Source organism: Neptuniibacter caesariensis (assembly GCF_000153345.1).
In the GTDB taxonomy this organism is placed as follows: domain Bacteria; phylum Pseudomonadota; class Gammaproteobacteria; order Pseudomonadales; family Balneatricaceae; genus Neptuniibacter; species Neptuniibacter caesariensis.
The window spans coordinates 369587-411427 of record NZ_CH724127.1 but is presented as its reverse complement, the minus strand read 5'-3'; the positions used below and the strand labels follow the sequence as shown (position 1 = coordinate 411427).

37 protein-coding genes and 1 tRNA gene are annotated in these 41841 nt (G+C 49.7%); 24 read left to right on the top strand and 14 right to left on the bottom strand.

Annotated elements, in window-relative coordinates:
• Nucleotides 1–131 precede the first annotated feature (131 nt).
• Nucleotides 132–476 carry an antibiotic biosynthesis monooxygenase family protein gene (locus tag MED92_RS15715; RefSeq protein WP_040663139.1) on the top strand — a complete coding sequence of 115 codons (345 nt, stop codon included), beginning with the start codon at nt 132–134 and terminating at the stop codon, nt 474–476.
• Nucleotides 477–516: 40 nt separating this feature from the next.
• Here the strand turns inward: MED92_RS15715 and MED92_RS15710 are convergent, their stop codons facing one another.
• From MED92_RS15710 to MED92_RS15700, 3 genes are all read right to left on the bottom strand, one after another.
• The gene (locus tag MED92_RS15710) at nt 517–1359 is read right to left on the bottom strand and encodes a LuxR C-terminal-related transcriptional regulator (RefSeq protein WP_007022561.1); all 843 of its coding nucleotides are present in this window, start codon (nt 1357–1359) and stop codon (nt 517–519) included.
• A 135-nt stretch (nt 1360–1494) separates the two neighbouring features.
• Nucleotides 1495–2877 carry an aspartate aminotransferase family protein gene (locus MED92_RS15705; protein ID WP_007022560.1) on the bottom strand — a complete coding sequence of 461 codons (1383 nt, stop codon included), beginning with the start codon at nt 2875–2877 and terminating at the stop codon, nt 1495–1497.
• 254 nt (nt 2878–3131) lie between these two features.
• Entirely contained in the window at nt 3132–3848 is a 717-nt protein-coding gene (locus MED92_RS15700) for a GntR family transcriptional regulator (RefSeq protein WP_007022559.1), read from the bottom strand.
• Between the two features lie 266 nt (nt 3849–4114).
• Here MED92_RS15700 and MED92_RS15695 point away from each other — a divergent pair, with 266 nt between their 5' ends.
• The 8 genes from MED92_RS15695 (at nt 4115) to MED92_RS15650 (ending at nt 14030) form a co-directional block, all read left to right on the top strand.
• Complete coding sequence (locus MED92_RS15695; protein ID WP_007022558.1) at nt 4115–5452, top strand: glutamine synthetase family protein; 1338 nt, start codon at nt 4115–4117, stop codon at nt 5450–5452.
• A gap of 321 nt (nt 5453–5773) precedes the next feature.
• Nucleotides 5774–6868, top strand: a complete 1095-nt coding sequence (locus tag MED92_RS15685) for a polyamine ABC transporter substrate-binding protein (protein WP_007022557.1) — start codon at nt 5774–5776, stop codon at nt 6866–6868.
• Between the two features lie 191 nt (nt 6869–7059).
• Entirely contained in the window at nt 7060–8229 is a 1170-nt protein-coding gene (locus MED92_RS15680) for an ABC transporter ATP-binding protein (RefSeq protein ID WP_007022556.1), read from the top strand.
• On the top strand, nt 8226–9182 hold the full coding sequence (locus MED92_RS15675; RefSeq protein ID WP_007022555.1) for an ABC transporter permease subunit: 957 nt from the start codon (nt 8226–8228) through the stop codon (nt 9180–9182). The genes MED92_RS15680 and MED92_RS15675 overlap by 4 nt, the downstream gene beginning before the upstream one ends.
• A complete protein-coding gene (locus MED92_RS15670; protein WP_007022554.1) occupies nt 9182–9997 on the top strand; it encodes an ABC transporter permease subunit in 816 nt (271 codons plus the stop codon). Before MED92_RS15675 ends, MED92_RS15670 begins: the two co-directional genes overlap by 1 nt.
• Nucleotides 9998–10102: 105 nt before the next feature.
• Nucleotides 10103–10828, top strand: a complete 726-nt coding sequence (locus MED92_RS15665; RefSeq protein ID WP_007022553.1) for a glutamine amidotransferase-related protein — start codon at nt 10103–10105, stop codon at nt 10826–10828.
• A 222-nt stretch (nt 10829–11050) separates the two neighbouring features.
• The gene (locus tag MED92_RS15660; protein WP_238321525.1) at nt 11051–12985 is read left to right on the top strand and encodes a methyl-accepting chemotaxis protein; all 1935 of its coding nucleotides are present in this window, start codon (nt 11051–11053) and stop codon (nt 12983–12985) included.
• A gap of 499 nt (nt 12986–13484) precedes the next feature.
• The gene (locus MED92_RS15650) at nt 13485–14030 is read left to right on the top strand and encodes a hypothetical protein (protein WP_007022550.1); all 546 of its coding nucleotides are present in this window, start codon (nt 13485–13487) and stop codon (nt 14028–14030) included.
• A 44-nt stretch (nt 14031–14074) separates the two neighbouring features.
• On the opposite strand, the gene MED92_RS15645 is transcribed toward MED92_RS15650, so the two are convergent.
• The gene (locus MED92_RS15645) at nt 14075–14977 is read right to left on the bottom strand and encodes a LysR family transcriptional regulator (protein WP_040663131.1); all 903 of its coding nucleotides are present in this window, start codon (nt 14975–14977) and stop codon (nt 14075–14077) included.
• A gap of 131 nt (nt 14978–15108) precedes the next feature.
• Here MED92_RS15645 and MED92_RS15640 point away from each other — a divergent pair, with 131 nt between their 5' ends.
• Nucleotides 15109–15393 (top strand): DUF1330 domain-containing protein, encoded by a 285-nt coding sequence (locus tag MED92_RS15640; protein ID WP_007022548.1) that lies wholly within the window; start codon nt 15109–15111, stop codon nt 15391–15393.
• 133 nt (nt 15394–15526) lie between these two features.
• Here MED92_RS15640 and MED92_RS15635 read toward each other — a convergent pair whose 3' ends face one another.
• The gene (locus tag MED92_RS15635) at nt 15527–16402 is read right to left on the bottom strand and encodes a LysR family transcriptional regulator (RefSeq protein WP_007022547.1); all 876 of its coding nucleotides are present in this window, start codon (nt 16400–16402) and stop codon (nt 15527–15529) included.
• Nucleotides 16403–16523: 121 nt separating this feature from the next.
• Between MED92_RS15635 and MED92_RS15630 the strand changes: the two genes are divergently transcribed.
• The 3 genes from MED92_RS15630 (at nt 16524) to MED92_RS15620 (ending at nt 20081) form a co-directional block, all read left to right on the top strand.
• Entirely contained in the window at nt 16524–17186 is a 663-nt protein-coding gene (locus MED92_RS15630; RefSeq protein WP_007022546.1) for an FMN-dependent NADH-azoreductase, read from the top strand.
• Between the two features lie 195 nt (nt 17187–17381).
• Complete coding sequence (locus MED92_RS15625; protein ID WP_007022545.1) at nt 17382–17978, top strand: DJ-1/PfpI family protein; 597 nt, start codon at nt 17382–17384, stop codon at nt 17976–17978.
• A 366-nt stretch (nt 17979–18344) separates the two neighbouring features.
• The gene (locus MED92_RS15620) at nt 18345–20081 is read left to right on the top strand and encodes a DUF262 domain-containing protein (protein WP_040663128.1); all 1737 of its coding nucleotides are present in this window, start codon (nt 18345–18347) and stop codon (nt 20079–20081) included.
• A gap of 152 nt (nt 20082–20233) precedes the next feature.
• On the opposite strand, the gene MED92_RS15615 is transcribed toward MED92_RS15620, so the two are convergent.
• Both MED92_RS15615 and MED92_RS15610 read right to left on the bottom strand, forming a co-directional pair.
• Nucleotides 20234–21367 carry a polyamine ABC transporter substrate-binding protein gene (locus tag MED92_RS15615; RefSeq protein WP_007022543.1) on the bottom strand — a complete coding sequence of 378 codons (1134 nt, stop codon included), beginning with the start codon at nt 21365–21367 and terminating at the stop codon, nt 20234–20236.
• An 83-nt stretch (nt 21368–21450) separates the two neighbouring features.
• The gene (locus MED92_RS15610; protein ID WP_007022542.1) at nt 21451–22797 is read right to left on the bottom strand and encodes a glutamine synthetase family protein; all 1347 of its coding nucleotides are present in this window, start codon (nt 22795–22797) and stop codon (nt 21451–21453) included.
• A 355-nt stretch (nt 22798–23152) separates the two neighbouring features.
• Between MED92_RS15610 and MED92_RS15605 the strand changes: the two genes are divergently transcribed.
• The 5 genes from MED92_RS15605 (at nt 23153) to MED92_RS15585 (ending at nt 27111) form a co-directional block, all read left to right on the top strand.
• The gene (locus MED92_RS15605; RefSeq protein WP_007022541.1) at nt 23153–24436 is read left to right on the top strand and encodes an NAD(P)/FAD-dependent oxidoreductase; all 1284 of its coding nucleotides are present in this window, start codon (nt 23153–23155) and stop codon (nt 24434–24436) included.
• 84 nt (nt 24437–24520) lie between these two features.
• Nucleotides 24521–25198: a TetR/AcrR family transcriptional regulator gene (locus MED92_RS15600; RefSeq protein WP_007022540.1), complete on the top strand. Its 678-nt coding sequence runs from the start codon at nt 24521–24523 to the stop codon at nt 25196–25198.
• Nucleotides 25199–25308: 110 nt separating this feature from the next.
• Nucleotides 25309–25677 carry a cupin domain-containing protein gene (locus MED92_RS15595; protein WP_007022539.1) on the top strand — a complete coding sequence of 123 codons (369 nt, stop codon included), beginning with the start codon at nt 25309–25311 and terminating at the stop codon, nt 25675–25677.
• 107 nt (nt 25678–25784) lie between these two features.
• Nucleotides 25785–26483 carry a glutamine amidotransferase-related protein gene (locus MED92_RS15590; protein WP_007022538.1) on the top strand — a complete coding sequence of 233 codons (699 nt, stop codon included), beginning with the start codon at nt 25785–25787 and terminating at the stop codon, nt 26481–26483.
• Between the two features lie 124 nt (nt 26484–26607).
• The gene (locus MED92_RS15585) at nt 26608–27111 is read left to right on the top strand and encodes a Crp/Fnr family transcriptional regulator (protein ID WP_007022537.1); all 504 of its coding nucleotides are present in this window, start codon (nt 26608–26610) and stop codon (nt 27109–27111) included.
• 22 nt (nt 27112–27133) lie between these two features.
• Here MED92_RS15585 and MED92_RS15580 read toward each other — a convergent pair whose 3' ends face one another.
• The 4 genes from MED92_RS15580 to MED92_RS15565 all read right to left on the bottom strand — a co-directional run bounded on the left by MED92_RS15580 (nt 27134) and on the right by MED92_RS15565 (nt 32228).
• On the bottom strand, nt 27134–28090 hold the full coding sequence (locus MED92_RS15580) for a DMT family transporter (protein ID WP_007022536.1): 957 nt from the start codon (nt 28088–28090) through the stop codon (nt 27134–27136).
• Nucleotides 28091–28216: 126 nt separating this feature from the next.
• Nucleotides 28217–29719: a Na+/H+ antiporter NhaC family protein gene (locus MED92_RS15575; RefSeq protein WP_007022535.1), complete on the bottom strand. Its 1503-nt coding sequence runs from the start codon at nt 29717–29719 to the stop codon at nt 28217–28219.
• A 92-nt stretch (nt 29720–29811) separates the two neighbouring features.
• On the bottom strand, nt 29812–31095 hold the full coding sequence (locus tag MED92_RS15570; protein ID WP_007022534.1) for an NAD(P)/FAD-dependent oxidoreductase: 1284 nt from the start codon (nt 31093–31095) through the stop codon (nt 29812–29814).
• 200 nt (nt 31096–31295) lie between these two features.
• Nucleotides 31296–32228, bottom strand: a complete 933-nt coding sequence (locus tag MED92_RS15565; protein WP_007022533.1) for a LysR family transcriptional regulator — start codon at nt 32226–32228, stop codon at nt 31296–31298.
• Nucleotides 32229–32386: 158 nt separating this feature from the next.
• Here MED92_RS15565 and MED92_RS15560 point away from each other — a divergent pair, with 158 nt between their 5' ends.
• Together MED92_RS15560 and MED92_RS15555 are read left to right on the top strand one after the other, a co-directional pair.
• Nucleotides 32387–33844, top strand: a complete 1458-nt coding sequence (locus MED92_RS15560) for an NAD-dependent succinate-semialdehyde dehydrogenase (protein ID WP_007022532.1) — start codon at nt 32387–32389, stop codon at nt 33842–33844.
• 10 nt (nt 33845–33854) lie between these two features.
• Nucleotides 33855–35207: an aminotransferase gene (locus tag MED92_RS15555; protein WP_007022531.1), complete on the top strand. Its 1353-nt coding sequence runs from the start codon at nt 33855–33857 to the stop codon at nt 35205–35207.
• A gap of 249 nt (nt 35208–35456) precedes the next feature.
• On the opposite strand, the gene ubiM is transcribed toward MED92_RS15555, so the two are convergent.
• The gene (ubiM, locus tag MED92_RS15550) at nt 35457–36782 is read right to left on the bottom strand and encodes a 5-demethoxyubiquinol-8 5-hydroxylase UbiM (RefSeq protein WP_007022530.1); all 1326 of its coding nucleotides are present in this window, start codon (nt 36780–36782) and stop codon (nt 35457–35459) included.
• A 129-nt stretch (nt 36783–36911) separates the two neighbouring features.
• On the opposite strand from ubiM, the gene MED92_RS15545 reads away from it, so the two are divergent.
• Nucleotides 36912–37571, top strand: coding sequence for a class I SAM-dependent methyltransferase (locus MED92_RS15545; protein ID WP_007022529.1), 660 nt, complete (start codon nt 36912–36914; stop codon nt 37569–37571).
• A 16-nt stretch (nt 37572–37587) separates the two neighbouring features.
• Here MED92_RS15545 and MED92_RS15540 read toward each other — a convergent pair whose 3' ends face one another.
• On the bottom strand, nt 37588–38910 hold the full coding sequence (locus MED92_RS15540; RefSeq protein WP_007022528.1) for a Na+/H+ antiporter family protein: 1323 nt from the start codon (nt 38908–38910) through the stop codon (nt 37588–37590).
• Between the two features lie 222 nt (nt 38911–39132).
• On the opposite strand from MED92_RS15540, the gene MED92_RS15535 reads away from it, so the two are divergent.
• Together MED92_RS15535 and MED92_RS15530 are read left to right on the top strand one after the other, a co-directional pair.
• Nucleotides 39133–39528, top strand: a complete 396-nt coding sequence (locus tag MED92_RS15535) for a response regulator (RefSeq protein ID WP_007022527.1) — start codon at nt 39133–39135, stop codon at nt 39526–39528.
• Nucleotides 39529–39712: 184 nt separating this feature from the next.
• Nucleotides 39713–40813, top strand: coding sequence for a YeeE/YedE family protein (locus MED92_RS15530; protein ID WP_007022526.1), 1101 nt, complete (start codon nt 39713–39715; stop codon nt 40811–40813).
• Here MED92_RS15530 and MED92_RS15525 read toward each other — a convergent pair.
• Nucleotides 40810–41550 carry a hypothetical protein gene (locus tag MED92_RS15525; RefSeq protein WP_007022525.1) on the bottom strand — a complete coding sequence of 247 codons (741 nt, stop codon included), beginning with the start codon at nt 41548–41550 and terminating at the stop codon, nt 40810–40812. The two genes, MED92_RS15530 and MED92_RS15525, sit on opposite strands and share 4 nt — an antisense overlap.
• A 184-nt stretch (nt 41551–41734) precedes the next feature.
• On the opposite strand from MED92_RS15525, the gene MED92_RS15520 reads away from it, so the two are divergent.
• A tRNA-Glu gene (locus MED92_RS15520) sits at nt 41735–41810 on the top strand.
• Nucleotides 41811–41841: the final 31 nt, after the last annotated feature.

The following is a 41841-nucleotide window of genomic DNA, read 5'->3' as shown; positions in this document are numbered from 1 at the left end:
CCTCGCTACAGTGTTTATTTAAGATAAATGCTGATCATGCCGGGCTTTTTTATTGCCAGAGTATTTTCAGGTGGAGTGGTTTAAGATCAGAGCAAGGGATCATAGGTACTCTAAAGAGAGGGGGAATAGGTTTGCTGGCAGTTATTTTTGAGGTGACACCGACTAAAGAGGGGAAAGCTGAATATCTGGATATAGCGGCTGATCTGAAACCGCTTCTTCAGGATATTGACGGCTTTATATCAATTGAGAGATTTCAAAGTCTGGTCAATGAAGACAAAATTCTCAGCCTGTCGTTCTGGCGTGATGAGGCAGCGATTGCCGAATGGCGAAACCTGATGGCCCACCGAAGCGCACAAGGGAAAGGTAGGGATAAGTTATTCGACAGTTATCGGATTCGTGTGGCGCAGGTTGTGCGCGATTACACTGACGTCGAGCGAGATCAGGTGCCTGAAGATTCTAAGAAAAGCCTGGGCTAATTAGACTCTGTGGATTCTTCTTTAGATTCAATTCCGGACTCTAATGGCTCATAGCCGGCTGAGGTATACCCGAAGCCGCAGCCTCAAGCTCATTCAGATGAGCGAGGAACAGGGTAAAGATTTCCGACTGGGTCGAGGTGTTCAGTCGGGTGTGAATATTCTTACGATGCACCTTCACAGTCCCCAGGCTGATATTCAGCATATTGGCGATCGCTTTTGAAGAGTGGCCTTGCAGAATCAGTCCGGAGATCTCCTGCTCGCGTCGAGTGAGCACGCCGCTGCCAAAGGTATTCAGAGCCTGTTTCATGGCGCTATCGGATTTCTCGTACTGCACATATTCCTGAGACTGGGATAGCCAGAACTGTCTTACCAGTGAATTGATCGTCGGATAAGCATCGTTAAGGCGGTGCAGCTCTGCACGGGTGATCGTCCCCAGGTTGGTTTTACGGCCCAACGAGATCGCGCAAGTGACGCTCTTATCCAGCTCTATCACCAGATTGATCTCATCGACCAGATCGAAATTCCGGTAACAGCTTAAATAATACTCTGAGGTTTCGAATGAGTCCGGGGCGATCTCAATTAGTCGTCCTACATGGGGAATGCTGCCAGTTTGAATCTTGTTGAACAGCGGATCGAGAATAAACGACTTTTTCAGGTAGTTTCGCAGGGTAGGGCTTTGTTCCGCCGGATTAGTCGGGTGCAGGATAATCGGCTTAAGGGATTTCTTAAAGGTCACCATCAACATCGTGTCGAAGTGACAGAGTGTGGCTAAGAAGTCTTCCAGTGCCTTGGGAAAGCTGCGCAAGCGCGTGTGATCAATCAGGTTAGCCAGATCTTTATATGTGTCCGCAACGCTATTATCGTGGTTATGTCGTTGAGTCATCAGGTTCACCTTACACAGCTCAAGCTGCTTACTTTATTACACTATCCCTAGTTTAGACCGAAGGAAAAATGCTGGCGGCACTGCCGCCAGCGAAAAGGAGCTTATCGGATGTCTGAGAGGCTCCACATGGTACTACTAAGAGACAGATTTAAGGGTTAGGTCGAAGCAGAGGCGGGCTTTCTCTATCAGCTCATCTACTTCATCACGGCTAATCACCAGAGGCGGTGACAACACCATACGGCTACCCACAGCACGCATGATCAGTCCGTTGTTAAAGCAGTGATCACGACAGATCATTCCGATATCCAGATCGTCCGGGAACAATTCTTTAGTGGCTTTGTCTTTAACCAGCGCGATACCTGCCACCAGACCAACACCTTCAATATGGCCAACCAGTGGGTGTTCACCCAGAGTGTCACGAAGCTTCTGCTGGAAGTAAGGGCCAATGTCATTAGCGACGTAATCGACAATATTCTCTTCCTTCATCAGACGGATATTAGCGATCGCAACCGCCGCAGATACGGGATGTCCAGAGTAGGTGTAACCGTGGTTAAAGTCGTCATCATGTTCGATCAATGCATTACTGATACGATCACCTACAGCAACGGCTGCGATTGGCAGGTAACCAGAAGACAGGCCTTTCGCCATGGAGATAATGTCAGGTGTAATGCCCAATGTTTCACTGCCGAACCAACTACCTGTACGGCCAAAGCCACAGATGACTTCATCCGCCGCGAGCAGAATGTCGTACTTCTGGCAGATCTTCTGAATCTCAGCCCAGTAGTTAGCAGGAGGAACGATAACGCCACCGGCACCCTGAATCGGTTCGCCAACGAAGGCCGCAACATTATCCGGGCCGACTTCAAGAATCTTCTCTTCCAGCGCTTTAGCACAGGCAATACCGAACTCTTCTTCACTCATGTCGCCGGCTTCGCCATACCAATAAGGCTGACGGATGCGCTCAATATTTGGAACCAGAGGCGCACCTTGTTTGTGCATGCCGCTCATACCGCCCAGGCTTGTGCCGCCTACCGTACTACCGTGGTAAGCATTTTCACGGCTGATCAGAATGTTACGGTACGGCTTGCCTTTGATCGCCCAGTACTGACGCACCAGCCGAATGATCGTATCGATCGCTTCTGAGCCGGAGTTAGCAAAGAAGATATGGTTCAGGTCACCCGGTGTCACGCTGGCAATTTCACGGGCCAGTTCTGCAACAGGGGTATGTGTGGTCTGGAAGAAAGTATTGTAATAAGCCAACTGGTTCATCTGCGTGTTTGCCGCTTCAACCAGCTCTTTACGGCCGTAGCCCATATTCACACACCAAAGACCGGCCATGCCGTCGATGATCTTGTTACCTTCACTATCCCAAAGGTAAACACCTTCGCCTTTGGTGATCACGCGTGCGCCTTTTTTATTCAAGGCGCCGGTGTTGGTAAATGGGTGTAGATGATGTTCTGCATCCAGTGCCTGGATATCAGCGGTTGTTGCAGAAGCTTTGTTGTTATCGTCTAGCATCTCTTTCTCCCAACACGGCTTTATCTGTTAAGAAAGCCGAACTCTTGGCAAATTTGTAATTCTTTTTTGTGATCAAATTCAGGGCGCATAACTGGCTTTGAATGTGATCATTTAAATTCATTTTGTGATCACAAAATTGGAAAGTCAACAAAAAAACTGCAAATTTATTACTGGAGAAGGCAACTAGGAGTGTGAAAAAACTTTAGGAAAAGGGCGGTGGTAAGCGTGGGAGTAACTGCGTTACTGGTTGATATTTAACCAGTAACGCCAGAAGATTGCTCTATAAAAGTGTGCAGAAGTTCAGGGGTTCCAGCGAAAGCGATACCCTCTCGGATATCGGCAGTGATCGCCAGTTGCAGGGCAAAAGCATCCTGTTTTTCGATCGCGCTCATCGCTTCATTATGTCGATCGATCAGGTAGTGTTCTTCCAGCCGGCTGGTCGCCAGGCGCATAAACGGGCCCAGTTGTAACCACAGGCTTTCAATCAAAGGTAGCGTCACCTGGTGGGGGTTAGCTGTATATAAAGAACGGTGAAAATTCTGATTCAGAATGCTGACCTGTTCCAGGTTACCTTCCTCCTGGGCCTCATCAATCAAGCGATCCAGATCACGTAGTCCTTGCAGCCTCTTGCTGTCTATATAAGGCAGGGCGCGGGCTGCGGCGTGGGATTCAATGGCAATTCGGGCTTCGCAAAGCTCGTTGAATTTCATCGCAGTCATCTTCGGAACCATTACGCGACGGTTGCCCTGAATTTCCAGCGCATTCTCTGCCGCAAGTTGGCGCAGCGCCTCACGCACCGGCATCGGGCTCACATCTAGAATGCTGGCCAGTTCACGAATGGTCAGGGCTCTGCCGGGCAGAATCTGACCATTCATTACCGCGTAACGAAGGGTCTGATATACCCATTGGGTGATAGTTACAGACTCATCGCGCTCGGTTAAGGTAATTTTTATCGGAGATTTCTTGTCCATGTTCTTTATAAGGCTTGGCCGCTTTTTCTCCTATTCTAATGCGATCACGTTTTTGGGTTAAAGTCTTTTTGAATAAAAGTTAACCTTGACCAAAAAATAAAAATGTGATCACATTGTTTAAAAGTTTGTGATCACATTTGCGATGTCTGCTCTATCCTTAATAGGTAATGCCTTTATAGGAAGTAAAGCGAAAGATCGTCAGCAAAAGGTGGCACAGTAAGCACTGCACCGATAAGTGCGAAAAAGATTTCGAGAGAGAATCTTATATGTCTTCTAATAACGATAAAGAATTTGATCTGTTTATTACCGACCTTAACGGTAATCTTCGCGGCAAACGTATGCCTGCGAATGCTTTAAGCAAAGTGATGGAAGAGGGGGTAAAACTACCTCGCTCTGTTATCGGCTTTGATTTCTGGGGTGATGATGTACTGGACAACGGTCTGGTATTTGAGACTGGCGACAGTGATGGCATCTGCATGCCAGTACATGACGAAGCGGTACCTGTACCTTGGGCTGACTCCCCACGTAACCAGATTCTGGCAACTATGTTCAACCCCGATGGTACGCCTTTTAGTGCTGATCCTCGTCAGGCGCTGAACGCGGTTGTTGATCGTTTTAAGAAACTGGGCCTGACGCCGGTTGTTGCAACCGAGCTTGAGTTCTACCTGATGGACGGTAAGTCCGAAGAAACTCAGCGCCCACAGCCACCTATTCTAGTAGAAGGTCACGGTCGCCGTCTGGCGGAAACTGACTGCTACTCGATCGATGAGATGGACGGTCTGTCTTCATTCTTTGCTGAAGTACGTGAAGTGTGCGAACAGCAGGGTGTGCCTGCTGACACCATTATCTCTGAGCTTGGCCCTGGCCAGTTTGAGATCAACCTTAACCATGTACCTAACCCGATGCTGGCTGGTGATCAGGCGATCATGTTCAAGCGTCTCGTACGCGGTATTGCACGCAAGCACGGATACTCCGCAACCTTTATGGCGAAGCCTTATGCCAACAAGAGCGGTAACGGTTTCCACGTGCACTTCAGCTTGCTGAATGAAGCAGGTATCAATGTCTTCGATAATGGTGGAGACGAAGGTACCGATGTACTGAAGCATGCGGTTGCAGGCCTGATGAATACTATGGCGGACAGCATGCTGGCGTTCGCGCCGCATATGAACTCTTACCGCCGCTTTATGGTGGGTGCGCACGCGCCGACTTGTGCAAGCTGGGGCTATGAAAACCGCACTGTAGCTATTCGAATTCCAGACAGCCCGCCGGTTGCCCGTCGTATCGAACATCGTGTAGCGGGGGCCGATGCGAACCCTTATCTGGTGTTGGCAACGATTCTGGCGGGTGCTTTATATGGTATCGAGAACAAACTGATGCCGCCTGCGCCGATCGCTGGTGATGCTTATACCGAAGCAAACCAGGATCTGATCCTGCCAAATAAGTGGGATGATGCGACAGATATCTTTAATCGCAGTGATGTGATGCGCGAATATCTGGGTGAAGAGTTTGTACGGGTCTTTACCGCAGCGAAACGTCAGGAGCTGCGTAAATTACACGCGCAGATCTCCGATATAGAATACGAATCCTACCTCGGATTTTTATAATAAAACGGCCCCTTATAGTCTTTAACTAATTGATTGTAAGGGGCTTTTCAAAATACCCACTGGGGGGTATATAGATAACCCAGAGGGTAACGTACATTCAAATTAACATACCCAAAAGGTGTGTTAAGGGAAAAGCCCGCAGAGGCTTCCCAAATAGGCCAAAGCGTCAGTTCAGGAATCACCAACAACCCGGACTGACCAGAATAAAAACAAAAAGATTTCTGTTGGTTTCCCGGAGAACAGGCCGGGGAATAACCGAATAGAAGAATGCTGATGGTATGTACCGAGAGAGTATATGCCGCGCCTAAATGGAGAATGTTCATGCACCACAAGAAACTAGGTTTAGCTGCTGCGCTGACTGCTGTCATTTCAACCTCTGCAATCGCAGAAGATAAAGTTCTTAACGTTTACAACTGGTCTGACTACGTTGATCCGGCGATCATTGAAGCGTTTGAAGCAGAGACCGGTATCAAAGTTAACTACGACGTTTACGATTCCAACGAAGTACTGGAAGCGAAACTGATGTCCGGTGGCAGCGGTTACGATGTTGTAGTACCAACCGGTGCTTTCCTGGAGCGTCAGATTCAGGCAGGTATCTACAAAGAGATCGACCGTTCTAAACTAACTAACTACGCTAATCTGGATACCGTACTGACCGACAAGATTTCCCGTCATGATCCAGACAACAAGCACAATGTTCCATGGGCATGGGGTACGATTGGTTTAGGTTACAACGAAGCGATGGTTAAAGAACGCCTGGGTCCAGATGCAAAACTGGATTCTCTGGATATGATCTTTAAGCCAGAAGTGGCTGAGAAGCTCGCTGATTGCGGTATCGGTATTCTGGATTCTCCGGCGGAAGTGGTTTCAGTAGCCCTGAACTACCTGGGTATGGACCCTAATTCTGAGAAGAAATCCGATCTTAAGAAAGCCAAAGCACTGCTAAGCTCGGTTCGTCCACACTACAAATACTTCCATTCCAGCAAGTATATTGCTGATCTGGCCAGCGGTGAGATCTGTTTAACTCTGGGTTACAACGGAGACGTTCTGCAGTCTCAGAGCCGTGCTGAAGAGACTGGTCAGGGCCACAAGATTGGCTACAGCATCCCAACTGAAGGCACACTGGTATGGTTTGACCTGATGGCGATCCCATCGGATGCGCCACACCCGGAAGCTGCACATAAGTTTATCGACCACATGCTAAAAGCCGAAAGTGGCGCTGGTGTTGCGAACTACGTCTACTATGCCGTTGCAAACAAAGCATCTGAGCCTCTGTTGAACCAGGATGTCATCACAAATCCGGGTATCTACCCATCGGATGAAGTAAAAGCCAACCTGTTTACCCAGAATGCGCACACTGCAAAATTTGACCGTCAGCTGACGCGCGCATGGACCTCTATCAAAACCGGCCGTTAGTCCTACACTTATGAGGGGAAGCATGCTTCCCCTCATCACTCCAAACGGAGTTACTAACTCAGAATTTTATGCAGAGTTTTGACTTAGTAACTTCCAACCGGGAGTTCTGTGCTGTTCCTGTTGTTTCGCTTTAACGCTTAGCTTCCGGGATTCCAGAGTGACCAAATAAGAATAAGTAATCGGGGTTTGTTATGACTTCCTCACAGCCGATCGATACGCAGAACGCTACTGCAACGGCAAACAGCAATGTACCTTTGTGGAAACAACAGGATGCAGAGCCTTTCCTAAAAATTGAAAACATCACGAAGAAATTCGGTGAGTTCACAGCGGTGGATAATATCTCACTGGATATCTACAAGAATGAGCTGTTCTGCCTGTTGGGTGGTTCGGGTTCCGGTAAAAGTACGCTGCTGCGTATGCTGGCAGGGTTTGAATCTCCCACAAGCGGCCGGATTCTGATCGATGGTGTTGATATGGCGGGGGTTCAGCCATGGAAGCGCCCGGTCAATATGATGTTCCAGTCTTATGCCTTGTTCCCACACTTGAGTGTGGCAGATAACGTAGCCTTCGGCCTGAAGCGTGAAGGCGCGTCGAAGCATGAGGTGAAGAAACGTGTGGCTGAGATGCTCGATATGGTTCAGCTTGGCCACCTGGGTAAGCGCAAGCCGCACCAGCTTTCCGGTGGTCAGCGCCAGCGTGTAGCACTGGCTCGTTCTTTGGTAAAACGACCAAAACTGCTATTACTGGACGAGCCATTGGGCGCACTGGATAAAAAGCTTCGTGAAGAGACCCAGTTCGAGCTGATCAATATTCAGGAAGAGCTGGGTGTCACCTTCGTGGTAGTAACCCATGACCAGGAAGAGGCGATGACCCTGTCGACCCGTATCGGGGTCATGAATCACGGTGTGATCGTCCAGACCGATGAGCCACACGATGTATACGAATACCCGAACAGCCGCTTTGTTGCTGAGTTTATCGGCTCGGTGAACCTGTTCGAAGGTAAGGTGGTTGAAGACCAGCCCGCGCATGTTCGTATCGATTCAGCAGAAGCCGGCGGTACGTTGTTTGTAAACCACGGCATCAGTTGCGCGCCGGAACAGATTGTTCATGTGGCGCTGCGTCCAGAGAAGATCAAAATCTCCCATAACCGACCTGACCAGACAGAAAACTGCATTCAGGGTGTGATCGAAGAGATCGCCTATATGGGAAGCCTGTCTGTATTTAAAGTGCGCCTGCCAAGTGGCAAGGAAGTGCGTGTCACTCAGCCAAACTTTACCCGTCATATGGGCGAACGCTTCACCTGGGAAGATAAAGTGTTCTTGTCCTGGGATGAAGATAGCAGTGTGGTACTGACGTCATGAGTATTTCGACCGGTTCTGTATGGGTTGATGGTTCATCATCCCGCATGCAGCGCTACAACATTTTTCGCCGGGTGAACTGGGGGAGATTCGCTGTAGTCGCTATTCCCGCTTTCTGGCTGGGGATCTTTTTCTTTATCCCGTTTCTGGTGGTGTTCAAAATCTCCCTGTCAGAAACGGCGATCGCAGTGCCTCCCTATACACCACTGCTGGAGTGGGATCTGGAAGAGGCCTATATCAATCTCAAGATAAGCCTCGGTAACTATCTCTACCTGTTGGAAGATGCCTTCTATCTGGAGGCTTACCTCAGCTCGATTAAGATCGCTGCAATCTCCACGTTCTTTACTCTGCTGATCGCATTCCCGATCGCTTACCTGATCGCACGCAGCGATGGTTCGCGTCGGGCACTGCTATTGGCGTTGGTTATTCTGCCATTCTGGACCTCATTTCTGCTGCGTGTGTATGCATGGATGGGCTTCCTGAAAAAGAACGGTATTGTTAACGAGTTCCTGCTGTCGCTGGGCATCATTGACCAACCCTTGGTCATGCTACAGACCGATTTCGCCGTGTATCTGGGTATCGTCTATACCTACTTGCCATTCATGGTGCTGCCGCTATACAGCGCACTGGAAAAGATGGATATGACGTTGCTGGAAGCCGCTGAAGATCTGGGTTGTCGTCCGGCTCAAAGCTTCTTCCTGATCACTTTGCCACTGGCCATTCCAGGTATCGTCGCCGGCTGTCTGTTGGTGTTTATTCCGGCGGTGGGTGAGTTTGTTATACCTGCACTGTTGGGTGGCTCCGATACGCTGATGATAGGTCGGGTGCTCTGGGATGAGTTCTTCCTCAACCGAGACTGGCCGATGGCCTCAGCGGTTGCCATTGTCATGCTTATAGTACTGGTACTGCCGATCATGCTGATCCGTAATGGCCAGGGTAAAGGGGAGGCGATCTGATGCAACGTAAGTCTCTGTTTCTAAGATTTAGTGCAGGTTTTGGTTTCCTGTTCCTTTACGCGCCGATTATTGCGCTGATTATCTACAGCTTTAACAAATCCAAACTGGTAACGGTTTGGGGTGGCTGGTCCCTGAAGTGGTACAGCGAGCTGTTCCAGAATGATCAGATCATTGATGCGGCACTCCTCAGTTTGAAGATCGCCTTTATCAGTGCCACCGTTGCGGTGGTGCTCGGTACCATGGCCGGTTACGTGCTAAGTCGCTTTGGACCGTTCCGCGGCAAGATGATCTTCTCCGGCTGGATTACCGCACCACTAGTGATGCCAGAGGTGATTACCGGTCTCTCCCTGTTGCTGCTGTTTGTGGCGCTGGAAGGGATGTTTGGCTGGCCGTCAGGTCGTGGTACAGGAACCATTATTATCGCCCACGTGACCTTCTGTATGGCCTACGTAGCGGTGATTGTTCAGGCACGTTTGTCCTCAATGGATGAAACCCTGGAGGAAGCGGCGATGGACCTGGGCGCTAAGCCAAGTTCACTGTTCTTCCTGGTCACGCTGCCGTTGATCGCACCGGCAATAATCTCGGGCTGGCTGCTGTCGTTCACGCTGTCTCTGGATGATCTGGTTATTGCCAGCTTCGTATCCGGCCCGGGTAACAGCACCCTGCCGATGGTGATCTTCTCCAAAGTGCGTTTGGGGGTAACACCGGAAGTGAACGCACTGGCAACCATTATGATTGCGATTGTTGCGATCGGGGTGATTGCTGCCATGTTCCAGATGCGCCGACAGGCTCGTCTGCTGGCGAAGCTGGACTAGTTGGAAAGTTTAGCCAGTCGTTAAGTTTATTGTTTGTATTAATACCGATAGTAGCCCCGTCTGCACCCGTGGCTACTATCACCACTGATTCTTAAGGGTTACGTCATGAAAATTGGTATCCTCGCAACGGGTATTACCCCGGATGAACTGTTGAGCGAATACGGCTCCTATGCGGAGATGTTTGTACAGTTATTTGATCAGGCGCAGCAGCGTTTTGAGTATGAGACCTTTGATGTCCGTGACGGGCATTTCCCCGGCGGTGCAGAGCAGTGCGACGGGTGGATCATCACCGGTTCCAAGTTCAATGTTTATCAGAACCTGCCGTGGATGCAGCAGCTAAAATCACTGATCCTTGAGATCCATGCGGCGAACAAACCGATGATCGGTATCTGCTTCGGTCATCAGATTATCGCCGAAGCTTTTGGTGGTCATGTGGATAAATATCCGGGTGGCTGGGGTGTTGGTCTGCATAGCTATGAGCTGCGTGGTGAAACCGCGTTTATCAATAACGCACCAACGTCCTTCACGATCAGTGCGATGCACCAGGATCAGGTACTCAATAAGCCGGACAATGCACAGGTATTTGCCACGTCTGACTTCTGTCAGTACGCGGGCCTTATCTATGATGACCGTATCATCACTTTCCAGGCGCACCCGGAATTTAATGTCGCCTATGAAGATGCGCTGGTAGATCTGCGCAAAGGCTCGGTGATTCCAGAGCAGACCGCAGAGCAGGGTTTATCCACACTGCGTGAAGACGGTGCAGCAACTGACTCGCTGGTCGTAGCAAGCTGGATGGCCGACTTCCTGAAAGCGCGTGCCGCTAGTTAATAAGTACTTACATTAAGTACACTTCGCAGCGGGACGGAAACCAGTCCCGCTGCTTTCTCGCAAAACCGTTCCACTCTGATTGTTCAGCTTGTGCTGATAGCACAGGTCGGGGCCGCTTTGTGCCTGCATTTCGGTGAAAACCGCAAGAGTGGCTAAATGCAGGAGAAAGATATGAAACTCTCAGTTTGTCAGCGTATCGTGCTCACCATCGGTGTCACGCTGGTGCTGTTCCTTGCCACTTCATCTGTCGCTTATTTCAGTTTTAACTCGGTCAGCCAGCAGGTGAATCAGGTGATTCATGAAGCGGCGCCCCGGGTGAATATCAGTGCCAGCCTGCGAGCTAACCTGGCCGATACCAAATATATCCTGCTGGAATACCTCACCACCGAAGCCAGTGATGATGCACATACCCAGAAGGTGACTCAGCAACTCAAGCAGAGCCAAAGTGACTTTCAGGCGAACTTCAACGCCCTGATCGGCATCGAAGGCCAGACCGATGCGGTGCAAAAGATGGAATCGGTTACCGCGCAAGTCTTTCAACTGGCTGAGCAGATCGTCGCACAGAAAGCCCGTTACCTGAGCGAGCAGCAGCATATAGCGACCCAGGCGGAGGAGTATAAATACCTGGCTGAAGAGCTGGGTTTTACCCTGGCGGATCTGCTCCATGAAGAGTTCCGTTATGAGTTCCTGAAGCTGGTTAAACCTATGCAGGATGATATCGCTTATCTGGTCGGCAAAGTCGCAGCGCTGATGCAGGAAACCGACCCGGCCAAGATGGATAAAATTCTGGCAGATATCAACATATACGTGGGCCGCATCGACCAGGCCCAGGCTAGACTCAAAGCCTTCGAAGAGGACGCTTACGATTCGGTTGCCGAGATCTGGGTACCCTATAAAGCGCAGCTGACCGAAGAAGATCTGACCCTCAGCTCCTACCTGCAGGCACAGGAAGCGCAGCGCAACTCTGCCCAGCTGTTAAAAGGGATCGAGCAGCGAGTTAGCGAGAATGAAACCCTGATCGCCCAGTTTATTCACAGTGCCCAGCAGCAGGGCAAAGTGGTAGAGCTGCAAGCGGATGAGACCATCTCCAATGGCAAGGTGCTGATTGTTCTGGGCACCCTGGCCGCGGCGGTAATTTCGGTCCTGTTCAGCTTTAGGCTGGTCTCGCACCTGCAACGGTCATTGCGCCAGGTGGTTGAGGGGATGGGGCGGATCGCCTCCGGTGAACTAACTACCCAGCTGGAAGTAAAAGGCAGCGATGAGCTGGCCTCGCTGGCGGAAAGCACCAATGCTTTGTCGAAAGATCTGCGCCATCTGGTGGAGCAGATCGTTACCACGGTAAACGAGGTGCATAACACCGCTAAAACCAGCAGTGATATCAGTCGTGAGACTCTAAACGGGGTTGAACAACAAAGCCTGCAAAGCGCCCGCCTGGCGGCAACCGCCACCCAGATGGAAGCCAGCGCCAGCGAAGTGGCTCAGCATGCCGAGCAAACCCTTAACGATGCGATGAGCGCCCAGCAAACCCTGCAAACCAGCAATGGGCAACTGTTGAAGAACAGCCAGTCGATCAGCCAGCTAGCCAAGCAGGTGACCCGCTCTATGCAGGGGGTGAAAGACCTGAAAGCCCACAGCGATTCCATCAGCGATGTGATCAATGTCATTCGCGAGATCGCCGAACAAACCAACTTGCTGGCACTTAATGCAGCGATTGAAGCCGCCCGTGCAGGGGAAACCGGGCGGGGTTTCTCGGTAGTGGCAGACGAGGTGCGCTCACTGGCAAACCGCACGCAGGGCTCGATCAGTGCCATCGAAGAGATGGTCAGCAACCTGCAGCAGGGCGCAGAAAATGCAGTGAATACCATGTCTGATTGCTCGGAAGAGGCGATGAGTTGTTCACAGGAGCTGGATCGCTGCACCCATGAGATCAATCAGGTGGTCGCTGCCGTTGAACGGATGCGCGAGATGAACTCCCATGTGGCCAATGCCACCGATGAGCAGAGCGCCACCGTTGGGGATATCAGTCAGAGCCTGGGCGAGATCAACCTGATTATGGCAACGACCACCGATGGGGCAGAACGCTCCGCCGGGCAGAGCGAGTTTTTGCTGGATCTGTCGGATAGTCTGAATGGGCTAGTCAGGCGGTTTAGGGTTTAACCAGTCACAGATTTTGTGAGCTATTTCTTAGTTAGTATGAACCAATATTTGGTTTATATGAGCTAATATTTAGTTTATATAAGCTAAAACTTGGTCTATGATTGCTGCAATAATAGAAAGTTTCAGCGGGTTTGGCATGATAGAAGGGCTACTAGGGAGTATCAGTAAGGAGCGGGTACTCATCTACATTTTAGCGAGGGGGGAAGGTTATCCGAGGGAGATAGCTTCATTCTTCGATGTGCCGGTCACCCCGATTAAGAATCAGATGAAACAATTGGAAGATTCAGGCATCTTAATTTGTCGGCTGGTAGGAAGAACTCGGGTTTATAGTCTTGATCCACGTTGTGTGTATAAGGCTGAGTTGGAAGCGCTTATTAACAGGGTGCTTGAGTTCTACCCAGAAAACTTGAGAGTGGCTTTGTTAGAGAACAGAAGGCGGCCGAGAAAAACGGATAAGCCTTTAAAGAATCAAAATTTTTAATTCATCAGGGGGATAGCAATGGAACTGGCAACCCTTGAGCCTGAAGACCTTGCAGGTTTTATAGGCTCTCATCTTCAATCAGAAGGAATTGATGTCACCTTAGTAGGTGGTACATGTGTTTCAATTTATTCTGACAATCTATACCAGTCAGATGATCTGGATTTTGTCGATCGCTCTTACACTGCCCCGACAAAGCTGAAAGTTGCAATGGAGAAGATCGGCTTTAAGCAAAAAGGGCGTTGTTACGAACATCCGGATTGTCGTTATCTGGTTGAGTTTCCACCAGGTCCCTTAGCTGTAGGCAACGAACCGGTTAACAACTGGGTTTTCATTGAAACACCACTCGGTACCTTTTCGTTAATATCAGTGACAGACTGCATAAAAGATAGGCTTGCGGCGTTTATGCATTGGGGGGACCGAGAGGCTTTAAAACAGGCGGTTTGGGTAGCCAGAGATCAATCTGGCCAGTGTGATTTGAATGAAATTGAGCAATGGGCTCTCAGAGAAGGAGGCCAAACGGAGTTTCAGGAATTCAGCGAAATATTAAATAGCGGAGGTTTCTAAGCGCTTTATTGAACTTCGCTGGATCTGTCTGCAATTTACCGTAACTAGCCGTTCACAACACTAAAGTAATGCTTCACCAACTGGTAGAACCGTTCCACATAAGCGGGTTTGTTGCTTTGGTAACGGTGCAGGAAATAGAAATGCCAGGGGCGACCATGATAGTCGGGTAGCAGATGTACCAGATCACCGCGGTTGATCTCCTGCTGGCAGACGAATTCAGGTAACAAGGCGATACCCATATCTGAAAGCGTCATCTCGACCAGTGTGGTGAGGTTGTTGGTCAGGGCGTAATGCTCCAGCGAAAACAGCAGATCCGTACTATTGCGCTGATCGATTAATGTCAGTTTATGGTTTTGCCAGTGGCTGGCCAGGTACTTGTGCTCGGTAAGATCGTCCAGTGATTCCGGTGTGCTATTACGTTGCAGGTAGTTGGCGGTTGCGCAAAACAGGTCACGCACTTTACCGATCGATTGGGCCTTGTAATTACTGTCTTTGAGCGTGCCGCCAAAAATAGCCGCATCCAGTTGATGCTCAATCAGGTCCTGCCATCTGCCTGTGACAACCAGTTCTGGTTTGATCAACGGGTATTCCAGGCACAGCTGGTGCAGGGCGGGCACGATAATATTCCGCTCGAAAAACGGTGGCAGTGAGATTCTGAAGGTTCCGCTGGGCTGATCTTTAACCTTCTGAATATCATTAACAGCGTTTGCCAGCTGTTCGCTTAACAACTCACTTCGCGCAAGCAGTGTCTCACCCACCTGGGTTAGCACGACACCGCGCGTGTTTCGTGCCAGCAGTTGCAGGTCCAGTTCGGCTTCCAGACGCTTTATCTGTTGGCTGATCGCGGACTTGCTCAGTCCAAGCTTTTTTGAGGCACCGGTAAAGGAGCCTTGCCTGGCGACTTCAGCAAAAATAAGCAGCAGAGGGGCGAGTTTTACTGTGTTCATATTTTTAAACAATGAGTTAATTGTATGTCTATTGTTCAAGTTTGTTGTGCTGCCTATCCTTTGTCAACACGCTCTTTTTGATAAAAGAGTTCATTGAAAAACAAAGCACAAAGGCAAAAAAGGACAGGTAAATGAGTAGCTATATTGTTGTTGAATCTAATGTTCTAGATAGCGAAAAACTGGCGCAGTACAGCCAGCTGGCAGCGCCGACTGTGGCAAAGTTTGGCGGCAGGTTTATTGCAAAAGGGCCTGCACAAGCGCTGCATGGCGATCAGGCGTATGTAGCTAAAGCAGTGATTGAGTTCGCCACCGAACAACAGGCGAAAGATTGGTATCACAGTGAAGATTATCAGGCCCTGATTGAGCTAAGGAATCAGGCCCTGGATAGCCGCTTCCAGTTAGTCGCAGGCTTGTAAGGGTTTAATAGATACCAGACGCGATACCATCGTAAACAAACACTGTAGCGAGGCACGTCCCGTGCCGATTGTTAGTCATTTCTGCACGGGGGCGTACCTCGCTACGTAATTTTCTTTCGACCTTGTCGATGCTTCAGATGTACCCTTCTCGGAATGCCTCGAACGCCTGAGTCAGCCAATGGCTAAAACGCTGAATAGCGCCCAGATCCTTGCGCGCCGGGTTCATGCGCAGCCAGTAGCTATAACCACGGAAGGGCGTGATGGTGTTATCTGGAACAATCCAACCCTGCTCAATGGCACTGGTCGCTAGTACATCACTCAGTAGGCCATAGCCTTGCCCGGTCATAATCGCCTGCAAGACAAAGAACTCCTGAGGGAAGGTTTTCACCTGGTACTGAGAAGCATCAAAGTGAGATCGCAAGTCGATATTATTCAGCAGGTCATTCTCGGGCCATTCAGTCACAAACAATACCGGTTTTTCATGTCTTTCAGGGTTGAAGTTCGGGCGCTTGTAGAGGCTGACCTTTTCATGGCCCAGCAGAATTTCATCGGCTATCTGTTCGTCTTCCCCGTAGCGAAGTGCCATATCGATATGCTGCTCTCGGGACAGATCAACCAGGCTATCGCTGGCGCAGATCTTCAGCGGGTTTTCTGGAAACTGATTATTGATAGTCGTGCTTCGCGGGGTTAACCATAGGGCTGCAAACGAGTTACAGCAGGAGATACTGATATCTGATTTAGGTTGCTGCAACTCGGCCACCAGATGATCCAGCTGGGTCAGGTGGGTTTGGCAGGCCAGGGCAAGCTTGCTGCCCGCCGGGGTCAAACTGATCGCACGGGTATGCCGTTCAAACAGGTTCAGGCGTAGCTGGGTTTCTAGGGCTTTAATCTGATGGGACACCGCAGTAGGGCTAATATTCAGCACTTTGGCCGCGGCCTTAAAGCTTAGGTAATGCGCCGAGATCGCAAAGGTACGCAAGTAATTCAGTGATGAGATTTGTTCTAACATCTGGATAACCAAACTATTGGGTTATGCATAATTTAAACTTATTTATGCTGAGTTAAAACTCAATTGTCTGAAGAGAGCGCTTACTCACACAATAAACCTAACCCATATTGTGGAGAGTGAAATGAAAAATCTTTTACATATTGGCGCTAGCGTGCGCCCTTATCACCTAGAAGAAACCGAACACCAGTCGATCTCGCGGATGCTCGCTATGACCTTCATAGAACAGTTCAGGGAGTCCTATAAGCAAACAGAAGTTATCCAACGGGATCTGTCCGTAACCCCGCCTGCCTATATCGATCAGCGTTTTGTTGCTGCGTCATTTGCTAAAGGGGAGCTAAGCCCCGAGGAGCAATCCGTGCTGGCGGAATCGGATCGGTTAATAGCAGAAGTGGTGGACGCCGATATTATTTTGATCTCAAGCCCTATGTATAACTACGGGATGCCAGCAGTGTTGAAAGCCTGGTTCGATCAGATTATCCGTATCGATAAAACCTTCAGTTTTGATCTGGCCCGTGGCGATAACCCGCTACGCCCGATCCTCAAAGGAAAACAGCTGGTGTTGCTGGCCTCCTGGGGCGAGTTTGATTTCTTAAAAGGACAGAGCAAATATGCATTCAACCATCTATCCAGCCATATAGAGCAGTTAGCTCCCTACCTTGGCGCAGAACAGTTTTACGAGATCGCCTCTGAATATCAGGAGTTTGACGATCAGCGCCATGAGCAATCCAAAGCCCGGGCGATCGCTAATGCCAAAACCTTAGCCCGCGATCTGGCGCTGGCTTAAGCCTAAGCCCAAGCCCTATAGAACAGAGAAGAGAGCGGAAAGAGGAAAACTAACTACAGAGGGCATCGGGGGGTATAGCAATCGGCTGATTGAAGGGATAAGTTAATGGATAGGTTAAGGTATAAATTAAAGGCCAGCTTCACTGGCTAGTTAGCTTGAACCACTATCGATCAATCTGAACAACTGAGGCGCTATATGGACATCGCAATCCTGACATTCGAAGGTTTTAACGAACTAGATTCCTTTATCGCCTCGGGCATTCTTAACCGCATGAAGCCAGAAGGCTGGAACGTGCAGATTACCTGCCCCACTGAAACCGTCACCTCAATGAACGGGGTAACCATTCAGGCCCAGCAACCGCTTGAGTTTGCTAACACAGCCGATGTGGTGCTGGTGGGCAGCGGTATGCTGACCCGTGATATAGCAAAAGATCCAGCGATCTTAAACCGCTTAAACCTTAACCCGGAAACACAACTGATCGGCGCACAATGCTCCGGTACCTTACTGCTGGCTGCGATGGATCTGCTCGGCAGCGTTCCGGCCTGCACCGACCTGACCACTAAACCCTGGGTGCAGGAAGCGGGCGTAAACGTGCTTGATCAGGCCTTCTATGCCGAAGGCAACCTCGCCACCGCCGGTGGCTGTCTGGCCTCTCAATATCTGGCGACCTGGGTGATCGCTAAACGGGCGGATTCGGAAGCGGCAAAAGCGGCGATCCACTATGTCGCCCCAGTGGGGGAGAAAGAGGCTACGGTGGAGCGCTGTTTGTCTGCGGTTGAGGCTTATCTGTAAGGCTTTTCTTTTGTCCCATTCCTAACAGGTCATCCATTAGTTGATATAGACCAAGAAATGGTTGTTCTCACTCTTGTATTTATCTAATAAAGCAGTTAAAAATTAAGCACTTAGGGATATGACTGTGTGAACTCGTTAGCACGGCAGCTTATCAAAACGCGCATGCTTGTTTTTATCGTAGGAAAATGGCGGTGCTGTCTAAAAATTATTTAGATTCAATCGATTGCTGCTCTTCTTGTTTTCCGTGTTGTCAGCAAAACGCGCACGATCGTTATTAAAATCTTATGCGATATTCATTCAAGTTTACGAGTTAAGAATATTATAAAGGAGATAAAAGTGGCAGATTTAGCATCACAACCCACGTAAATACAATCAGTATATAATTGGTACAAGGAAGGTAAGCTCAACGTTAATCGCCGTTATCAAAGAAAACTAGTTTGGACATTGGAAGAAAAGCAAAAGCTAATAGAGTCGATTATGAAGAAGTACCCGATACCCGCGATATTAATTGCGGAGAGGGATACTTCAGGCGAATTCGAAATAATTGATGGCCTTCAAAGGCTACATGCGATTATCTCATTTATCGAGACTTCTTTTCCAACGCTAGATGGTAACCATTTCAATCTAGAGTATTTCCCAACTGCGAAAAGCCAAGCTGATGAGGGAGTATTTCAGTCGAATCAAACGGGAGAGTTAATCGAACGAAGTCAAGTGTCAACAATACTCGATTATACTCTGGCTATTTCAGTAATGCGTAATGTTACTGAAGATGAGGTTAATGATGTATTTGATAGAATCAATACATATGGTCATAGATTAAGTGATCAAGAGAGGCGGCAAGCCGGAGTACAGAATGAGTTTTCAGATATAGTGAGGCATATTGCTTGCCAAATTCGTGGAGATGATTCTCTTGACACTGTCCCTCTAAGCTTGATGCCGGCCATAAGTGTTGATTTGCCAATGGCTAAACATGGTTATGAAGTAAGAGCCGAAGAGGTTTTCTGGGTAGCACAAGGCATTCTTCGATCTACCGATCTGAGAGATAGCCTAGATGAGCAATGTATTGCTGATATAGTTGCATCTATCGTTCGCGGTGAGCTGGTCACAAGGTCAAAAGACGCCTTGGATAAAATATATCTCAATGGCAGTGACCAATGTAAAAGAGTACTGGATTCATTGGATGTTTATGGCTCGACAAAAATTTCCGAGGAATTTAAATACTGCGTTGAGGAAATTGAAAAAATATGTAATGCAGATGGTTTTGAAAAGTTAAGAGATATTATTTTTAACAAGTCAACGACAAACCCATTTCCATCAACATTTGCAGCATTATTCATCGCACTGCATGAACTATTCGTTCAAGAGAGCAAAATCATTTCAGACTATTCATCTGCAAAAGCCTCTATAAACAATCTAACTGCAAGAATCGAATCTAGCAGGAAAGCGGGTTCCCCTGAAGAAAGAAGAAAAAATATTGATACGATAAAGGGACTTGTTTCGGGTTCTTTTGTTGATTCAGACAATACTAATCACATCTACGGAGCGCACTCTACCGTTGACATACAAAGTTCAATTCGGCGCTCTGAAATCGAACTTGCAAATTATGAGCTGAAACAAGGCTTACTAAGCCTAAGTCCTGAGAGGAAAGTAGACAACAATATAATAGAAAAAATAGTCAAGACAATCTGTGCGATGGCTAATAACGGGCCTAATAACAGCAGTAAAATTATAATTGGAGTGGCTGATAAGGAAGCTGATAAAAATAGAGTTCATGAGCTTGATGGCATTGAAGCAAGAAAGATAGGTAAACGTTATGTTGTAGGTGTATCAAGAGAAGCTACAGTTTTAGGAATTACGATTGAGCAGTATTTTTCAAAATGGAAAGATGGCATCAGAAATTCAGACTTATCCATTGGTTTGCGTGATCAAGTATTATCAAATATTGATTTTAATGACTTTTATGGCTTGGGCATCATTACAATAACCATTCCACCACAAACTGAGATGTCATACGTAGGTGAAGAGACGTATTTGAGAAGTGCTGATGACACGATTCAAGCGACAACACCAAAGCAGATAGCAGCAATTGCAAAGAGATTCTAAGACTGCGCGCATAACAAATCAAAGCACTCGGACGCAGAAAGCTGCTCGTGTTTGAGGCGTTACCCCACAAAAAAGCCCCGGCAAGGCCGGGGCTGAAGACTCGTCTGCACCAACAAGTCTAAAAACGACTACTAAGTATTTCTAACCAGCGATCAACGACCCGCTTTGATATCGGACCAGACCCGGTTACGAATCTTGGCGATCTTCGGCTGGACCTGCTCACTGATAAACAGGTTTGCTTTGGTCTCTGGGGTTGGGTAGATCGCCGGGTTGCCTGCGATCTCCTGATCAATAAGATCGGTCGCGTCTTTGTTCGGGTTGGCATACCACACGTAATCGGTGATCTCAGCGATTACATCCGGGCGCAGCAGATAGTTGATAAACTTGTGCGCGTTTGCAGCGTTCTTGGCATCCGCCGGGATCAGCAGCATATCGAACCAGATCTCGCTGCCCTCTTTAGGGATGCTGTACTCAACCACGATACCGTTACCGGCTTCTTCGGCGCGCGCCGCGGCCTGGAAGATATCCCCGGAGAAACCCACCGCGACACAGCTATCACCATTCGCCAGATCGTTGATGTACTGGGAGGAGGTAAACTGTTTCAGATAGGGGCGGGCATCCTTAAGGGCTTTAACCCCCGGGCTGCTCGGTTTGAAATCTTTACGGCTGTTGGAGTTCGGATCCATACCGGCGTAGATCATCGCAAAGGAGAACATCTCATCCGATGAGTCCAGGAAGGTAACGCCACAGGATTGCAGCTTTTCCATATACTTCGGATTAAATACCAGCTCCCAGCTATTGACCGGCGCATCTTCGCCCAGCGCGGCTTTGACCTGTTCCGGGTTATAACCGATACCGGTGGTGCCCCAAAGGTAAGGGATGCCGTATTTATTGTCCGGGTCTTTCTTTTTCAGAGTGTCCATCAGGCTCGGGTCCAGATGCACCATATTTGGCAGCATGGATTTATCCAGTGGCTGGAAAATACCGGCCTGGATCTGCAGAGCCATAAAGTGTGAGCTGGGTACTACCAGATCATAACCTGAGTGACCGGCCAGCAACTTGGCTTCGAGGGTTTCGTTACTGTCGTAGACATCGTAGGTCACTTTAATGCCAGTCTCTTGCTCAAAGCGCTCGATGGTGCTTTCAGCGATATAGTCGGACCAGTTGTAAAGTTTTAACTCTTCCTGCGCCATGGCGGTTCCACTCAGAGAAGCCAGACCCATTCCCAGGCCCAGAGCCGCGGCCGGAAGGCCAAGTTTAAAGCGAGAGGGTTGCGCTGTTTTCATTATTTTCTTGCCTCACATCTTTAGTTTTGCAGCCTGCTCCGGACACAGAGCAGGCGCTGTCTTAAGTAAAATCTTTCAGCGGATTAAACGTTCAGAAGCAGGTACTCACGTTCCCAGGAGCTGATCACTTTGTGGAAGGTTTCAAACTCGGCACGTTTCACGCCGATATAGGCTTCAACAAATTCAGACCCCATGATTTCACGCAGTTCCGGGCACTCTTCCAGCAGGCGAAGTGCCTCTTCCAGGGTGCGGGCCAGTTCCACTGCATCGCCTTCTTCCGCTGCCGCATCGGTTGTAGGCTTGGTTGGCTGAAGCTTGTTCTTCAGGCCCAGGTAGCCGCAGGCGAGGGTGGCCGCAATGGCCAGATAAGGGTTGCAGTCAGCACCCGGGAAGCGGTTCTCGATACGGGTGGCTGCTGGTACTGCTTCCGGTGCACGAAGCCCGGTGGTGCGGTTATCGATACCCCATTTCATGTTCACCGGTGCGGACATCTCCGGCGTGAAACGACGGTAGGAGTTAACATTCGGCGCAAAGAAGCTGATCGCGTTCGGCGTAAACTTCTGCAAGCCGCCCAGGTAGTGGTAGAACTGTTCAGAGAAACGCTCGCCCTCTTTACCGGCAAAGATGTTTTCGCCGGTTTCGATATCCACCAGGCTCTGGTGAATATGCATGGAGCTACCCGGCTCAACCTGCATCGGCTTAGCCATAAAGGTGGCATAGACACCGTGCTTCATGCCGGTTTCACGCAGGGTGCGTTTAAAGGTGAATACCTGATCGGCCAGATCCAGCGGGTCGCCGTGGAGGAAGTTGATCTCCATCTGTGCCGCACCAGTTTCATGGATCAGGGTATCTACGTCCAGTCCCTGCGCTTCGCAGTAGTCATATAACGTGTCGATAATTGGATCGAACTCGTTTACCGCATCAATACTGTAAGACTGGCGGGCGGTTTCACGACGCCCGGAGCGACCAATTGCCGGCTTTAGCTCATAGTCCGGATCGGTGTTTTTCTGGATCAGGTAGAACTCGACTTCCGGTGCGATCACCGGTTTCAGGCCTTCCTTCTCATAAAGCGCCAGTACTTTGCGCAGTACCGAACGGCAAGAGAGCGGGTGAAGTTCCCCATCAACGGTGTAGCAGTCGTTGATTACCTGTGCGGTGGGTTCGTTAGCCCAGGGCACCAGGCGCAGTGTATTCGGGTCGGGCTTCAGGACCATATCACGGTCACTGGCATCGACGATGTCGTAATGGTTGTCTGCCCAGTCTCCGGTGACGGTCTGTACCAGCAGGGTTTCCGGGATACGGCCGCCTTTTTCAGCGAGGAATTTCTGGGTTGGGTAGAACTTACCGCGGGCATTACCTGTCATGTCCGGTAGGGTGGATTCTACTTCGGTAATCGCGTTCTCTTCGAGAAACCTGGTAACGGCTTCCATAAATCACCTATATCAATTCTTATTTTTTGCCTTGCGGCTTTAGCTTTCACTTTAGACCTTTCTTCTTAAAGGTGCTGTGGCAAAAAGCGTCAATGTCTTTAAATCGAATAATAATTCGGATTGATCTGTTGTGTGGGTTTGCCTAATTCGAATTATTATTCGGTTTTTAGGCTAAATCACGAAAACGGTTAAATCAACACCTAAATTTAAAAAAGTTACAAAATTATTGGCTTGTAAGGTTAAATAATTCGAACTATTATTCGGTTTGTTGTGTGGTCTCGTTTCATTTTATGGGTATGAATGCGTCGCTTAAGCAACCTTTTAAAGCTTAATTCGGCGTTTTGGGGACAAGACTATGAATCCGAAAGGATATGAACCTTCTTACTATGTTGCTTCCGCTAACGGGAAAAAGGATTACCCGTCACTTAAAGGGGAAGTCGAAACTGATATCTGTGTGATCGGTGCGGGGTTTACCGGCCTGTCAGCAGCACTGCATCTGGCAGAAAAAGGTTACGCGGTAACCCTGTTGGAAGCTGAGCGTGTCGGCTGGGGCGCATCGGGCCGAAACGGTGGCCAGGTGTGCCAGGGGCATAATATGAGCCCCCCAGATCTGATCGCTAAGGTCGGCCGTGAAGCGGCGGATGCCCTGTGGGATATGTCACTGGAATCGGTGGATCTGGTCCGTGAACTGATCGCTAAGCACGAAATTGATTGCGACCTGAAAGCTGGCGTGATCCATGTGGCGGCCAAGGCATCACACAATGCCGAGATCCGCGAAACCGTTGAGTACAAACAGAAAGTGCTGGGCTACGACAAGATCCACTATGTAGAGGCTCAGGAAGTATCCGACTTGCTCGGTACTGATCGTTACTTTGCCGGTGAATACTGGAGCGATGCGGCCCATCTGCATCCGCTGAACTATGCGCTGGGCCTTGCCGCTGCAGCTGATAAGGCCGGGGTGAAGATCTACGAAAACAGCCGGGTGACTGAATACAGTACGGGTAGCCATTCGGTGGTTAAAACCGATCAGGGTCAGGTGAAAACTAAGTACATTCTGCTCGCCTGTAACGGTTATCTGGGTAAGCTGGAACCGCGTATTGCCGGTAAAATTATGCCGATCAATAACTTTATTCTGGCGACTGAACCGCTAAACGATGAGCTATGCCGTGAGATCAATCGTGATGATCTGGCGGTCGCTGATTCCCGCTTTGTGATTAATTACTTTAAGCTTTCCGGTGATAACCGCCTGCTTTGGGGCGGCGGTGAAAACTACAGCAATAAGTTCCCGGCTGATATTGGCAGCTTTGTCCGCAAGTATATGCTGGAGTTCTATCCGCAGCTGAAAGATGTGCGTATCGATTACGGTTGGGGCGGTACCCTGGCGATCACCCTGAACCGGATGCCTTACTTTGACCGGGTGGAAGAGAATCTGTTTGTGGCACAGGGCTACTCCGGCCATGGTGTGGCGCTGGCTACCTTGGGCGGTAAGTTGATGGCGGAAGCAGTGAGCGGTTCCGCCGAGAAGTTTGATCTGTTCGCTAACGTACCGACGCCGACTTTCCCTGGCGGAACTTTGCTGCGCTTCCCCGGGCTGGTGGCCGGGATGCTCTATTACTCGCTGCGAGACCGTTTTTTCTAATCTGATCTGATTCGAGGTCGCTTTTAATTTATACTAGCCGGCTCAGGATAATTTCGATTTGAATTCTCGGTGAGTCGGCAAGGAATGGGTAAGGATCAAGTTTCAGAAGCGGATCAGAAAAAGCGTAAGTCGCAGGATCTTAAGCCGCGTAATGCACCCGTGCAGGGACGTTCGAAAAAACGTTCCAAGCAGATCATTGATGTGACCAGTGAACTGCTGGAACGGGTTGGCTTTGATGATCTGAATACGATTCTGATCGCCAAAGAGGTCGGCATCTCAGTGGGCTCGCTTTATCACTACTTCCCGAATAAGCACGCCATCCTCTATGCGATGGGGCTGAGCTGGCTGGAAGAGATCGATAAAGTGCTGACCGAGATCGGCAAGTGGCCGGTGGAAGAGATGGCACTGGAAGAGCTGGTGGAGCAGATGCTCACCGCGAACCTTAAAGTGTATAAGCGCCAGAAGGCGGTCCTGACCCTGGTGCAGGCGATGTTCTCTGTACCGGAGCTTCGCGAGCTGGATGCCCAGCACGATGAGCTTGTGATTGCGCGTATGGCGGAAATCTTCAAACGCATGGGGATCAACCGTCATCTGAAAGAGCGTGAGCGTCTGGGGCGTTTGTATCTTGAGACCAGCCACAGTGTGTTCCTGGTGGTGGTTCACCAGAGTGGTGAACGGGCCAAGCGGACTCTGACCGATCTTAAGTTCATGCTTTGTGCGCTACTGCGTCAGCACCTGGAAAGCTGCCAGGCAGAAGTCTGAAGGCTCTTTTAATATACCGCTGAAGGCTCTTTACGTTTTCCCTTACCGATTAATAGCGACCTCAAACAGTCTTTATTTGTTTCTAAAAATAAAACTATTTGAGGTTTAACATGCATAAACAATTACTTCGCGTCGTAGCTGATTCATCTCATCAAGCGTTCGAAGATAAAGCGATGCCGATTGCGGTCGACCGGGTTTTAGCCGGTGCGCCAAAAGAGGTGATCGATAATCTCTTTACCAACAGCAAAGAAAACTTCTTTTGTGGTGTCTGGTCTTCCGACAGCGGCAAATGGACGCTGAACTATACCGAAGATGAATTTTGTTACCTGATCAAAGGCAAGGCGATTCTGACCGATAGTCAGGGCAAGGTTGAAGAGCTCAATGCAGGCGACGCGTTTGTCATCCCTGCGGGTTACCAGGGTACCTGGGAAACCGTGGGTGAAGCGCAGAAGTTTTATGCGATCTACGAAGAGCTGTGAATCCCCGCCTAAGTTTTCCTAGGAATAAAAAATACCCCCTCGGGTAGATATCAAAGCCCGGCAGTTCTGTGGACGATGGAGGTTTAATCGTCTCAGGAGTGCTGGGTGTGAAGTTAGGTATTCTGGTAACCGGTGATACCACCGGCGAGTTGAATGCAAAGTACGGTAGCTTTACCTCGATGTTTATCGATCTGTTTGAGCAGCAGGGCGTGGATCTAACGTACCTGGCATATGATCTTCGCGAGGGGCAGTTCCCGTACAACATCAATGAATGCGATGCCTGGTTAATTACCGGTTCAGAGCACGGGGTTTACGATAAGTTGCCATGGATGCAACCGTTGGAAGCAATGATCCGCGAGATCATTGCAGCAGAACTGCCGCTAATCGGTATCTGCTTTGGTCATCAGATTATGGCCTCAGCGATGGGAGCTATGGTTGAGAAGTCGGACAAGGGCTGGGGCCTGGGTCACGCTACCTATCAGGTATGTGGCAAAGGTGCGGTGAAGGAAGTCGTAATTAACGCGATGCATCAGGATCAGGTAATCAGCATGCCTGAACAAGCAGAGTTGCTGCTGACATCGGAGTTTTGCCCTTATGCCGGTTTTACTTACGGCCCAAAGGTTTTGAGTATCCAGGCGCATCCTGAATTTATGAATGAGTACACCCTTGAGCAGTTACTCGAGCTTAAGGGCAAGTTGTTTCCTGAACGGGAAACCAAGATCGCCTTTGATGGCTTAATGCCACCAAAGAAAAACCTCGATACGGATATTGTTGCAGGCTGGATGCTCTCAGCACTTAGCGCTTAAACCGATAAATAACAGATTGATTAGGCTATAAATTCGGCATCTGAGGTTTTATCGCCTATACCTTTAAAGGTATGGGAATTATTCCGTTTCAGGCGTTAAATGGATCATCAGTGAGGTGATGCCCATGTATATTCTTACCGAATCTGAAGTAACAACGCGCTTTTCTGAAACCCACTGTCGTGAGCTATCCATGTTCGGAGCCTTGAGTCGCGACAGTATGCTTTTTTTGCTGCATAAGGGACGCGTTTTGCAATTTGATCAGGGAGAGAACTTGTTTACCCGAGGGGAGCAGTCTGATCGTTTCTATATTGTTATGGATGGCAAACTCGGTTACTACCGCTACGAAGATCAGCAGAAGATTCATATCCGCGATTTTCATAAAGGCGAGCAACTCGGTTATGTGGGGATGATTGGCCTGCATGAGCGCAAAGGAGATGCGGTGGCCGAGCAAACCAGCTATGTACTTGAGGTCTCATGCGAATTGTTTCATCAGGTCTGCGATTCCTTCGCCAGTGACTTTGTCATCTTTCTTATTAATATGACCCGTGAGATGAGCAGGGAGATCACCGATCTGGATGCGATCTGTACTCATCTGTGCGCGGTTCAAAAGATTAATCACGCGGTCTGAGTGCTTACCAGTAAGTAAGCACTTAGTTTACCGAGGTGCTGTGCTCCAGTGGTTCCATATGGGGCTTCTTGCGTCTATCGCCCAGCTCTGACAGCAGCATCCCGCAGATAATTAATCCTGCCCCGACAAACCCTTGCGGCCCCAGATGCTCATCGAGAAAGATCCAGGCGGTCACATGGGCAAATACCGGTTCTGTGGCGAAAACCAGCGCGACTTTGTGCGGTTCCAGAATGGTCTGGCAAGCAGACTGTGCCCAGTAAGCGTAAGCGGTACCAAACAGCCCTGCGATCAATAAGGCCCAGATCACAATGGGCTGATTTAACTGTTCAAGCCAGCTGGTAGGTGTGGCTTCCGGGTAGTAGAACGCCGGTTCAGGGCTAAGCCAAGCGGCCAGGGTGCTGTAGATCGCGACCGCCGTGAGTTGAATAATACTCAGGGTTACCACGGGCAGGTCATTTACAAAGCGCCCGGTTAGGACGATATGTGCAGCAAAGGCAAATGCACAAGTCAGGACCAGAAGATCACCCTGATTGAGTTCCAGATCACCACCCATGGTTAACAGATACAAGCCAAGTGATGCGGCAAGGATTCCCAGCCAGACATGCTTACCCACTTGTTTGCGAAACAGCAGATAACCGATTACTGGCACCAGCGGCACATTGAGCCCGGTGATAAAGCCAGCATTCGATACACTGGTGTAGCGAAGCCCCTCGGTTTGGGTATAAAAGCCAATAAACAACAGGAAACCCAGCAGCAGACCCGCGCCTAATAGTTTCCAGAACTGTGAAGATCTGATCTGCTCTTTGGCGATCCATAGCAGTGGTAGTAACGATAATGCTGCGATCAGAAAGCGGAACGTATTGAAACTATGGGTTGGCATAATGGCAACCGCCATATCGATCAGGACGAATTCAGCGCCCCAGACGAAGCTGACCAACAGCAGAAGAAAAAGGGCGGTACGAGAGGATCTTATTGTCATTGTGTTCTCGCTTAGCAAACAAAGTGCTGACTAGAAAAAAGTGATGGCCTAAATAAACCTAAGAAAAGCAAACGCCCTTGCTGATTGAGGAGGCAAGGGCGTTTTCGAAACGGAGTCAGGGCTGGCTTATGCCATTGCAAACCCGAGGAAGATCAAGGCTATAAAGGTAATCACCGCGCCGATCAGTGCATACGGGATCTGGGTCAGAGCGTGCTGCATCGGTGTACAGCCAGAGCCCTGCGAAGAGAGCACCGTTGAATCACTGAAGAAGCATGCGTGGCTACCAAACGCAGATGCAGATAGTAGCGCACCAACCGTCAGTGGCATCGACATACCCAGCGCCAGCGCCATCGGAATAACGATCGGCAGGGAGACCACAAAGACACCCCAGCTTGAACCCGTAGCAAATACCACCGCAGCCATCGCGGCAAATACCAGCGCTGGCAGCAGCTCTTTCGACAGGTAAGGTGTCAGTGAATCGATAATGTAAGGGGTCATGCCTAGCTGGTCATTCACCTCTTTAAGCATGAAGCCGGCACAGACCACAGCGATCGGGTGCAGCATCACTTTGAAGCCATCCAGCATGGAATCAACCAGCTTGCCGAAGCTCAGCAGGCCCTGCCAGAAGTACAGCACCATAGTGAACATGGACGCCACCAGTGCACCCAGCAGCAGATCTATTTCGTAGTAAACACTGGCACCAACCAGTACGGCCATCGGCATCAGGAAGTTCAGCAGACCCACCATAGGTGAAGTCTTTTTAATGCCTGATAGATCAAAGCCATCTTGCTGAGTGCCCGGAGGGATCGGCTGACCGGCCTGAGCACGCTTTTCCGCCTGCTTCATTGCACTGAAATCGCCAAGAATGCCAGCGGCTACCAGGAACACAACCAGTAGAGCGATCCAGCCGTAAGCCATATAAGGAATCGCTTCGATATACAGCGACATACCCTGGCCTTCGCCTGTGGCGCCGTTCTCTTCCAGCAATGCTGCGAAGTAAACCGCCCAGGTAGATACCGGAACCAGAATGCACACCGGCGCAGCGGTTGAATCTACCAGAAACGCCAGCTTTTCGCGGGAGATACGGTAGCGGTCGGTGAGGTTTTTCATCGATGCGGAAACCGCCAGTGAGTTGAGATAGTCATCGATAAAGACCATCACACCCAGGCAGCAGGTAGTCAGCATGGTGCCGCGTTTGGTTTTAATCCGTTTTGCCAGCAGTTCACCAAAGCTAAGCACGCTTCCACCACGCTCCAGCATGTTGATCAGGCCACCCATCATGCCGCAGACCAGTACGATCCAGGCGATGGTTTCATCCATGACCACGGCGATGGAGATATCCCCCAGGCCTGTGACAATATTGGTTGGGTCGAGCAGTAGTAAACCAGCAACGATACCGGCAAAAATCGATTCCAGCGGTTTCTTGGTGATCACTGCAACAAACAGGATCAGTAGCGCAGGCAGCAGGCTTTGGAAGCCGTAAGATTCACCCTCAACGTGCTGGGTCGAGAGGTAAGCAAAACCGGCCATGATCAGACCGTAGAAAACTAACCAGCGAGTCGGCTGGCTAACACCCTGTTCAGATTCAGCCAGGTTTGCAGCATTTGGCTGAGTAACATCAGTGCTCATGGATACACCTTATTTTTATATGCTTCACTTGTAATGATCTGGGAGTGTGACTCCCTTATTATGCGGGGCGCGGTGCGCCCCTTGTCACCGGATCAGATGCCTAGTTTATCTCGCAGGTTGTAATACCAGGCGCCCATCGCTGTGTATGGGATTCGGAAGGTGGTTCCGCCGGGGAATGGATACTGCGGCAGGCCAGCAAAGACGTCGTAACGCTCTGCCTGACCCTGAATAGCGTCAGACAATACTTTGCCTGCCAGATGAGAGCAAGTCACACCATGACCGCTGTAACCCTGCGCATAGTAGATGTTGCTACCGATACGGCCAAACTGAGGCAAACGCATCAGCGTCAGAAGGAAGTTTCCGGTCCAGGCGTAATCAATTTTCACACCTTGCAGTTCCGGGAAGGTCTTCAGCATCTTCGGTACGATCAGGGATTCAATCTTGCTTGGCTCACGGGCACCGTATGTCACGCCGCCACCGTAGATCAGACGGCCATCGCCAGACAGACGGAAGTAGTCGAGCAGGTAGTTACAGTCTTCAACACACTGGTCATGTGGCAGTAGCGCTTTCTGCTGCGCTTCGCTGAGCGGTTCGGTGGTGATCACCTGAGTACCGCAAGGCATCGCTTTTGACTGTAGTTTTGGAATCAGGCCGTTTAGGTAAGCATTACCTGCCACCACTACGTAATCTGCGCTGACACTGCCCGTCTGGGTGTGTACGTGAGGTTTTGGCCCCTCATCAACCCGAATGACTGGCGAATCTTCGTAGATGGTTCCACCCAGCGATTCGAATGCTGCCGCTTCACCCAATACCAGGTTAAGAGGGTGGAAGTGACCGCCGGACTTATCCAGCAGCGCGCCTTCGTAGCGATCAGTACCGATATAGGTCTGGGTTTCAGATGCAGACAGCAGCTCAAGGTTGTTATGACCGTGGGATTCCCAAAGGGCTTTTTTACCCTCCAGTTCCTTCATCTGTTTGCTGTTGCAAGCGGCGAAGATACCGCCGTCTTTCAGGTCACACTGGATCTTGTATTGATCAACAAAGCGGCGGATGATTTTACCACCTTCAAAGGCCATCTGACCCATCGCTTTGCCGGTCTCTTTACCGTAGTGCCTTTCGATGAAATCGATATCACGGCTGTAGCTATGCACAATCTGACCGCCGTTACGGCCGGAAGCGCCAAAGCCGATGCGCGTGCCTTCCAGAACCACGACTTTAAAGCCGATTTCCGCCAGATGCAGCGCGGTAGACATACCGGTGTAACCTGCACCGATGACGCAGATATCCGCTTCAATGTGCTCTTTTAGCGCAGGGCGAAGCGCTTTATCGTTCGCTGACGCCGCGTAATAGGATGTTGTATGTTGAGGTGCAGACATATTCTTTCTCTAGTTCTACCGGATCATGGTCGCCGGATTCTTATTCTTATCAACAATACCGAATAAGGAATGCCCGGTTCGGGAAACCCTGATTGGGATTGTTGCCAGATGTAACAAAGATACGTCTCGGCGCTATTCATTTTATATACCCCCGTAAGGGTATATTAGGTTAAGCCGTTAGATTTTCCTGCACCTGCCTGTCAGGACGTGAGCAGGCTTTTATGCAGGCACTGGGTAAATGTGGTTATGACCTGTTCATTACTGTGCTTCTTACGCCAGATCGCATCAAAACTGTTGCTGTAACCGAATTGGCGGGTCAGTAGCGGACGCATGTTATTTGCCATCCCCCAGTTTTCCACCAGGTGTTTCGGTAGAAAGCCCAGATAGTGGCCGCTTAATATCAGTGTGGCCCTGGCCTCCTGGTGGTGGGCTTTGGCGTGTTTATTCCAGGCGCGCATCTCTGGCAGAACTTCGCGGCCGGGCATCAGTCGGGGGGACTCAACAAACTTATATTGTAGAAGGTCCTCTTCACTGATCGCTTCATCGGGCAGATCAAACAGGGGGTGATCTGGTCCGCAGTAGAGGCGCATCTCCTCTTCAAACAGGGTTAGGGTATTCAGTTCAAGAAAGGAGTGGGGCAATACGGTTACGCCAATATCCACTTTCTTTTCCAGTACCGCGGTGCAGATCTCGTCAGATGACATCGTGGTAATCTGAACCCGTACATCGGGGGCCTGTTGGGAAAAGTTATTTAGTGCGGCAACGATGCAGGAGTGGTGTGCACCCAGCATATGTTCGGCAAAGCCCAGGTGTAGATGGCCAAATATTCGGTTATGAGAGCGGTTAACCCGGTTACGGAACTGATCGACGGCGCTTAGCAGCTCCAATGTGGCTTCATAAACCTCTTTGCCCTGATCGGTCAGGGCAAAGCCACCACGACCACGATCACAGAGGCGCATATCTAAGCGCTTTTCCAGATCAGAGATGTAATTAGAGATGGTTGAGTTCGCCAGGTTCAGCTGAATCTCAGCGGCGGTAAACCCGCCCGACTCTACGACTGAGCGGAATACCCTGAGCAGACGCAGATCCACATCGGCCAGTTGTCCGGAGATGGCGGCTTTCTTTCGACCCATTAGTCACCTCTATATATGAAGTAGTTTATGGATACTTTTGTATATCCAAATGTAAATTCATTTAAATCATTATATAAGCCATGGATTAGCTGGTCTATAAATGTATCTATGTTAGAGCGGCTGCAGGTTAAGCGCCGACATTGTTCAGGAGATTACAGATGCCAATCCAATTGAAAGACAGCGGTTTGCTAAAAACCAATGCTTATATCAATGGTCAGTGGGTTGCGGGTGAAGCAGGTGAGACTTTCCCTGTGATTAACCCGGCTACCGGCGAAGAGCTGGCTCAAGTTGCCAGCGTAACGGCCGTGCAGACTAAAGAAGCGATCAATGCTGCAGAAAAAGCGATGAAAGCATGGCGTGCGCTGCCAGCGAAAGAACGTTCGGATCTGCTGGAACGCTGGTATGGGCTAATTCTGGATAATCAGGAAGATCTGGCACAACTGATGACGGCGGAGCAGGGTAAGCCTCTGTTCGAATCCCGTGGTGAGGTTATGTATGGCGCATCTTTCCTGAAATGGTTTGCCGAAGAGGGCAAGCGAGTTTATGGCGATGTGCTACCGGCAACACAGGATCGCCGCAGTATTGTGATTAAACAGCCTGTAGGCGTAGTTGCCGCGATTACCCCATGGAACTTTCCGAATGCGATGATTACCCGCAAGGTGGCACCTGCGCTGGCGGTGGGTTGTGCAATGGTACTTAAGCCTGCTGCTGAAACGCCTCTGTCAGCTTTAGCACTTGCGGAACTGGGTGAGCGTGCTGGTTTGCCAGCCGGTTTGTTCAGTGTACTCACTACAGCTGATGCGGTAGCGGTGGGTGGTGAGATGACCTCTAACCCGGTGGTTAAGAAAGTCACCTTTACCGGCTCAACGGGCGTTGGAAAGCTGTTGATGAAGCAGTGTGCTGACACCGTAAAACGTACTTCGATGGAGCTGGGCGGCAATGCTCCAGTGATCATCTTTGATGATGCGGATCTGGATAAAGCGGTCGCGGGTGCGCTGGTATCTAAATACCGTAACTCCGGCCAGACCTGTATCTGTGCGAACCGCATTATGGTTCAGGCGGGCATTTACGATGCCTTTGTTGAGAAGTTCAGCGCCGCAGTAGCTGAGTTCCGCATTGGTGACGGGCTTGAAGAAGCGACGACTCATGGACCGGTGATTACGGAAAAAGCGGTGGGTGATATTCACAGCAAAGTGACTGCTGCAGTGGAAAGCGGTGCAACGGTGGTTCAGGGTGGCCAGCCGAGTGAACTGGGCAGCTACTTCTATGAGCCAACGGTACTGACCAATGTCACCCGTGATATGAGCTTGTTCAAAGAGGAGATCTTTGGCCCGGTAGCACCGATCTTTAAATTTGAAACCGAAGAAGAAGCGATCGATATGGCCAACGATACAGAATTTGGCCTGGCTTCTTATGTTTACACCAACGATCTCGGCCGTATCTGGCGTGTCTCTGAAGGGATCGAATATGGCATGGTCGGTGTGAATGAAACGATGATTAGCTCCGAAGTGATTCCGTTCGGTGGTGTTAAAGAATCCGGTCAGGGCCGTGAAGGTTCTAAATATGGACTGGATGATTACTTAGAAACTAAATATATCTGCATGGGCGGTTTGTGAGGAGCCTGTTATGAGCACAATTATTTATCCAACTACCAACCTTAAAGCCACTGAAACGCTGACCCTTGAGCGTGGTGATGGCGCCTATGTATATGACAACCAGGGGAAGCAGTACTTTGAAGCACTGGCAGGTCTGTGGTGCACATCGCTGGGTTACAACAACCGCGAGCTGATCGATACGGTTAACCAGCAGATGGGGCAGCTCTCCTATTCACATATGTTTGGTGGCAAGACGCACCAGGTGGGTATGGACCTGTCTGAAAAGCTATCAGCGATGGTACCGGTTGAAAACGCTAAGGTGTTCTTCGGTAACTCAGGTAGTGACGCTAACGATACGCATATCAAAATGCTGCGTTACTACTTCAATGCGATTGGTAAGCCTGAGAAGTACAAGATTATTGCCCGTGACCGTGCTTACCACGGCGTCACTGTTGCTGCTGCGTCTTTGACTGGGCTGGTACCAAACCATACGCATTTCGACCTGCCGTTTGAAGCGCTGGGTATTCTGCGTACTGATGCGCCTCACTACTACCGTGGCGCGCTGCCAGGCGAAACTGAAGAACAGTTTGTCGACCGTATTACTAATAATCTGGAACAGATGATTCTGGCTGAGGGTGCCGATACGATTGCTGCGTTTATCGCCGAGCCAATTACCGGTGCCAGTGGTGTGATTGTTCCACCGAAGGGTTACTACGAGAAAGTTCAGGCGATTCTGAATAAGTACGACATCCTGTTCTGGGCTGATGAAGTGATCACCGGTTTTGGTCGTACCGGTAACGATTTTGGTAGCCGTACCATGGGTATCGAAAATCCGGCGATGATGACGCTGGCTAAGCAGCTTTCTTCTGCGTATATGCCGATTAGTGCCTCGGTTATCCGTGGCGATATGTACGAAGCGATGATCGAGCCAAGTGCTCAGGTGGGCGTATTCGGACACGGTTACACCTATTCCGGACACCCGGTGGCTTGTGCGGTAGCTCTGAAAACACTGGAAATTTACGAGCGTGACAACATCTTTGGCCATGCGGCTGAGATGGGTGACTACATGCAGAAACGTCTGCGTGAGTTTGCTGATCACCCGCTAGTAGGAGAGATCCGCGGTGAAGGTATGATCGCTGCGATCGAAATGGTCGCTAATAAAGCAACCGGTAAAGCCTTTGAAGGTGGCGCTGTAGGCGGCTTTGCCATGCAGGCGTGCCAGAACCACGGCATGATTACCCGTGCAGTGGCAGGTTCTTCACTGGCATTTTGTCCGCCACTGATTATTAACAAGGATCAGGTCGATGAGATGATCGAGAAGCTAAGCAAAGGCCTGGACGATACGCTGGACTTTGTTACGCGCGAAGGTCTGCTGGAAGCCTGATTTCCTAAACATAGACAGGACCTCTGGTGTTGCGCCCTTTTGTCAGGGGAGGGTGCAGTGCCTTCCCGCTAATATGGGTAGCGGGACGTCTCTTTACCCTGATGCTTTCTGCACTTAGAAGTCTCCTTTTAGGTCTTAAAAGGAGTTTCTGGCTCAATGCTCTGGTCCGCTCCACGGACCGTCGATTTTTGGGGGAACCGTTGGTTCCCCCCTTTTTTTATGGCTTGCGTTTAGTCGCGGGTGAAAAGGTTAAAGTCCCAGAATATTTCTTGGCTTTATCGCATCGGGGATCAGGCTTTCAAATTTTTGCTTCACTGTAGCTGGTGATAGTTGTTCTGGTACCGGCGGCAGGTGGCTGGTCAGTTCCTGAATCGGGCTGGGTTTATCCGGATTCTTTTCAGTGAGGGAGTCAGTTATTAACTGCTTCAATGGAGCAATATTATTAGCCAGGCGCAGGGTGGCTTTACGTGCAAGTTTTGCCGCGGTGCTTTCATTGGTGAACAGCCCCACGACCAAATTAGTACCGTAGTAGATCACCCGGGTGGTTCGCATCTGTTCAGCTTCATAAGCTTTCAGCAATTCTTCTGAAGCGAAATCTTCACCTTCAGCTATCGCATTGAGCATCAGTTTTGCCAGCGTGGCCTGACCTTTAAGGCCCAGGTTAAAGCCATGGGCAGTTACCGGATGCATGCCGACCGCAGCATCCCCAATCAGCGCAAAGCGGCGTCCAACAAACTGGTTTGCATGAACCGCTACCAGAGGATAAACATGACGCTTACCCAGTAAGCGCATATCACCGAGTAACCCGTTGAGTTGCTGCTCAATGTTCTGGTTGAACTCAGCTTCGCTCATCTCAGCAAAGTGTTGGGCGTCACGGCTGTTTACTGTGACCACGATAGAGGAGCGGTTTCCATTCATCGGAAGAATCGCGGTGGTTCTGCCGTAGTGGAAACACTCGAAAGCATTTTGCTGGTGGGATTCGCTGTGCTCCATGCGACAAACAATGGCGCTGCGCGAGAAATCCCGCATGGTGGCTGACAAGCCCATTTTACGGCGCATCTCGGAAAAACGGGTATCGGCAGCGACAATCAGTTTGGCATGGAGCGTTGCGCCATTATTCAGGGTGATCTGACCGCTATGTTCATCCGTCGAAACCTCCTCTACGGTGGTTTCGGTGATGATATCTACATGGTCGTGTTGGCAAAGCTCTTCGTAATAAGCTTTGCGGATCTGATGATTGGGTACCAGATAACCCAGTGCTTCCAGCTGTTCCTTTTCATTATCGAAATCGAGGCTGTAGCTGGAGTCACCATCAAAGACTTTTGCGCCCTCGATAGGTGATACATCTTCGGCGGGTAAGCGTTGCCAGGCTCCACAGGCCTTCATCAGTTCTACTGACTGATGAGTTAAAGCGATCTCGCGACCGTCTTCAGGCGGGTCTGCCAGTATTGAGGATGAAGAGCGCTCGATCACCGCGACCCGGATCGGCAGATCGGCCAGAGAGCGTGCAAAGCTTAAACCGGCTGGGCCGGCCCCAATAATTAAGACATCGTAGGTTGAAGACTGATCGCTCACAGCGGATACCTTTACCTGATTTCAATTCGATAAGGTTGCTAACTCTACTCTTTCCAGTATGAAAGGCATGGATATAAATCAACAAATTGCTGTTAATCTGACAGGGTAAATCCATATAAGGAAAGGCCGATGTCTAAAGCCAGTGATCCGCAAATCCCCCCTGAACTGTTGAAACGGGTCGAGCAATCGACGTTGTCCCACTACGAGGAGCGGGCTGAACAGTTCTGGGAGGGTACCCGTGATCATGATGTGTCTCAGAATATCGATGCACTGTTAAGGGCGCTGCCATCGAGTCGATCATTAAAAATTCTGGATTTTGGTTGTGGACCCGGCCGTGATTTAGTGAAGTTTAAAGCCCAGGGGCACGAAGCCGTGGGTCTGGATGGTAGTGCTGAGTTTTGTAAAATGGCGGTGCAGTACAGCGGTTGTGAGGTGCTGCATCAGTCGTTTTCTGAATTGGATCTGGTTGCCGAAAGCTACGATGGTATCTTTGCTAACGCTTCACTCTTCCATGTGCCGAAAGCGCTCTACCCTCAGGTACTAAAAGCCTGCTTCACCGCTTTAAAACCGGGTGGGGTGTTATTCAGTTCAAACCCTAGGGGTGAAGGAGAAGGGATGAACGGGCTGCGTTATGGCCATTATATGGAGCTGGCAACAAGCGAGGCCTATCTGCGTGCGGCCGGGTTTGAAATGGTCGAGCACTATTATCGGCCGGTGGGAATGCCGCGGCATTTGCAGCATTGGTTAGCGATAGTGGCGCGTAAAACAGAAAAAATAAAGCCAGCTTAAAAGCTGGCTTTATCATTTACAGGGTAATCGCTGCAAACCAGCCAAATACCAGAAGGGGCAGGTTGTAGTGCAGGAATGTTGGTACGACAGAATCCCAGATATGGTTATGCTGTCCGTCAACGTTCAGGCCAGATGTTGGGCCCAGCGTAGAGTCTGACGCAGGAGAGCCAGCATCACCTAATGCGGCTGCGGTTCCGACCAGGGCAACAATCGCCAGCGGGCTAAAGCCCAGCTGTACCGCCAGTGGTACATAGATCGCGGCGATGATTGGGATCGTTGAGAAAGAGGAGCCAATCCCCATAGTGATCAGCAAACCAACCAGCAGCATCAGGAAAGCGGCCATCGGTTTGTTTTCACCGATGATATCTACAGAGCTGCTAACCAGCGTTGCGATTTCACCGGTTTCTTTGAGCACTTGAGCGAATCCGGCTGCGGCGATCATGATAAAGCCGATGGTCGCCATCATCTTCATACCATCGGTAAGCAGGCCGTCTGACTCTTTCCAGCGAACAACACCGGTAATGGAGAACAGAATAAAGCCAAGCATGGCTCCCATCACCATGGAGTTAGTGTATAGCTGAGTTACAAATGCCAGGGCGATAGCGGCTAAAGCAACCACGATCTCTTTGCTACCGTAACTATGATTGCTGTCTTCAACCGCTTCGATCTTTTCAATGTTATAGCGACGTTTGCCGCGATAGCTAATGAAGGTAGCAAACAGAAGTCCGAACAACATGCCTGCGGCGGGAATAGCCATTGCATTGATGACGGATAAACCTTCGACATCCAGGCCACCCTTGCTGATGTTTTTCAGCAGGATCTCATTCAGGAAGATGCCCCCAAAACCAACAGGCAGGAACATGTAAGGTGTGACCAGGCCAAAGGTCAGAACACAGGCGACCAGACGACGATCAATTTGCATTTTACTCATCGCCAGCAGCAGAGGTGGAATCAGTAGCGGAATAAATGCGATGTGAATCGGCATGATATTCTGCGATGACATAGCAACCAGCAGAATAACCAACAACAGAGCGTTTTTGATCCACTTAACTTTACTAGGATCAGGATTCTGGCCCAGCAGAATGACAATGCGATTAGCCAATGCGTGTGGGAGTCCGGATTGTGCGATCGCAACCGCAAAACCACCGAGCAGGGCATAGCTAAGTGCGACACTGGCGCCACCACCGATACCCGAGTTAAACGCATCGATAGTTGCCTGTATGCCAAGCCCCCCGGTCAGACCACCGACCAGAGCACCGATAAGCAGAGCGATAACAACATGGGTTCGAAACAAGCTGAGTACTAACATGGTTAGTACCGCGAGAATTACTGCATTCATAGGGCTATACAAAGCTCCCAGATTTTTTAAAAAGGGCGGCACATTGAAGGAAGCTTAATTAGCAGTCAACCATGAAGGGTAAGGTTCAGTGGAAGCTACTGTAAGAGTTGAATAAACAGTGAATAGGTTTGCTTATGGTGTGGAAAATAGAAGATTATTCTGCTGCTCTAAGTGCGATTTTTATTTTCGGTTTGCTATATTGAACGCAAGGGAGGGAGATCTATGTCGCAAAGAAAAATAATCATTCTTGATGATGAAGAGATGATGCTACGAAGTCTGGAACGACGTTTTCGCAGCGAGGCTTCAGAGTATGATGTCAATGTATTTACCTCGGTAAAGTCGGCACTGGCAGAGCTGGAAGCCGGTGAGTGTTATGCCTTTATAACCGATGTGAAAATGCCGGTTCTGAACGGCGATCAGGTGGTCGGGTATATCTCGCAGAAGTATCCTGAACAAAAATGCCTGGTTATTACGGGGCAGGCGGATGTGGATGAGATCAAGCGAATAACCCAGGTTGGCAATGTCAGCACAATCTTGCGAAAGCCTCTGGAATTTGACCGTTTGCTTGAAGCGTTAGCTGCTCTCTCTGAGCCGACTGAAGATAAGCCAGCTGATTAATTGTATGTAAGTTATAGCTTAATTAGTTTTTTCTTAATCAATTGGTCTGAATTTGGTGTGGATCAATTTTTATAAGTATTTGTTTTGATAATATGCGATTTGGTAATTAAATCGCACCGTTCCTTCATAAATATCGCTTCTTTGTTTTAGGTTCGCTGCATCATTTGAATAGCAGGTTGGACCTATGGACTTTGATTTCCTGATCGATCATCTTGGTGAAAGTGGCACAACAGCGCTGGGTGGGCTTGTACTCGGGCTCATGTTTGGTGTGTTTGCGCAAAGAAGTCAGTTTTGTCTTCGTGCTGCTGTCGTTGAGTTCGTTCGGGGGAAAATCGGTCCTAAAGTAGCTATCTGGTTACTGACTTTTTCGGCCGCTGTTGGCGGAACCCAGGCACTGATTCTGTCAGGTGAGCTGGATATTACGGATTCAAGAATGCTGGCCTCCTATGGAAGCCTCTCCGGTGCTGTGTTGGGTGGTCTAATGTTTGGGGCGGGGATGGTACTCGCCCGCGGATGTGGCGCACGTCTGTTGGTACTCGCAGCAACCGGTAACCTGCGGGCGTTGTTTTCTGGTTTGTTATTTGCCGCGGTAGCCCAGGCGAGCCTTCGCGGTATTTTTGCTCCAGCACGCGATAGCGTTGCAAATTCATGGGTCTTGCATGATGACGGTGGTTTAGAACTGATCGGCTTCATGGGGTTGGGTGATTACACCGGAATCTATATCAGTGTGGTCTGTGCTGTTATCGCTATCATTTATGGGATTCGTAACAAATTAACCGCCTGGGCCTGGATAGGTTCAATCGGTGTTGGCTTGATGGTCGTAGGTGGCTGGTGGTTTACCTACCATATGTCATACCAGACCTTTGAGCCTACACAGGTCGAGAGCATGACATTTACCGGCCCATCCGCGGATACTCTGATGTATTTCTTGACCCCGGGCGGCGCACCGATGGATTTTGATGTGGGCTTGGTTCCAGGGGTATTTATCGGCTCATTCCTGGCGGCAATGCTATCCCGGTCTTATCAACTGCAGGGGTTTAAAGATGGACGCAGCATGGTCAGGTATATAGCCGGGGCGACCTTAATGGGCATGGGGGGGATGCTTGCCGGCGGCTGCGCTGTCGGTGCCGGATTAACGGGTGGATCTGCCTTCTCTATTACTGCCTGGATCGCCCTGGCCTCAATGTGGGCAGGGGCGGGAATTACCGATGCACTTGTGGACCGAGAATGGAAGAAAGCAGAAACTGAGCAGCCAGTGACAGAAAGGGCAGAGGTTGTCTCTTAGAAGTTAAACTTCTTCCCTGAATCCTGTTCTTTCTCTTTGGCGATCCTTTTCTCTTCATTATCCTGATCGATCTGTTCCGCCAGGTTAGTGATATGGGTTCTGATTTCGTAGAGCTGGCGGTCTAAGGTCTGGTTCTGATTTAGATTCGAAAGCTTACTGAAACAGTTGCGATACTGGTGAATCACTACTTCCGGACCCTGAGTTGCCTCAGTCTCTTGTGCGTTCATTAGGTCGAAGTCCACTTCGACTCTTATATATAGACGCTTTGCATCTTTTGTTAACGCTTCTGCTACGTCCGCATTGATCTCGCCTTTATTCTTTATCTCTGCAACAAACTGGGCGAACTCTTTAATAATACCCAAAGCGCGCGCGGCTTCATTCTGAGTGGTAAAGACGCTGAGCGATCCTGATGGGTGGCTCACTGCTTCAGGTACTGATACTGCGAGGGCTTGAAAGGCAGCTCTTTGTTGGCGGTTTGATTCTGTCGCTTCCAGTTCAACGACTGCTGCCCAGCGTACTTCAAGATATTTGACGAGGAGTGAGCGGATTTCGTTAGTAATCAGAATAGGGGGGAAGGATTCGAATAGATGTGAGGCCCGACGAATGGCTGTTTTCAAACCAACCAGCTTCAAGCTTCGCGCTCGTTTCTTATTCTCAATATCCTGAACCGCAAAGCCGATACCGGCCATGACCGCGACACCCAGTAAGATAATAAGTGCTATATAAGTTGGGCTCATGAAATAATCCTAATAACTGCTTATATTCAGCGAAACCGGTTTCTTAAATAACGCTGATACTATGATTCTAACACTATCGAAAAAGTTATTGATTTTGTAGGAAAATAGATAAAAAAAGTGCTTGCAATAAATATTTCTGAAAAGTAATATATGCCCCGCTTTGAGGCGATGCCTTAAACGTTGCGTCCCATTCGTCTAGTGGTCTAGGACACCGCCCTTTCACGGCGGTAACAGGGGTTCGAACCCCCTATGGGACGCCATTTCTCTTCCTGCTTTTTAAGAAGAGAATAT

Excerpts from the sequence above, each read along its gene's own strand:
- MED92_RS15645 (WP_040663131.1), bottom strand. The coding sequence starts at position 14,977 with ATGAACACAGTAAAACTCGCCCCTCTGCTGCTTATTTTTGCTGAAGTC.
- MED92_RS15650 (WP_007022550.1), top strand. The coding sequence starts at position 13,485 with ATGGAACTGGCAACCCTTGAGCCTGAAGACCTTGCAGGTTTTATAGGC.
- MED92_RS15630 (WP_007022546.1), top strand. The coding sequence starts at position 16,524 with ATGAAAAATCTTTTACATATTGGCGCTAGCGTGCGCCCTTATCACCTA.
- MED92_RS15695 (WP_007022558.1), top strand. The coding sequence starts at position 4,115 with ATGTCTTCTAATAACGATAAAGAATTTGATCTGTTTATTACCGACCTT.
- MED92_RS15575 (WP_007022535.1), bottom strand. The coding sequence starts at position 29,719 with ATGAGCACTGATGTTACTCAGCCAAATGCTGCAAACCTGGCTGAATCT.
- MED92_RS15700 (WP_007022559.1), bottom strand. The coding sequence starts at position 3,848 with ATGGACAAGAAATCTCCGATAAAAATTACCTTAACCGAGCGCGATGAG.
- MED92_RS15610 (WP_007022542.1), bottom strand. The coding sequence starts at position 22,797 with ATGGAAGCCGTTACCAGGTTTCTCGAAGAGAACGCGATTACCGAAGTA.
- MED92_RS15665 (WP_007022553.1), top strand. The coding sequence starts at position 10,103 with ATGAAAATTGGTATCCTCGCAACGGGTATTACCCCGGATGAACTGTTG.
- MED92_RS15560 (WP_007022532.1), top strand. The coding sequence starts at position 32,387 with ATGCCAATCCAATTGAAAGACAGCGGTTTGCTAAAAACCAATGCTTAT.
- MED92_RS15605 (WP_007022541.1), top strand. The coding sequence starts at position 23,153 with ATGAATCCGAAAGGATATGAACCTTCTTACTATGTTGCTTCCGCTAAC.
- MED92_RS15555 (WP_007022531.1), top strand. The coding sequence starts at position 33,855 with ATGAGCACAATTATTTATCCAACTACCAACCTTAAAGCCACTGAAACG.
- MED92_RS15710 (WP_007022561.1), bottom strand. The coding sequence starts at position 1,359 with ATGACTCAACGACATAACCACGATAATAGCGTTGCGGACACATATAAA.
- MED92_RS15705 (WP_007022560.1), bottom strand. The coding sequence starts at position 2,877 with ATGCTAGACGATAACAACAAAGCTTCTGCAACAACCGCTGATATCCAG.
- MED92_RS15525 (WP_007022525.1), bottom strand. The coding sequence starts at position 41,550 with ATGAGCCCAACTTATATAGCACTTATTATCTTACTGGGTGTCGCGGTC.
- MED92_RS15625 (WP_007022545.1), top strand. The coding sequence starts at position 17,382 with ATGGACATCGCAATCCTGACATTCGAAGGTTTTAACGAACTAGATTCC.
- MED92_RS15675 (WP_007022555.1), top strand. The coding sequence starts at position 8,226 with ATGAGTATTTCGACCGGTTCTGTATGGGTTGATGGTTCATCATCCCGC.
- MED92_RS15530 (WP_007022526.1), top strand. The coding sequence starts at position 39,713 with ATGGACTTTGATTTCCTGATCGATCATCTTGGTGAAAGTGGCACAACA.
- MED92_RS15640 (WP_007022548.1), top strand. The coding sequence starts at position 15,109 with ATGAGTAGCTATATTGTTGTTGAATCTAATGTTCTAGATAGCGAAAAA.
- MED92_RS15545 (WP_007022529.1), top strand. The coding sequence starts at position 36,912 with ATGTCTAAAGCCAGTGATCCGCAAATCCCCCCTGAACTGTTGAAACGG.
- MED92_RS15570 (WP_007022534.1), bottom strand. The coding sequence starts at position 31,095 with ATGTCTGCACCTCAACATACAACATCCTATTACGCGGCGTCAGCGAAC.
- MED92_RS15535 (WP_007022527.1), top strand. The coding sequence starts at position 39,133 with ATGTCGCAAAGAAAAATAATCATTCTTGATGATGAAGAGATGATGCTA.
- MED92_RS15600 (WP_007022540.1), top strand. The coding sequence starts at position 24,521 with ATGGGTAAGGATCAAGTTTCAGAAGCGGATCAGAAAAAGCGTAAGTCG.
- MED92_RS15615 (WP_007022543.1), bottom strand. The coding sequence starts at position 21,367 with ATGAAAACAGCGCAACCCTCTCGCTTTAAACTTGGCCTTCCGGCCGCG.
- MED92_RS15680 (WP_007022556.1), top strand. The coding sequence starts at position 7,060 with ATGACTTCCTCACAGCCGATCGATACGCAGAACGCTACTGCAACGGCA.
- MED92_RS15585 (WP_007022537.1), top strand. The coding sequence starts at position 26,608 with ATGTATATTCTTACCGAATCTGAAGTAACAACGCGCTTTTCTGAAACC.
- MED92_RS15565 (WP_007022533.1), bottom strand. The coding sequence starts at position 32,228 with ATGGGTCGAAAGAAAGCCGCCATCTCCGGACAACTGGCCGATGTGGAT.
- MED92_RS15580 (WP_007022536.1), bottom strand. The coding sequence starts at position 28,090 with ATGACAATAAGATCCTCTCGTACCGCCCTTTTTCTTCTGCTGTTGGTC.
- MED92_RS15540 (WP_007022528.1), bottom strand. The coding sequence starts at position 38,910 with ATGAATGCAGTAATTCTCGCGGTACTAACCATGTTAGTACTCAGCTTG.
- MED92_RS15670 (WP_007022554.1), top strand. The coding sequence starts at position 9,182 with ATGCAACGTAAGTCTCTGTTTCTAAGATTTAGTGCAGGTTTTGGTTTC.
- MED92_RS15595 (WP_007022539.1), top strand. The coding sequence starts at position 25,309 with ATGCATAAACAATTACTTCGCGTCGTAGCTGATTCATCTCATCAAGCG.
- MED92_RS15685 (WP_007022557.1), top strand. The coding sequence starts at position 5,774 with ATGCACCACAAGAAACTAGGTTTAGCTGCTGCGCTGACTGCTGTCATT.
- MED92_RS15635 (WP_007022547.1), bottom strand. The coding sequence starts at position 16,402 with ATGTTAGAACAAATCTCATCACTGAATTACTTGCGTACCTTTGCGATC.